The sequence below is a fragment of the Kallipyga massiliensis ph2 genome, from assembly GCF_000311985.1.
GTDB lineage: Bacteria > Bacillota > Clostridia > Tissierellales > Peptoniphilaceae > Kallipyga > Kallipyga massiliensis.
Map to the genome: position 1 here is coordinate 138256 of NZ_HE978586.1, position 56592 is coordinate 194847.

Annotated in this window: 63 protein-coding genes and 1 riboswitch (2 of these 64 cut by a window edge); of the genes, 6 read left to right on the top strand and 57 right to left on the bottom strand. The window is 53.0% G+C overall.

Going from position 1 to position 56592, the window contains the following annotated elements; genetic code table 11:
- The 43 genes from trpS to HGKM_RS07495 all read right to left on the bottom strand — a co-directional run.
- Window positions 1-992, bottom strand: the 5' portion of a protein-coding gene (gene trpS / locus HGKM_RS07285) for a tryptophan--tRNA ligase (protein WP_019134686.1). The gene continues 37 nt to the left of window position 1, outside the view; the window shows 992 of its 1029 coding nt (coding positions 1-992); the start codon lies at window positions 990-992; its stop codon lies off the left edge, out of view.
- 126 nt (window positions 993-1118) lie between these two features.
- Window positions 1119-2951 (bottom strand): C40 family peptidase, encoded by a 1833-nt coding sequence (locus tag HGKM_RS08375; RefSeq protein ID WP_019134687.1) that lies wholly within the window; start codon window positions 2949-2951, stop codon window positions 1119-1121.
- Between the two features lie 176 nt (window positions 2952-3127).
- Window positions 3128-3904: a tRNA pseudouridine(38-40) synthase TruA gene (gene truA / locus HGKM_RS07295; protein ID WP_019134688.1), complete on the bottom strand. Its 777-nt coding sequence runs from the start codon at window positions 3902-3904 to the stop codon at window positions 3128-3130.
- Window positions 3904-4695: an energy-coupling factor transporter transmembrane component T family protein gene (locus HGKM_RS07300; RefSeq protein WP_019134689.1), complete on the bottom strand. Its 792-nt coding sequence runs from the start codon at window positions 4693-4695 to the stop codon at window positions 3904-3906. The genes truA and HGKM_RS07300 overlap by 1 nt, the downstream gene beginning before the upstream one ends.
- Window positions 4688-5584 carry an energy-coupling factor transporter ATPase gene (locus tag HGKM_RS07305; protein ID WP_019134690.1) on the bottom strand — a complete coding sequence of 299 codons (897 nt, stop codon included), beginning with the start codon at window positions 5582-5584 and terminating at the stop codon, window positions 4688-4690. The genes HGKM_RS07300 and HGKM_RS07305 overlap by 8 nt, the downstream gene beginning before the upstream one ends.
- A complete protein-coding gene (locus HGKM_RS07310) occupies window positions 5581-6405 on the bottom strand; it encodes an energy-coupling factor transporter ATPase (protein WP_154645953.1) in 825 nt (274 codons plus the stop codon). The genes HGKM_RS07305 and HGKM_RS07310 overlap by 4 nt, the downstream gene beginning before the upstream one ends.
- Before the next feature lie 100 nt (window positions 6406-6505).
- A complete protein-coding gene (locus HGKM_RS07315) occupies window positions 6506-7912 on the bottom strand; it encodes a L,D-transpeptidase family protein (protein ID WP_081585202.1) in 1407 nt (468 codons plus the stop codon).
- Between the two features lie 74 nt (window positions 7913-7986).
- Complete coding sequence (locus tag HGKM_RS07320) at window positions 7987-8913, bottom strand: hypothetical protein (protein WP_019134693.1); 927 nt, start codon at window positions 8911-8913, stop codon at window positions 7987-7989.
- A gap of 56 nt (window positions 8914-8969) precedes the next feature.
- Window positions 8970-10244, bottom strand: coding sequence for a cation diffusion facilitator family transporter (locus HGKM_RS07325; RefSeq protein ID WP_019134694.1), 1275 nt, complete (start codon window positions 10242-10244; stop codon window positions 8970-8972).
- Window positions 10245-10314: 70 nt separating this feature from the next.
- Window positions 10315-10695, bottom strand: coding sequence for a 50S ribosomal protein L17 (rplQ, locus tag HGKM_RS07330; RefSeq protein WP_019134695.1), 381 nt, complete (start codon window positions 10693-10695; stop codon window positions 10315-10317).
- 14 nt (window positions 10696-10709) lie between these two features.
- Window positions 10710-11669 (bottom strand): DNA-directed RNA polymerase subunit alpha, encoded by a 960-nt coding sequence (locus HGKM_RS07335; RefSeq protein WP_019134696.1) that lies wholly within the window; start codon window positions 11667-11669, stop codon window positions 10710-10712.
- Window positions 11670-11740: 71 nt separating this feature from the next.
- On the bottom strand, window positions 11741-12328 hold the full coding sequence (gene rpsD, locus HGKM_RS07340; protein ID WP_034579876.1) for a 30S ribosomal protein S4: 588 nt from the start codon (window positions 12326-12328) through the stop codon (window positions 11741-11743).
- Between the two features lie 12 nt (window positions 12329-12340).
- Window positions 12341-12745, bottom strand: coding sequence for a 30S ribosomal protein S11 (rpsK, locus tag HGKM_RS07345; protein ID WP_019134698.1), 405 nt, complete (start codon window positions 12743-12745; stop codon window positions 12341-12343).
- Between the two features lie 11 nt (window positions 12746-12756).
- Window positions 12757-13101, bottom strand: coding sequence for a 30S ribosomal protein S13 (rpsM, locus tag HGKM_RS07350; protein WP_019134699.1), 345 nt, complete (start codon window positions 13099-13101; stop codon window positions 12757-12759).
- Between the two features lie 16 nt (window positions 13102-13117).
- A complete protein-coding gene (gene rpmJ / locus HGKM_RS08900; RefSeq protein WP_008859825.1) occupies window positions 13118-13231 on the bottom strand; it encodes a 50S ribosomal protein L36 in 114 nt (37 codons plus the stop codon).
- Between the two features lie 9 nt (window positions 13232-13240).
- Window positions 13241-13459 (bottom strand): translation initiation factor IF-1, encoded by a 219-nt coding sequence (gene infA, locus HGKM_RS08905; RefSeq protein ID WP_019134700.1) that lies wholly within the window; start codon window positions 13457-13459, stop codon window positions 13241-13243.
- On the bottom strand, window positions 13441-13776 hold the full coding sequence (locus HGKM_RS08910) for a KOW domain-containing RNA-binding protein (RefSeq protein WP_019134701.1): 336 nt from the start codon (window positions 13774-13776) through the stop codon (window positions 13441-13443). The genes infA and HGKM_RS08910 overlap by 19 nt, the downstream gene beginning before the upstream one ends.
- On the bottom strand, window positions 13773-14423 hold the full coding sequence (locus HGKM_RS07370; RefSeq protein WP_034579879.1) for an adenylate kinase: 651 nt from the start codon (window positions 14421-14423) through the stop codon (window positions 13773-13775). Before HGKM_RS07370 ends, HGKM_RS08910 begins: the two co-directional genes overlap by 4 nt.
- A gap of 16 nt (window positions 14424-14439) precedes the next feature.
- Window positions 14440-15717, bottom strand: coding sequence for a preprotein translocase subunit SecY (gene secY, locus HGKM_RS07375; RefSeq protein ID WP_019134703.1), 1278 nt, complete (start codon window positions 15715-15717; stop codon window positions 14440-14442).
- A complete protein-coding gene (gene rplO / locus HGKM_RS07380; RefSeq protein ID WP_019134704.1) occupies window positions 15717-16166 on the bottom strand; it encodes a 50S ribosomal protein L15 in 450 nt (149 codons plus the stop codon). The genes secY and rplO overlap by 1 nt, the downstream gene beginning before the upstream one ends.
- 9 nt (window positions 16167-16175) lie before the next feature.
- Window positions 16176-16358 (bottom strand): 50S ribosomal protein L30, encoded by a 183-nt coding sequence (gene rpmD / locus HGKM_RS07385; protein WP_019134705.1) that lies wholly within the window; start codon window positions 16356-16358, stop codon window positions 16176-16178.
- Between the two features lie 9 nt (window positions 16359-16367).
- The gene (gene rpsE / locus HGKM_RS07390; RefSeq protein ID WP_019134706.1) at window positions 16368-16871 is read right to left on the bottom strand and encodes a 30S ribosomal protein S5; all 504 of its coding nucleotides are present in this window, start codon (window positions 16869-16871) and stop codon (window positions 16368-16370) included.
- 14 nt (window positions 16872-16885) lie between these two features.
- Window positions 16886-17242: a 50S ribosomal protein L18 gene (rplR, locus tag HGKM_RS07395; protein ID WP_019134707.1), complete on the bottom strand. Its 357-nt coding sequence runs from the start codon at window positions 17240-17242 to the stop codon at window positions 16886-16888.
- 12 nt (window positions 17243-17254) lie between these two features.
- A complete protein-coding gene (gene rplF, locus HGKM_RS07400) occupies window positions 17255-17794 on the bottom strand; it encodes a 50S ribosomal protein L6 (protein ID WP_034579881.1) in 540 nt (179 codons plus the stop codon).
- A 15-nt stretch (window positions 17795-17809) separates the two neighbouring features.
- Entirely contained in the window at window positions 17810-18202 is a 393-nt protein-coding gene (gene rpsH / locus HGKM_RS07405) for a 30S ribosomal protein S8 (RefSeq protein WP_019134709.1), read from the bottom strand.
- A gap of 18 nt (window positions 18203-18220) precedes the next feature.
- On the bottom strand, window positions 18221-18406 hold the full coding sequence (locus tag HGKM_RS07410; RefSeq protein WP_019134710.1) for a type Z 30S ribosomal protein S14: 186 nt from the start codon (window positions 18404-18406) through the stop codon (window positions 18221-18223).
- A 1-nt stretch (window position 18407) separates the two neighbouring features.
- Window positions 18408-18962 (bottom strand): 50S ribosomal protein L5, encoded by a 555-nt coding sequence (gene rplE / locus HGKM_RS07415; protein WP_034579883.1) that lies wholly within the window; start codon window positions 18960-18962, stop codon window positions 18408-18410.
- 14 nt (window positions 18963-18976) lie between these two features.
- Entirely contained in the window at window positions 18977-19285 is a 309-nt protein-coding gene (gene rplX, locus HGKM_RS07420; protein ID WP_019134712.1) for a 50S ribosomal protein L24, read from the bottom strand.
- A gap of 10 nt (window positions 19286-19295) precedes the next feature.
- Entirely contained in the window at window positions 19296-19664 is a 369-nt protein-coding gene (gene rplN, locus HGKM_RS07425; RefSeq protein ID WP_019134713.1) for a 50S ribosomal protein L14, read from the bottom strand.
- Between the two features lie 18 nt (window positions 19665-19682).
- On the bottom strand, window positions 19683-19940 hold the full coding sequence (gene rpsQ, locus HGKM_RS07430; protein ID WP_019134714.1) for a 30S ribosomal protein S17: 258 nt from the start codon (window positions 19938-19940) through the stop codon (window positions 19683-19685).
- 4 nt (window positions 19941-19944) lie between these two features.
- Window positions 19945-20151: a 50S ribosomal protein L29 gene (rpmC, locus tag HGKM_RS07435; RefSeq protein ID WP_019134715.1), complete on the bottom strand. Its 207-nt coding sequence runs from the start codon at window positions 20149-20151 to the stop codon at window positions 19945-19947.
- On the bottom strand, window positions 20151-20582 hold the full coding sequence (gene rplP / locus HGKM_RS07440; RefSeq protein WP_019134716.1) for a 50S ribosomal protein L16: 432 nt from the start codon (window positions 20580-20582) through the stop codon (window positions 20151-20153). Before rplP ends, rpmC begins: the two co-directional genes overlap by 1 nt.
- Window positions 20583-20603: 21 nt before the next feature.
- Window positions 20604-21377, bottom strand: a complete 774-nt coding sequence (gene rpsC, locus HGKM_RS07445) for a 30S ribosomal protein S3 (protein WP_019134717.1) — start codon at window positions 21375-21377, stop codon at window positions 20604-20606.
- Window positions 21377-21730 carry a 50S ribosomal protein L22 gene (gene rplV / locus HGKM_RS07450; protein WP_019134718.1) on the bottom strand — a complete coding sequence of 118 codons (354 nt, stop codon included), beginning with the start codon at window positions 21728-21730 and terminating at the stop codon, window positions 21377-21379. Before rplV ends, rpsC begins: the two co-directional genes overlap by 1 nt.
- An 11-nt stretch (window positions 21731-21741) precedes the next feature.
- A complete protein-coding gene (rpsS, locus tag HGKM_RS07455) occupies window positions 21742-22023 on the bottom strand; it encodes a 30S ribosomal protein S19 (RefSeq protein ID WP_019134719.1) in 282 nt (93 codons plus the stop codon).
- Window positions 22024-22035: 12 nt separating this feature from the next.
- Window positions 22036-22869, bottom strand: a complete 834-nt coding sequence (rplB, locus tag HGKM_RS07460; protein ID WP_034579885.1) for a 50S ribosomal protein L2 — start codon at window positions 22867-22869, stop codon at window positions 22036-22038.
- A gap of 18 nt (window positions 22870-22887) precedes the next feature.
- Window positions 22888-23184: a 50S ribosomal protein L23 gene (gene rplW, locus HGKM_RS07465; protein WP_019134721.1), complete on the bottom strand. Its 297-nt coding sequence runs from the start codon at window positions 23182-23184 to the stop codon at window positions 22888-22890.
- Window positions 23184-23807, bottom strand: a complete 624-nt coding sequence (rplD, locus tag HGKM_RS07470; RefSeq protein WP_019134722.1) for a 50S ribosomal protein L4 — start codon at window positions 23805-23807, stop codon at window positions 23184-23186. The genes rplW and rplD overlap by 1 nt, the downstream gene beginning before the upstream one ends.
- 11 nt (window positions 23808-23818) lie before the next feature.
- Complete coding sequence (gene rplC, locus HGKM_RS07475) at window positions 23819-24451, bottom strand: 50S ribosomal protein L3 (protein WP_019134723.1); 633 nt, start codon at window positions 24449-24451, stop codon at window positions 23819-23821.
- A gap of 70 nt (window positions 24452-24521) precedes the next feature.
- Window positions 24522-24830 (bottom strand): 30S ribosomal protein S10, encoded by a 309-nt coding sequence (gene rpsJ / locus HGKM_RS07480; protein ID WP_019134724.1) that lies wholly within the window; start codon window positions 24828-24830, stop codon window positions 24522-24524.
- Window positions 24831-25247: 417 nt separating this feature from the next.
- Complete coding sequence (locus HGKM_RS08380) at window positions 25248-27752, bottom strand: cell wall-binding repeat-containing protein (protein WP_019134725.1); 2505 nt, start codon at window positions 27750-27752, stop codon at window positions 25248-25250.
- Between the two features lie 250 nt (window positions 27753-28002).
- A complete protein-coding gene (locus HGKM_RS07490; RefSeq protein WP_019134726.1) occupies window positions 28003-28776 on the bottom strand; it encodes an amino acid ABC transporter ATP-binding protein in 774 nt (257 codons plus the stop codon).
- Between the two features lie 9 nt (window positions 28777-28785).
- Window positions 28786-30357: an ABC transporter permease subunit gene (locus HGKM_RS07495; protein WP_019134727.1), complete on the bottom strand. Its 1572-nt coding sequence runs from the start codon at window positions 30355-30357 to the stop codon at window positions 28786-28788.
- Between the two features lie 79 nt (window positions 30358-30436).
- A riboswitch (Lysine riboswitch) is annotated at window positions 30437-30613 on the bottom strand.
- A gap of 186 nt (window positions 30614-30799) precedes the next feature.
- Here HGKM_RS07495 and HGKM_RS07500 point away from each other — a divergent pair.
- From HGKM_RS07500 to HGKM_RS07515, 4 genes are all read left to right on the top strand, one after another.
- Window positions 30800-32755: a fructose-bisphosphatase class III gene (locus HGKM_RS07500; protein WP_034579984.1), complete on the top strand. Its 1956-nt coding sequence runs from the start codon at window positions 30800-30802 to the stop codon at window positions 32753-32755.
- Window positions 32756-32884: 129 nt separating this feature from the next.
- Window positions 32885-33718, top strand: a complete 834-nt coding sequence (locus tag HGKM_RS07505; RefSeq protein WP_019134729.1) for a Cof-type HAD-IIB family hydrolase — start codon at window positions 32885-32887, stop codon at window positions 33716-33718.
- Window positions 33719-33730: 12 nt separating this feature from the next.
- Window positions 33731-34723, top strand: coding sequence for a galactose-1-phosphate uridylyltransferase (gene galT / locus HGKM_RS07510; protein ID WP_019134730.1), 993 nt, complete (start codon window positions 33731-33733; stop codon window positions 34721-34723).
- A gap of 9 nt (window positions 34724-34732) precedes the next feature.
- Window positions 34733-35878 (top strand): CD0519/CD1768 family membrane protein, encoded by a 1146-nt coding sequence (locus HGKM_RS07515; protein WP_019134731.1) that lies wholly within the window; start codon window positions 34733-34735, stop codon window positions 35876-35878.
- A gap of 151 nt (window positions 35879-36029) precedes the next feature.
- Here the strand turns inward: HGKM_RS07515 and HGKM_RS07520 are convergent, their stop codons facing one another.
- From HGKM_RS07520 to HGKM_RS07535, 4 genes are read right to left on the bottom strand one after another with little or no spacing between them, the layout of a single operon-like run.
- Window positions 36030-37418 (bottom strand): YfcC family protein, encoded by a 1389-nt coding sequence (locus HGKM_RS07520; protein ID WP_019134732.1) that lies wholly within the window; start codon window positions 37416-37418, stop codon window positions 36030-36032.
- A gap of 17 nt (window positions 37419-37435) precedes the next feature.
- Window positions 37436-38863 carry an amidohydrolase gene (locus HGKM_RS07525; RefSeq protein ID WP_019134733.1) on the bottom strand — a complete coding sequence of 476 codons (1428 nt, stop codon included), beginning with the start codon at window positions 38861-38863 and terminating at the stop codon, window positions 37436-37438.
- A gap of 9 nt (window positions 38864-38872) precedes the next feature.
- On the bottom strand, window positions 38873-39988 hold the full coding sequence (locus HGKM_RS07530; protein WP_019134734.1) for an alanine racemase: 1116 nt from the start codon (window positions 39986-39988) through the stop codon (window positions 38873-38875).
- A 26-nt stretch (window positions 39989-40014) separates the two neighbouring features.
- Window positions 40015-40392: a RidA family protein gene (locus tag HGKM_RS07535; protein ID WP_019134735.1), complete on the bottom strand. Its 378-nt coding sequence runs from the start codon at window positions 40390-40392 to the stop codon at window positions 40015-40017.
- A gap of 217 nt (window positions 40393-40609) precedes the next feature.
- Between HGKM_RS07535 and HGKM_RS07540 the strand changes: the two genes are divergently transcribed.
- A complete protein-coding gene (locus tag HGKM_RS07540) occupies window positions 40610-41242 on the top strand; it encodes a helix-turn-helix transcriptional regulator (protein ID WP_019134736.1) in 633 nt (210 codons plus the stop codon).
- Between the two features lie 333 nt (window positions 41243-41575).
- Here the strand turns inward: HGKM_RS07540 and HGKM_RS07545 are convergent, their stop codons facing one another.
- From HGKM_RS07545 to HGKM_RS07585, 9 genes are all read right to left on the bottom strand, one after another.
- Window positions 41576-42169: a nucleoside deaminase gene (locus tag HGKM_RS07545; RefSeq protein WP_019134737.1), complete on the bottom strand. Its 594-nt coding sequence runs from the start codon at window positions 42167-42169 to the stop codon at window positions 41576-41578.
- Window positions 42170-42187: 18 nt separating this feature from the next.
- Window positions 42188-43096 carry a zinc dependent phospholipase C family protein gene (locus tag HGKM_RS07550; protein ID WP_019134738.1) on the bottom strand — a complete coding sequence of 303 codons (909 nt, stop codon included), beginning with the start codon at window positions 43094-43096 and terminating at the stop codon, window positions 42188-42190.
- 12 nt (window positions 43097-43108) lie between these two features.
- On the bottom strand, window positions 43109-45964 hold the full coding sequence (gene uvrA, locus HGKM_RS07555) for an excinuclease ABC subunit UvrA (protein ID WP_019134739.1): 2856 nt from the start codon (window positions 45962-45964) through the stop codon (window positions 43109-43111).
- A 45-nt stretch (window positions 45965-46009) separates the two neighbouring features.
- Window positions 46010-48010, bottom strand: a complete 2001-nt coding sequence (uvrB, locus tag HGKM_RS07560; protein ID WP_019134740.1) for an excinuclease ABC subunit UvrB — start codon at window positions 48008-48010, stop codon at window positions 46010-46012.
- Between the two features lie 19 nt (window positions 48011-48029).
- Entirely contained in the window at window positions 48030-49436 is a 1407-nt protein-coding gene (locus tag HGKM_RS07565) for a S41 family peptidase (protein WP_019134741.1), read from the bottom strand.
- Window positions 49437-49602: 166 nt separating this feature from the next.
- Complete coding sequence (locus HGKM_RS07570) at window positions 49603-52488, bottom strand: ABC transporter permease (protein ID WP_019134742.1); 2886 nt, start codon at window positions 52486-52488, stop codon at window positions 49603-49605.
- Window positions 52485-53174 carry an ABC transporter ATP-binding protein gene (locus HGKM_RS07575; protein ID WP_019134743.1) on the bottom strand — a complete coding sequence of 230 codons (690 nt, stop codon included), beginning with the start codon at window positions 53172-53174 and terminating at the stop codon, window positions 52485-52487. The genes HGKM_RS07570 and HGKM_RS07575 overlap by 4 nt, the downstream gene beginning before the upstream one ends.
- A gap of 98 nt (window positions 53175-53272) precedes the next feature.
- Window positions 53273-54262, bottom strand: coding sequence for a sensor histidine kinase (locus tag HGKM_RS07580; RefSeq protein WP_019134744.1), 990 nt, complete (start codon window positions 54260-54262; stop codon window positions 53273-53275).
- 8 nt (window positions 54263-54270) lie between these two features.
- On the bottom strand, window positions 54271-54933 hold the full coding sequence (locus HGKM_RS07585) for a response regulator transcription factor (RefSeq protein WP_019134745.1): 663 nt from the start codon (window positions 54931-54933) through the stop codon (window positions 54271-54273).
- Window positions 54934-55055: 122 nt separating this feature from the next.
- Here HGKM_RS07585 and HGKM_RS07590 point away from each other — a divergent pair, with 122 nt between their 5' ends.
- Window positions 55056-55589 carry a hypothetical protein gene (locus tag HGKM_RS07590; protein WP_019134746.1) on the top strand — a complete coding sequence of 178 codons (534 nt, stop codon included), beginning with the start codon at window positions 55056-55058 and terminating at the stop codon, window positions 55587-55589.
- A gap of 815 nt (window positions 55590-56404) precedes the next feature.
- On the opposite strand, the gene HGKM_RS07595 is transcribed toward HGKM_RS07590, so the two are convergent.
- A protein-coding gene (locus HGKM_RS07595; protein ID WP_019134747.1) for a glycoside-pentoside-hexuronide (GPH):cation symporter crosses the window boundary here: on the bottom strand, window positions 56405-56592 show its end. 1228 nt of this gene lie beyond the right edge of the window; the window shows 188 of its 1416 coding nt (coding positions 1229-1416); the start codon falls outside the window, past its right edge; it ends in the stop codon at window positions 56405-56407.

Genomic DNA, 56592 nt, shown 5'->3' on the forward strand with positions numbered 1-56592 from the left:
GACAGGGTCCGGCGGGCGGTCCGGCCGGCCTCCTCAGCCCCTTTCTTGTAGATATCATCCAGGTAATTCTTGTCTGCGGTAATCTCCAGGAAGCGGTCCCGGATGGGCGACATAGTTTTCACGATAGTCTCGCCCAGGAGTTCCTTGAACTCCGCATAGGAGATGTTGCCCAGGTCATTAACAATCTCCTGGGGCTTTCGGCCGTCATAGGCAGAGAAAATGTTAATCAGATTTTTCAGGCCAGGCTGGTCATCCGAGTAGGCGAAATGGGCCTCGGAGTCGGTGACTGCACGGGCTATTTTCCGCCGGATGGTATCCGGATCGTCCTTGATCAGGATGTAGGCATTGGGATCCTCATCGGACTTGGACATTTTCACCGAGGGGTCCTTGAGAGACATGATCCTGGCCGCCGATTCCGGCATCCAGCCTTCAGGCAGGGTGAAGGTGGGCGAGTAGCGGTGGTTGAAGCGCTCGGCAATATCTCGAGTGAATTCCAGATGCTGCTTTTGGTCTTCCCCGACCGGGACATAGTCAGCCTGGTAGAGGAGGATGTCGGCTGCCATGAGGACCGGATAGGTGAAGAGGGCGGCATTCAGGTTGTCTTCATTCTTCTGGGACTTGGCCTTCCACTGGGTCATTCTCTCGAGCTGGCCCATGTAGGAGAGGGAGGAGAAGACCCAGGACAACTCTGCATGCTCATGGACATGGGACTGGATAAAAAGGGTCACTTTTTCCGGGTCAAGGCCTGCAGCAATATAGTAGGCCAAAACTTCTCGCGACCGGCGACGGAGGTCAGCGGGTACCTGGTGGACTGTGATGGCGTGGAGATCGGCCACAGCAAAGAAGCAACGATAGTCTTCCTGTAGGCGGACAAAGTTTTGGATGGCCCCCAGGTAGTTGGCAATGGTCAGGTCCCCTGAAGGTTGGACCAGACTAAGGACCGTCTTTGACGGAGAAGAAGAATTGGTGGTTTTGATAGGATCTTCAGACACGATGGATTTCCTTTCTTTTCTATTCGATCACTAGCGACAGACCAAGTCCGACGCCCACTAGCTTCTTATTATAACAAAAGTCGCCTCCAAAGAGGCGACTTTTCAAGGAACGATTCAATAAGGGAATTAGTTGATAATCCGGCGAGCACCCATATAGTGGTTGATGAACCAGGATGAGTTCAAGCTATCGGTGCGGACACCCAACTGCGGGGTTGACGCATGGATGATTTGACCATCGCCGATGTAAATACCAACATGACCTACACGACCGCCGGAGCTTTCATTGGAGAAGAAAACGAGGTCGCCGGGACGGAGGTTTGCTTTTGAAACGGAATAGCCGTTCGAGGTCTGGGCTGCCGCTCCACGTTGGATCGTATAGCCGAAGGACCGGTAGAGCCAGGAGGTTAAGCCGGAGCAGTCAAAAGAGTTGGGACCTGCTGCTCCATAGATGTATGGTTTCCCTAGCTGCTGTTTGGCTAAATTGATAATCTGATCCACGGTTCCCTGACCTGCCTGGTTGCTTCCTTGGTTTTGGGAGGGTGCCTTCTCTTCAACTTGGGGGGCAGATTGCTTCTCTGTGGAGAAGAATTTGCTGCTGATATAGCCAACGCTGCCATTAAAGTTGATTTGAATCCATCCGTTCTTTAGGTCTTTACCTTGGATGGGGTCATTTCTGTGGAGGTAACCGATCGAGTCATAACCGGTGCCGGGACCCTGACGAACAAAGAGGGAGTCGGCTGTGGTATAACCGGAGACGTCCGTGGAAGGCTGGGCTTCCTGCTTATCAGAGTTATTGTTCTTTGTCTCAGGGGCCTTTTTTTCTTCCACCTTGGTTTTTTCGAAAGAAAGAACATTCTTATGAATGTAGGCGGTTTGCCCTTGGTAATTGATCTTGATCCAACCCAGAGAGACTTCTTCTCCCTGAACAGGATAATTAATCGAAGCTACACCGATGATATCTGCAGAATTGGAGGGACCTTTGCGAACATTAGCCGTAGAAACCGAAACGAAGCCGGAATAGGCAGCCCCGGATTTTTCCTTGGGCTCTTCTTCCTTTTTCTTATCCTCTTTTTTTGCGGATTCTTTCTTGGCCGCTTCTTCTTTTGCCTTTTCCTCTTCGGCCTTCTTCTTGGCGGCTTCTTCTTCCGCCTTTTTCTTGGCTTCCTCTTCTTCCGCCTTCTTACGGGCCTCTGCTTCTTCTCGTAGGGTCTTCTGGCGGGCGATCATCTGGTCGAATCCGGCAGGAGTTAGCTCATCAACGAATTCAGCATTAATATAAGAGAGGTCATCCCCTTCACCAAAGGCGATCCAACCATCTTTAAGTTGTCCAATGACCAGGTCATCCTTGGAGAGGATGTCGATGATTTCATAATTGGAGCCGGCTCCGGTACGAACATTAAGGGCATCAACAGTAACGATGCCGCGGAATTCCCGGGCTTCCTCTTCTTCTTTTTTCTCTTCCGTTTTTTCTTCTTTTTTAAAGGCAAGCTCAACTTCAGGCGTTGATGCATCCTGGTCTTTCACACCGCTAAGGGGGTCAAGGACATCGTCCTTTTCGGAAGCATTAGCAAGATCGGTGGTTTCTTCCGGTACTTCTTCTTCAACCGCTGTCTGAGAGGATGCCCGAGACTCTTCAAGAGCAAGCTCTACAGAGGACGACTGGCTTTCTTCAGAAGGAAGCTCAACAACCTCTTCTTCCCGGCTCTCGACCGGTTCTTCTTTTTGAACGATGTATTCGACATTTTGAACAGGATCAAAGACCTTTTCTTCGACGACGTTGACTTCTTGGGAAAGCTGAGCGTCTTCCTTTGCCTGATCTTGAATGTTTTTGTATTGGTTGGTTAGATCTTTGGTCATGTGGTCCGCTGTGGACCTGTCTATGTCGATGAGCGGGATCGCTGCAATGGCGCCGGTAACCCCTACCACACCAACAACAGCCCCAATTTTTCGCTTATCCAAAATGCACCTCCGTGACTTGTTACCTTTGTAACCTGAATACATAATAAGTTACTTCCGGCGGCTTGTCAAGAAAAAGTTACAAAAAATAAACAATATTTAACCCATTGTAACAATTTGTTTTTTATGGGCCTTTTCTCCCAAAATTAGAGGCTTTCAGGCCTTCGATGAGGAAAAGATTAGAGGATATTTCGCTCCGGGAAAACCCATTCCACCCGGTCAAGGGTCAGCCCCTGGGGCGGAGCAGCCATGAAGGGAGAATGTGGCGCCCCCTGGTCAATGACTTGGCTGATTTCTTCCAGGGTCCACTTCCCCCGACCCAGGGCCACCAAGGCCCCCACCATGAGGCGGACCTGCTCCCGGAGGAAGGAATCCCCCCGGATCCGAAAGATCCACCGAAAGCCCTCTCCCTCGGTCCATTCCTCCCGGTCAAGCTGAAAGAGATAGATGGTACGCTCGGGATCCCGGTCCTCATCGGCCAGGGTGAAGGCGGAGAAGTTATGGCGACCTACCATAAGGGCGGCCCCCCGGCTCATGACTTCCGGGTCCAGGGAATAGCTACAGGTGGGAAGGAAGTCCCGGTACTTGGGGTGGATTCTCTTGGCTTCCACAAAGTCATAGCGGTAAGTTTTTGCCTGGGAATGGAAGCGGGCATGAAAGTTCAGGGGAAGGCCCTGGGAAGAGAGGACCTGGAGGTCATCCGGCAGGTAGGGATAGAGATGGTAGGCAAAGGCCCCTGCAGGGATGGGTGTGTCGGCCAAGAAATTGACAATCTGACCCTGGGCATGGACGCCGGCGTCCGTCCTCCCTGCGGCGATCAGCCGGGTCTTTTTCCCCAAAACCTTCTCCACGGCCCTGGTAAGGACCCCGGCCACTGTCCGCTTGTCCGCCTGGGCCTGGAAGCCATGAAAATTCCGCCCGTCATAGGCCAGGGTCAATAAAATATTTTGATACATCAGAGGACCACCATGCCCAGGATAAAGAGGGCGGTGACACCGAGGAGGGTCAGGGTGTCCTTTTTCTCCATGGAAAGGGGATTGAGCCGGGTCCGCCCTTCCCCACCCCGGTAGCAACGGGCTTCCATGGCCACACCCAGTTCCGATGCCCTGTCCAGGGAGTTGAGGAAAAGGGGGACTAAGAGGGGGATCATGGCCCTGGCCCGGTCCAGGATATTGCCCGACTCAAAGTCGGCCCCCCTGGCCTTCTGGGCCTTCATGATCTTGTCCGTCTCTTCAAAAAGGGTGGGGATGAAGCGGAGAGCGATGGAGACCATCATGGCCAGCTCATGAGCCGGGAAGCGGACGACCTTAAGAGGGGACAAAAGGGATTCCAGGCCGTCCGTCAGCTTTAGCGGGGAGGTGGTCAGGGAGAGGAGGGTGGTCCCCAGGACCAGGAGGACAATCCGGCAGGCGACAAAGGCCGCCCAGACCAGGCCCTCTTTGGTCACAGTGAGGAATCCCCACTGCCAGAGGACCTGACCCCGGATGGTGAAGATATTCAGGACCGTAGTGAAGATGAGGATGGTCAGGATAGGCTTGAGTCCCTTGATGATCTTGGGCAGGGGGAGGTCCGCCAAGGCCACCACCATGAGGACAAAGGCCAGGACGACGGCATAGCCGACAAAGTGGTCCACCATGAAAACCAGGACCATAAAGAGGATAGTTAAAACCAGCTTGACCCGGGGATCCAGGTGGTGGACAAAGGAGTCCCTGGGCATGTACTGGCCAAGGAGGACTCGGTCATTCATGGTGACCTCCTTTCATGGCAGAAGGAACTTCCGGCCGCCGGGCTTCCAAGTAGGACTTGAGGGATTGGAAGGCCTGGTCCACCGTCAGAGCGGTTGGATCCACGTCCATGCCTTTGGATCTCAGTGTCCTCATGAGCTTGGTTACCTGGGGAAGGGCAAGGCCGATGGCCTCCAAATCCTCTTCCCGGGAAAAGACCTCTTCAGGGCTTCCATCCATAACAATCTTCCCCCGGTCGAGGACCACCAGGCGGTTGGCATAGGCAGCCACATCCTCCATGGAATGGGTGACCAGGATGATGGACATGGAAGGATTGGCCTCATAGATCCTGTGGATCTCATCCAAAATTTCTTTCCGTCCCTGGGGGTCCAGGCCCGCTGTGGGCTCATCCAGGACCAGGTAGCGGGGCTCCAGGGCCAGGACCCCGGCAATGGCCACCCGCCGCTTCTGGCCACCGGAGAGTTCAAAAGGAGACCGGTCCTTCATGGTATTAAAGTCCAGGCCCACAGCCTCCATGGCCCGCCGGACCCTCCTGTCGATCTCCGCCTCTTCCAGCTTGAGGTTTCTGGGGCCAAAGGCGATGTCCTTATAGATTGTCGGCTCAAAAAGCTGGTCCTCAGGATATTGGAAAACCAAACCCACCTCCTGGCGGATCTTCCGGACCTGGCTCTTGGTCCCCCGGGTATCCAGGCCATAGATGGTCACCTGACCGGAGCTGGGGAGGTTGAGGGCATTCATGTGCTGGACCAGGGTGGACTTCCCCGACCCGGTATGGCCTAAGAGGCCCAGGAACTCATGGTCTTCAATGGTGAGGGAGATCCCGTCCAAGGCCTTGACCCCATCTTTAGCGGTTGGGTCATAAATAAAGCTAACGTCCTTGAATTCCATCATAGGAGGGCCTCCACTAAGTCATTCATCTCCAGGCAATCCCCCGGCACCGGAAATCCCGCCTGACGGAGGCGGTGGGCCAGGTCGGTGACCTGGGGAACATCAAGTTCCAGAGCCCGCATGGTTTCCACCTGGGCGAAAACCGCCCGGGGTTTTCCCTCCAGAGCAAGCCGTCCTTCCGCCATGACCAGGATCCGGTCGGCCTGGGCCGCCTCATCCATATGGTGGGTGATGAGGAGGATGGTCTTCCCCTCTTTCTTATTCAGGTGGTGGATGGTTTCCAGGATTTCCCGTCGACCCACAGGGTCCAACATGGCCGTCGGCTCATCCATGATGATGCAGGAGGGAAGCATGGCTAAGACGCCGGCGATGGCCACCCTCTGCTTTTGACCGCCGGAAAGCTGGTGGACCGGCCGGTGGCGGTAGTCATACATATCGACGGACTTCAGGGCCTCATCCACCCTTTCCCTAAGTTCAGGAAGGGGAACGCCCAGGTTCTCCGGGCCAAAGGCCACATCTTCCTCCACCACTGAGGCCACCATCTGGTTGTCCGGGTTTTGGAAGACCATGCCGCAGTGGGACCGAATCTCCCAAAGGAGGTCCTCCTCCCGGGTATCCATGCCCAGGATATGGATCTCCCCTTCATTGGGCAGGACCTGGGCATTCAAAAGTCGGGCAAGTGTAGACTTGCCCGACCCGTTATGGCCTAGGATGGCGATAAACTCGCCCTCTTTGACTTGAAAACTGACATCGCGAAGGACCGGTTCCCGGACCTCCCCATCCTCCGAAGGATAGGTAAAACTGACATGAGAAAGGTCGATCACGGTCTGACTTGTGCCGGTCTCTTCAATATTTTCATCGAGCCGGCTTGTTATCGAATTGTTCAATGGCGCCACCTAACTGTATATTCGAGAAACGGATTTTTTAATAGGTTGAATCGGCCGGTGAGAAGGAAGTGGTAGATTCGTAGACCACCACAGGGGTTCCGACAGGGAATTCGTTGAAGATTCTCTCGGCCACCTTGGGTGGGAGGTTGAGACAGCCGTGGGTCCCGTGACGACGATATAGGCTTCCACCGAAAGCGGACCGCCAGGGCGCATCGTGGAGGCCGACACCACCGTAGTTGATGGGCATCCAGAAGGTGACCGGGGTCACATACTTGGACCCGTCCAGGTTCTTCCCCTTGAGTTCCCGGTCTTTCTCCCTGGACCAGATCTTGTGGACCCCTACCGGGGTTTCATGAACCCCGTTGGTGGTTCCGGAGACATAGTCCGTTTCCAGGAGGAGCTTGCCATCCTTATAGGCCCAGAGGTGCTGTTGGGATAGGTCGCATTCAATATAGGTCGACCCGATTTCGTTCTTCTCCCGGTTGATAGCCTTATGACGATATTCCGGTTCCAACTCATGGTTTCCCCCTTCTTTCAAAAGGGTCATGAGCTTCTCCTGGGTCTTCTTCGTATCGATCTGCCAGCCGTAGATTCCGGGAGGGACGGTCACTGTTCCCCGGTTGGTGGTTTTGAACTCTCGGTCCGTCCCGTAGGTGTCCGTCTTTTTGGCCATATCCTTGACCCAGTCCATGACCGCATCCGGGTCGATGGCCACCTGCTTATCCTCACCCTTCTTCAAGCACTGGACCACTTCCTCCGGGCCGAAGGTAAACTTCCGGTCCACGAAATCATAAACCACCTTCACACGGGTGATCTTGTCCAAGCGATCAAATTCTTCCTTGAGAGTAGGAGAATCCGCAGTAATCTTCGGCTCCTCATAAAGTTCCTTGATATCCAGGTCCTTTACGCCCTTTTGGAAGGCATCCAAAATTTGGGCTTTCAAGCCTTCATAGTCCACCCTATTTCCCTTTTCCTCAGGGACAATCCGGACCCCATCCTTGGAAACTTCGATCTTAGCATCCACCGGAGCCGGACCGTTGGGAACCAGGCCCGCATTATTCAGGATCCGGTCCAACTTGGCCTGGTCGTAATGGACATCATACTCTACGGTATAGGGGTGGTGCTGAAAAGCCTCAACCGGCCATAAAAAGGCGTTTTGGCTGGGAGCCTGCATTCCGTTATTGGTCAACTCCAATTGGATATCCTTGGCCGAAACCGATAACTTCGTCCCGTCCCTACCTTCAATGGCCAGCTCGTCGGAATACTCACTGGACTTGAAGACTTCATCGAGGGGGCGGAAAGATCGTTCCATCCCGTTGACCGTCGTATTGGGGAAGGTGTACCTAGAAAAGTAGTAGCTTCCGCCAAGGTAGAGGGCAAGCAGGAGGACGAGAAGGATTATCCAAAACCATTTTTTGCTTTTCGTCTGATCCATTATTGTCATCTCGGAAGAAGCCTCCCGAGTACCATCCTTTCTTTCACGGCCATTAGGCCCTAGTTTCTGTGATTAGTTGTGCGTTATTGTTCCATACTTTCGAGGCTCAACTCCACATCCCAATTGACCTCGCCATCGGGGAGGAGGCTGGGCGCCTTTCCGGCATCCATAGCCTTTTCCAGGTTTTCCAAATAGCCATTGGTGGGCCGAAGGGAGAGCTTACGCTCCCCACTGGTTGGAGAGGTTTCGATGGACCCTGCAAGATAGGGAAGGACTTTAGCATCCCAACGAATCTTGAAGACCACTCCATCCGAAGGATAGTGGATGGCGACCAGTCCCTCCTCAACCCCTTCCGGGGAGAAGAAGGCCAACTTCCTGTCCAAGGGGACCTTTTCTATTCGGCCAAAGTCTCCTTCCAGGGCTTTACCGGTCTCAAGATCAATATAGGGATGGGATCCCGGGACTTTCAAAAAAGCGTCCGGTCTGGAGACTGCCAGAGCGTAAAGAGACCACATCCAGGCCTGGGAAGAAACCGTCTCGTTCAGAAGACGATAGTGAAGGAAAACGGAAGAACCGGACAGGGTCACCGTCCGTTCAAAATAAAAGGGCAAGACGGAAAGGCGAACCGATGCTGTGCAGGTCGTCTTGGAGAGGTCACTCTCCCTCACATTCCAGTTTCTTGCCCAAACATCTCCATAGCTGTGGATATGGCCCACATTCTTGATCTGACAGCCTTGCTTGGAGGGGATGCAGTCATCAATCCCTGACCGGTCCAAAGACTTATAGGACATGCCCGGAAAGGGGTTGAAATAGCTCCTTCGAAAATCCTTTGACTCCCGGGCCTCCTTGGGTTTATAGAGGAGGTCAAAATTTTTGGGCTTATAGTAAATCTCCCGGATCTTAAAACCCACTTCCGGCAGGAGGCGGACAACCAGGTTCTCGTTCTCAAGGAGAATTTCCCGGCTGGGCCAGTTCATTTTTTGGATATCCAGAGCTGCATTTTCGTCCATGGTCCCCTCCCGTCTTCAGTTTATTCCTAACCGCAATGGGCTACCTTCTCATTATACTACTCTTCCCCCTGACTTTCTTCCCGGAATCGGTCTTCCGGCCGGGTAACGTCGACAGCCGGGGAGGCTGTCCGCTCAATCCGCATATCCAGCCGAGCTTGAGGGTAGAGAACGCCAAGGATAGTCTCCATCTCTGCCATCAACTGGTCATCCGTATCCTTGACGGAATAGGGAACGGCCAGACCGAAGGAAATGGTCAGGGATTCTGTCTGGAGGTCGCCCAATTTGTTAAAGTCGGGGCCTTCCGGGTCAGAATCGGGTCCGGCTCCCGGGGTGATCTGGAGGTCAAAGACTTGACAGCCCCTATGGCTCCCTTCCACTAACCGCCTAACCTTATCCCGAGCCTCATTGATCAGCGGATTATCCATAATCATGGGGTCAATATGGATGGTGATGTCAATCCCTTCCTTAGCCAGGGACCTTTCGATGGCGTCCGCCTCGGCATGGGCCCTCAAAAGGGACAGTCGGGCGTCAACCATGATATCACAGGTCACATAGGACTGGCCGGGACCATAGTCATGGATCTTGAGATTGTGGATTTCCATGACCTCGGGGGACTCCAGGATCCGGTCTTCGATTCTCTTCACTAGGTCAGGGTCCGCCTCCTCTCCCATGAGCCGGTCGTAGTTCTGGCTGAGGATGTCCAAGCCGGCTTTAATAATGAGGAGGGCAACGACCATGGAGATGGGGCCGTCCAAGGGAACCTGGAAGAAGTGGGTCAAAACGAGAGAGAGAAGGATTCCCCCGGTCATCAAAACATCATTGGCCGAGTCCTGGGCTGTGGCCATGAGGACGGAGGAGTTCAGGGCCTTCCCCCGCCGGCTGTAGAAGGTCTGCATCCAAAGCTTCAGTGCCATGGAAAGGACCAGGACAGCGATCTGGATGGCCTGGATTTTCCCCATGTCGGGATGGAGGATCTTGTCGACCGCCTCCCGTCCAACCTGTATCCCTAAGAAAAGGATGAGGAGGGAGATCAGGGATGATGCGATATATTCGAAGCGGGCATGGCCGAAAGGATGGCCCTCATCCGAGGGACGGGCGGAAACCACGAATGACGAAAGGGAGATGAGGTTAGCCACTCCGTCCGAGAGGTTATTCATCCCATCAGCCGTGATGGACAGGACCCCGGTCAAATTGCCGATGATGATTTTGGACAGGGCGAGGATGGTGTTGGCCAAAAGCCCCACCAGGGAGGTAGTCAATCCCTGCCGCTTCCTTCCTTCCCCCCCATCATGAGAAGAAGTATTCACTTTTTCCTTGGACTTGTCAAACATGGCTGACTCCATAAAATGTGAAAAATGCCCTCATAAAGAGGGCATGTCACAAGACCGGTTGCTAAGCGAACTAGTCTTCCTTTACTACTTGTTCTTTCTTGGACCCTGCTTCCACCCATTCCAGGATGGCCATTTCGCTCCCATCACCACGGCGGGGGCCCAGCTTGAGAATCCGGGTATAGCCGCCGTTGCGGTCAACGTATTGGGGAGCCAGGTCCTCGACCAGCTTTCTTGCCAGTTCCTTGTCATAGATGTAAGAGGAGATGGCCCGCTTGGAATGAAGGTCATTCTTCTTGGCGAGGGTCATCATCTTCTCCGCCATCTGGCGGGTTTCTTTTGCCCGGGTTACCGTGGTGGTAATCCGGCCATGTTCAATGAGGGAAGAAACCTGGTTGCGAAGCATGGCGCTCCGGTGGTCGCTTCTCCTCCCTAATTTTCTTTGAGTGGCCATTTCATGCCTCCTTGTTACTCTTCTTCCTTTTCCTCGAGCTCAAAGCCATAGGCCTTGACCATGTTCTCCACTTCCGCATAGGACTTCTTGCCGAAGTTGCGGATCTTGGCCAACTCCCGAGCATCGGTCGCCAAGATTTCTCCCAGGCTGTTGAGCCCGGCCCGTTTCAGGCAATTGTAGGAACGAAGGGAGAGGTCCAAGTCCTCGATGGGCTTTTTAAGAAGTAACTCTTCCTCATTATTCTCTTCTTCGCCTTCTTCTTCCTCATCCAAATGAAAGTCAGGAAGCTCGGTAAACAGGGCCAGGTGGCTGATGAGGATCTGTGAGCCCTGGGCCACCGCCTCCTGGGCGGAAATGGTCCCATTGGTCCAAACCTCCAAAATCAGCTTATCGTAGTCGGTAATCTGCTGAACCCGGGTGTTTTCGATGGAGAAATTGACCTTGGTCACCGGGGTGAACAAGGAGTCGATCGCAATGGTCGTAATGGGGTCATCAGGATTTTTGTTGGCGTCCGCCAAGGCATAGCCCGACCCATCCACGACAACGAGTTCCATATGGATCTCGCCTTCGCCATTGACCGTGCAGATGTAGTGGTCCTTGTTGATGATCTCCACTTCTGTGGTCTCCTGGATGTCCTTGGCCGTTACGATCTTGGGCCCTTCCACATCCAACCGCAGGGTAACCGGTTCCCCTTCTCCCTGCAAGCGACGGATCGCAATCCCTTTTATGTTGAGGATGATCTCCGGAACGTCTTCAATGACGCCCGGAACTGTTGAGAATTCATGAGGGACACCTTCATCGAATTTGATGGTTGCTACGGCAGCCCCCGGTAAGGAGGAGAGCAGGACCCGACGAAGGGAGTTCCCAATCGTCGTCCCATACCCACGCTCCAGAGGGGACATGGTGAAGCGGCCATAGTGCTTTTCCTCGTCCAGCTCAAGAATTTCAACCTTTGTATTGAGTTTGTCTGCCACGGATCAAGCCTCCTCTACTCTTGCGACTTCTTTCCAAGTCTCTATTGTCCATAAATGATAAATCACAGGGATTACTTGGAGTAAAGCTCGACGATCTGGGTTTCTTCAATCGGATAGTCGATGTTTTCACGCATTGGTTCAGACAGGATCTTGCCCTGGAGTTTTTCCGTGTCCACTTCCACCCATGGCATCTGGTTCCAGACATTCTCCGATGTATTGGAGAAGAAACCGTTCTGTCTGGAGGAAGGCTTGACGTTGATCTGGTCGCCCACTTCCAAGGTCATGGAAGGAATGGTGGCCTTTTCTCCGTTAAGGAGGAAGTGGCCGTGAACAATCAGCTGACGAGCTTCCGCCCGGGTCTGGGTGAATCCCATCCGGTAAACGACGTTGTCGAAACGCATCTCAAGCAGTTTGAGGAGGTTCCAACCGGCCTGACCCTCCATCCGTTCAGCACGGGTGTAGAGTCTGCGGAACTGCTTTTCGTTCATTCCGTAAATGAATTTTGCTTTCTGCTTCTCCCGCAGCTGCATACCATAGTCGGAGAGCTTGCGGCGACGCTGTTCCGGATTCCGGCGAGACTTCTTGTTGATGCCCACAACCTGGGGTTCCAACTCGAGCGCACGGCAGCGTTTTAAAATTGGTCCTGTGTATCTTGACATTATTCCCTCCCGTTACACTCTTCTTCTCTTCGGTGGACGGCATCCATTATGGGGAATGGGTGTGACGTCCTTGATCATGGTTACCTGGAGTCCGGCTGCCTCAAGGGCACGGATGGCGGATTCACGGCCGGGGCCCGGTCCTTTAACATAGACCTCGACGGTCTTCAGACCCTGGGTCATGGCCTCTTTCGCTGCAGTCTCCGCAACCATCTGGGCGGCGTAGGGAGTGGATTTCCGGTTCCCCTGGAAGCCCAGCTGACCGGAAGAAGACCAGGAGATGGCGTTTCCGTTTAAGTCAGTAATGGTCACCATGGAGTTGTTGAAGGTGGAAAGAATATGGGCCTGTCCGGCGCTTATATTCTTTTTAACCTTGCGCTTCCCGCCACGGCGGGTTGTTTTTGCTGGTTTCTTAGCCATGTTCTCCCCCCTTATCTCTTTCTACCCTTGCGGGTCCGAGCATTGGTTTTCGTTCTCTGACCCCTTACAGGCAGGTTTCTTTTGTGGCGGATCCCACGGTAGCAGTTAATTTCGCGCAGACGCTTGATGTTCAGAGAAACATCCCGGCGCAGGTCACCTTCCACATGGTAATGGTTGATCTGCTCACGGATCTTCTGCACTTCATCATCGGTCAGGTCACGGACGCGAGTGTCCGGATTGACGCCTGCATTCTTCAGAATTTCATTGGAGCGGGAACGACCGATACCGAAAATGTAGGTCAGGCCGATTTCCACTCGTTTGTCTTTTGGTATATCAATACCTGCTATACGTGCCAAATTCCTTCACCCCCCGTTATCCTTGACGTTGCTTATGCTTCGGATTTTCACAGATCACCATGACGCGACCTTTGCGTTTGATGATCTTACATTTATCACACATCTTCTTGACAGATGGTCTCACTTTCATGGCTTCCTCCTATTTCTTCCTCCATGTAATTCTCCCCTTGGTCAGGTCATAGGGAGAAAGTTCCACGGTCACATGGTCTCCTTCGAGGATGCGAATATAGTTCATCCGCAGTTTCCCGGAAATATGGGCCATGACTTCATGGCCATTCTCAAGACCGACAATAAAGATGGCATTCGGAAGGCGCTCTTTAACGACGCCCTCAACTTCAATCACATCTTTAGATGACATTCGCTCTCCTCCTTCGTTTGGGTCGCTTTGTCTTGGAAACGAATCAACATTTTCCGAACCCAGGCATTTTGGAAACCGGTCTTTGACAGTCTTGCGTCTTCCAGTGGCAGTACATGGTGGAAAGCTTGCAAATGCTTGACCCGCTTCTTCTTCGGCTTTTCCAGGGGACGGCTGTCCCCATCGACGACGAGAACGTGCTTGGCGTCAACTTGTTCCAGGACAACCATGACCTTCCCTTTATCGTGGCCCGCCTTCGAGCGGACGACCTGGCCAATGGCGAGTTCGCATGGGCGGTTCATCTTCCTTTCCTGCGTCATTGAATCTCCTGCAGGGCTTTTTGGACGTCATCCTCCACCCGGTCAACCGGCTGGTTTCCGTCCACTTCGATGAGTTTTCCCTGGCTCCTATAGTAGTCAAGCAATGGAGCTGTGGAATCCTCATAGACTCGAATTCTTTGAGCGACAGTGGACTCCCGGTCATCATCTCGTTGAATGAGCTCATGACCGCAGAGATCGCATACTCCCTCTTTCTTGGGTGGTTGGTCTTTGATATGGAAGGAAGCCCCACACTCGGGACAAACCCTCCGACCCGCCAAGCGGGGAACCAAAACATCGAAAGGAACGACCAGGGCCAGGGCCCCGTCCAGGGCCTGACCTCTTTCCTTCAGACCTTCATCGAGGGCTTTGGCCTGGGCCAAGGTCCTTGGGAAGCCGTCCAGGATATAGCCGTTCTCGGTATCCTCCCGGTCCAGCCGGTCCCATAAGAGGGCGATGGTCAGCTCATCCGGAACCAGTTGTCCCTGGTCCAGATAGGCTTTGACCTTCTTGCCCAATTCCGTTTCATTTTTGATATTGGCCCGGAAAAGATCGCCCGTCGAAATGTGGACGACCTTCCAGTCCTTAATGATTTTCTTGGCCTGGGTTCCTTTACCGGCACCCGGAGGGCCGAGCAATACTAATCGCACAAGAACTCCTTTCAACTTAACGGTTCAAGAAACCTTTATAGTGACGGAGCTGCAAGTGGGCCTCTAAGCTACGGATGAGTTCGAGGACGACACCCACAACGATGATGATGGATGTACCGCCAAATCCGAGCTGGACCCCAAAGAAGCGGGCGACAAGCTCAGGAATTATGGAGAGAACAGCGAGAATAATCGCCCCGATCAGGGTGATCCGACTGACAATTCTCTGCAGATAATCCGTAGTCGGCTTGCCCGGGCGAATGCCGGGAATAAAGCCGCCGGATTGTTGGAGGTTTCGAGAATATTCGTAGGCGTTGAACTGGATGGAGTTGTAGAAGTAGGCGAAGAAGATGATGAGGATCACCTGGATGATCAGCCTAATGATAAATCCGATCCAGCCGGAAGGTGTCATATAGTTTTGGACAAAGTCCTGGACACCGCCGCCAAAAATTAAGGCCAGGGTCTGTGGCAAGGCCAAGAGGGCAGAGGCGAAAATGATGGGCAGGACGCCGGCCATATTGACTTTGATGGGAATATGGGTGGCTTGTCCCCCGTACATCTTCCGACCGACCACGCGCTTGGCGTATTGGACGGGAATCTTCCGCTCTCCTTCCGTGAGGAGAACCACGATCACCGTAATGGCGAGGAAGATCAGGATCAGCAAAATGGGAATCAGGAAGCTGATTTGTCCGCTTGCCGCTGCATGGGTGATGGCATAGAAGTGGCCGGGCATACCGGCGACAATACCCATGAAGATGACAAAGGATACGCCGTTTCCAACTCCATATTCTGTGATCTGATCACCGATCCATACGGTGAAGGATGCCCCGGCAACCATGACCAAAATGGCAATCCCTTTTTCCAGGCTACCACCGGAGGCAAAGGCCTGACCGAAGATTCCCTGGACCAGGGCGAATGCTTGCAAAACAGCAAGGGCAATCCCTAAATACTTGGTAATCTGACCGATTTTCTTCCGGCCTTCCTCCCCTTCCTTGGACATTTCTTCCAAGGCAGGAATGGCAAAGGTCAAAAGCTGGACAACAATGGAGGCGGTGATATACGGGCCGACACCGAGTGCAAGAACACTCAAGGTCGCCAGACCACCACCGGAAATCATATTGAGAATTCCGAGAAGGCTTCCTTCCGCCCCTTTATAAATCTCACGAATCAAGGAGATGTTCGCAAAAGGAATCGGGAGGGCATTACCCAAGCGAAGTACGATCACCATTAAGATGGTAAAGATGATTCTTCGGCGAGTTTCATCAACCTTCCAAGCATTCTTGAGCGTGCTTAGCATTAGAGCACCTCCGCCTTTCCTCCTGCTTCGTTGATTTTTTCTTCAGCAGATTTGGTAAACTTGGTCGCCTGAACAGTCAGTTTTTTACTGAGCTCACCACGGCCTAAGATTTTCAAACCGTCTTGTAAATCTTTCTTTTGGATCATGCCCCGCTCTAAAAGAGCCTCGGCGTTGATGGTGGCTCCATCTTCAAAGATGTTCAGATCTTCGACATTGATGGTGGCATAGACCTTAGAAAAATTATTGGTAAATCCATGCTTCGGGAGCCGACGGAAAAGAGGTAACTGTCCACCCTCAAATCCGGGACGAACGCCGCCACCGGAACGAGAGTTCTGGCCGTCACGACCCCGGCCGGCGTATTTTCCCCAACCTGAGCTGTGACCGCGGCCTACCCGCTTTGTCTTTTTCTTTGCTCCGCCCTTAGCCGGATTAAGTTCATGAAGTTTCATCGGAACCTCCTATTCCTGCTCAGAGACGTCGAGCATGAAGTCAATCTTGTGGATCGCTCCGCGGACGGAATCCTGGTCTTCCAGGACCACCGTCTGCCCGAGTTTATGAAGTCCCAGAGCACGAGCGATATTGATTTGCTTGTCGGTTCTTCCGGCGAATGATTTCTTTAAGGTAATGTTTAATTTGCCCATGAGAACCTCCTAGCTCAAAATCTCTTCTACGCTCTTGCCCCGTAACTTGGCAACCTGGTCGGGTGTCTTCATTCTGGCGAACCCGTCCATCAAAGCATTGACAATGCTCAGGGCGTTAGCGGAACCCAGTGACTTGGCACGGATGTCGGAAATCCCGGCCACTTCACAGACCGCACGAACCGGACCGCCGGCAATGATTCCGGTACCTTCTTTAGCCGGCATGATCAGGACCTTGCCTGCTCCGTAGTGACCCACGATTTCGTGGGGAACGGTGGTGCCATGGAGAGGAAGCTGGACCATTTTCTTTCTGGCATGGTCGGCCCCCTTCCGGATGGCTTCCGGAACTTCTGCGGCCTTGCCCATAGCAATGCCCACTCTTCCTTTTCCGTCACCGACAGCTACCAAAGCGGTAAAACGAGCGGTACGACCACCCTTGGCTGTCTTGGAGACGCGGTTGATATATATGACTTTATCTTCGAACTCAGACTTTTGTCTGCGATTTTGCTTGGCCATTCTATCTCCTCTCCTTACAGCTTGAGTCCCGCTTCACGAGCAGCATCAGCGAGCGCCTTCACTTTTCCATGATAAATATAACCGGAACGGTCAAAGACAACAGTGGTGATGCCTTTTTCCAGAGCCCGCTCAGCAATGGCCTTGCCGACTGCCTGGGCGGATTCGATGTTGGAGCCATGACCGTCTACGCTGTCTTGTAAAGTGGAAGCGGAGACCAGGGTTCTTCCCTCACTGTCATCAATGATCTGAGCATACATGTTGGCGTTGCTCTTATAAACATTGAGACGTGGTCTCTCGGACGTGCCGGCCACCTTATTGCGTATGCGGAGATGACGTTTCTTACGTCCTGCATTTCTGTCAAATTTAGCCATTTACGCCCTCCTTTACTTCCCTGTTTTACCTTCTTTACGACGGATGTGCTCTCCTTCGTAATGAATTCCCTTGCCCTTATAAGGCTCAGGTAAGCGGAAGTCACGGATGTTGGCCGCAATTCGGCCGACAGCTTCTTTGTCGATCCCACTGACGATAATGGTCAGGGCATCCGGCACTTCAAAGCTCACGTTCTCTTCCGGTTTCACCGTAATATCGTGGGAGAAACCCAAGTTGAGCAGGAGGTCATTCCCCTTCATCTGGGCACGGTATCCGGTTCCGACGATCTGGAGCTTCTTGGAGTACCCTTCGGTTACCCCTTCCACCATATTAGCGATCAAGGAACGGTAGAGGCCGTGCTTGGACCGGTTTTCCTTCGTCTCATCGGGACGGACGACATGGAGTACGCCATCCTCAATTTTGATTTCAAAGGCGGGACCGATCTGCTTCTCCAGCTCACCCTTAGGGCCCTTCACTTTTACGACGTTCTTGTCATCGACTGAAATTTCAACCTTCTCAGGGATTTCAATCGGCATTAATCCAATTCTTGACATGCTCGCCCTCCTCTATTACCAGACGTAGCAGATGACTTCGCCGCCCAGGCCTTCAGCCCGAGCCTGCTTATCAGTCATTACGCCTTTGGAAGTGGAAAGGATAGCGGTGCCTAAACCACCCAAAACTGTGGGCACTTCCTTGGCACGAACATAGACCCGGCGTCCGGGCTTGGAGATTCTCTTCAAGCCGGAAATGGACCGTTCGTCATCGACGTACTTGAGGTCGATGGTGATCATGCCCTGGCGGTTATCATCAACAACGTTAAATCCTTTGATGTATCCCTCATCCAGAAGGATTTGAGCGAGGTTTTTCTTCATGTTGGAAGCAGGAACCTCAACAGATTCATGCTTTTTCATATTCCCATTGCGGATTCTTGTCAGCATATCCGCGATCGGATCAGTCATCATATCGCTTACCTCCTCAAATTACCAGCTGGCTTTTTTTACGCCCGGGATCTGGCCACGATAGGCCAACTCACGGAAGCAAATCCGGCAGATGCCGTACTTGCGTAAAACCGCATGGGGGCGGCCGCAGATGGAGCAGCGTGTATAGGCACGCGTTGAGAACTTAGGCTTCTTCTGCTGCTTTAATCTCATGGATTTTTTTGCCATATTAGTTCTCCTCTCTTCTCTTGAACGGCATACCCATGTGGGCTAAAAATGCTCTGGCTTCTTCATCGGTTTCGGCGGAAGTCACAATGATGATGTCCATCCCCCGAATCTCGTCAATGTCATCGAAGTTGATTTCAGGGAAAATCAGCTGCTCTTTGATGCCCAGGGCATAGTTGCCACGGCCGTCAAAGGAGGTGTCGGAAATTCCGCGGAAGTCACGAACGCGAGGCAGGGCCACGCTGATCAGCTTATCGAGGAAGTAATACATCTTATCGCCACGGAGGGTCACCTTGGTGGCGATGGGCATTCCGGCTCTCAGCTTGAAGTTAGCCACAGACTTCTTGGCATTGATGACCACCGGCTTCTGGCCGGCAATGATGGTCAGCTCGTGGACTGCGGATTCCAACAGCTTAGGATTTTCCTTGGCATCCCCCACGGCAATGTTGATGACGATTTTTTCCAGCTTGGGAACCTGCATCACATTGTCATAGTGGAATTCATTCATCAGAGCAGGCATTACCTCTTGTTTGTACTTTTCTTGCAATCTAGAAGTCATTCCTTGCCCCCTTATTAATCAAACTTGGTGCCTGACTTGACTGAAACACGGATCTTCTTTCCGTTGACCACTTCAGTCTTTGTCCGGACGCCACGTTTTTCTTTTTCATCGTAGAGGAGAACATTGGAAGCATGGATCTTTCCTTCGCTTTCAATGATCCCACCCGCATCTTCCATCGAGCGAGGCTTGCGGTGGTGCTTTTGAATGTTGACATTCTCCACAATCACCCGGTTCTCCTTGGGGAAAGCTTGGAGGACCTTGCCTACCTTGCCCTTATCTTTGCCCGTCATCACTTGGACGGTATCACCCGTTTTTACGTGCATATGCCCCTCCTTAAAGTACTTCCGGAGCCAGCGAAATGATCTTCATATAACCATTTGCACGGAGCTCTCTGGTAACAGGCCCGAAAATACGGGTGCCCACGGGGTTCTTATCGTCTTTAATAATGACCGCCGCATTATCATCGAAGCGGATCTCCGAACCATCCGGTCTGGACAGGGGAGCCTTGGTCCGGACGACCACAGCAGTGACGATGTCGCCCTTCTTGACGGTCCCGCCGGGGATGGCGTTTTTGACGGAGCAGCGAACGGTATCGGCAATGCCCACATACTTCCGCTTGGTGGATCCGTTGACATTGATGACCAGGAGTTCACGGGCTCCGGAGTTATCAGCAACCTTGAGTCGACTTTCTTTTTGTATCATCTCGTCCTCCCTTCCTGATTACTTGGCAGCTTCGAGGATTTCGACGAGACGAAATCTTTTCTGCTTGGAGAGGGGCCGTGTTTCCATCAGAAGCACCTTGTCGCCTACTTTGGCCGCATTCTCTTCATCATGGGCCTTGAAGCGCTTGCTTCGGGTCAACATCTTCTTATACTTAGGATGCTTGACCAACTGGGAAACTTCGACAACGATGGTTTTGTCCATCTTGTCAGAGACCACCACTCCGCTAATGGTTTTGCGATTTGTTGTTCTCTCCATTGGACTAAGCTTCCTTTCTTAATTTTAATTCCCGCTCGCGTTGAACGGTACGCACTCTGGCAATATCCTGTTTTACAGAACCGATGGCGGAGAAGTTATCCAGCTGACCTGTTGCATCTTGAAAGCGGAGGTTGAAGAGCTCTTGCTTAAGATCATTCAGTTTGGAAACCAAATCTTCATCGGTTAATTTACGAATGTCTACGGCTTTCATTATTCGTCACCTTCCTGTCCTACCGCATCAGAAGTCACCATCTTGGTTTTGATGGGGAGCTTGGCCGATGCCAGACGCATAGCCTCCTGAGCGACCTCAGGAGAAACACCGGACATCTCGAAGAGGATCCGGCCAGGCTTTACAACGGCAACCCAGTACTCAGGAGCCCCTTTACCGGAACCCATACGGACTTCCGCAGGCTTCTTGGAAACAGGCTTGTCCGGGAAAACTTTAATCCAAATATTACCACCACGCTTGATGTAACGAGTCATGGCACGACGGGCCGCTTCAATCTGGTTGGCCGTCATCCAGCATGGCTCCATGGCCATGAGGCCATATTCACCATAAGCGAGGCTATTTCCACGAGTGGCTACACCCTTCATGCGTCCGCGATGGACCCGGCGATGCTTCACTCTCTTAGGCATTAACATATTGCTACCTCCTTGCGCAGGTTAACGGTCGCCCCGGTTTGAGCGATTGTCACGTCCACCCCGGCGGTTATTATCCTGGCGGTCATTTCTTCCCCGACCCCGGTTGTTCCGGTGACGGCCGCCTCTAGCTTGTGGCTGGGGCTTGGGCATTTCAGCTTCCTTCATGCCGGGAAGGACTTCACCGATGTAGACCCAAACCTTGACGCCGATCGCGCCGTACTGGGTTCTGGCGGTGGCTTCGCCGTAGCGAATGTCCGCACGGAGGGTCTGGAGGGGGATGGATCCCTCGCTATAATGCTCTACCCGAGCAATATCTGCCCCGCCCAAACGGCCGGCACAGGAGGTCTTGATTCCCTTAGCTCCGGCCCGCATGGTCCGCTGCATGGCCTGCTTCATGGCCCGGCGGAAGGAGACACGGTTTTCCATATCTTCAGCAATCCGCTCAGCTTGAAGTTGGGCATCCAGGTCCGGGTTAATGACTTCCTCAACGTTGATGAGGACGGTCTTTCCGGTCATCTTGTCCAGCTTCTTCTTGAGGGCGTCGACTGAGGCGCCGGCCTTACCGATGACAACGCCGGGCTTGGCGGTCTTGACGGTGACCCGGACCCGGCCCATGGTGCGCTCAATGGCGATCTCGGAGATTCCGGCTTCCTTGAGGTCTTCCTCAATGCATTTGCGAATGTCGTGGTCTTCTTTGATTAAAGAGGCAAAGTTATTATCATCAGCAAACCAATGAGAATCCCAGTCTTTGATGACGCCAACTCGTAAACCCTTTGGATGTACTTTTTGACCCATTAGTTATCTTCCTCCTCTGTCTCTTGCTCAGCGACGACAACGCCAATATGGGATGTCCGCTTCAAAATCGGGTAGGCGGCCCCTTTTGCCTTGGGGTGCCAGCGCTTCATGGTGGGACCGTCGTTGGCCCAAGCCTTTGAAACGACTAAGTCTTCCCGATCCAAGCTCAGGTTGTTCTCTGCATTGGCGATGGCCGATTTCAGAACATCTTCCAGGAGCTTTGCCCCCTTCTTCGGGGTGAATCTCAAGATGGTCAGGGCTTCGTCGACCTTCTTGCCACGGATCTCATTGCAAATGTAGTTGACTTTGCGAGGAGAGATGCGGACGTATTTTGCTTCAGCTCTTGCTTCCATTCTCTTCCTCCTTATCTCAGGCCGGCAGACTTATCGGACTTGGCGTGTCCCCGGAAGGTTCTTGTGGGAACAAATTCACCAAGCTTGTGACCGACCATGTCTTCGGTAATATAAATGGGCACGTGCTTGCGACCGTCGTGGACTGCGATGGTGTGGCCAACGAAGTCCGGGAAGATGGTCGAGCGGCGGGACCAAGTCTTGATAACTTTTTTCTGATTGTCTTGGTTGAGGGCATCGACCTTCTTCATCAGATGGTCGTCGACAAAGGGCCCTTTTTTCAGCGATCTGCTCATGACATCCTCCTACTACTTGGTCTTTCTTCTGCGAACGATGAACTGGTTGGAGGCCTTCTTCGGATCCCTGGTCTTCACGCCACGGCTCTTCTTTCCCCAGGGGGTCATCGGAGCGGGACGTCCGACAGGGGCGCGACCTTCACCACCACCGTGTGGGTGGTCAACCGGGTTCATGGCTGATCCACGGACATGGGGTTTTCTGTCAGCATAGCGACTCTTACCGGCCTTACCCTTACGGACCAGACCGTTATCGATGTTGCCGACCTGGCCGATCGTGGCCTTGCAGTTCAAGAGGATCAGGCGGAATTCTCCGGACGGCATCCGGATCTGGGCATATTTGCCTTCCTTAGCCATCAGGCTGGCAGCGGACCCGGCAGACCGGACCAGCTGGCCACCCTTTCCGGGGTAGAGTTCGATGTTGTGGATGACCGTACCAACGGGGATGGCGGAGAGGGGAAGGGCGTTCCCGACCTTGATATCCACGTCCGAACCGGATACCACCTTGTCGCCGACCTGGAGGCCACGAGGAGCAATGATGTAACGCTTCTCGCCGTCTGCATAATGGAGAAGGGCGATGTTAGCGGACCGGTTGGGGTCGTATTCGATCGATGAAACGGTGGCGACGATGTCGTCCTTGTTCCGTTTGAAGTCGATGATCCGGTAGCGACGCTTTGTGCCGCCGCCGCGGAAACGGAGGGTAATCCGTCCGGTATTGTTCCGACCGCCCTTATTCTTCAGGGGCGCAGTCAGTGTCTTTTCCGGTCTTGTCTTTGTCACTTCCTCAAAGGTGGAGACCCGCATCAGGCGGCGACCCGGTGAGGTTGGTTTATATTTCCTAATTCCCATAACTTCCTCCCGTTTCCATTACATGCCTTCAAAGAATTCGATGGATTCCGAATCCTCTGTCAGGGTTACGATGGCTTTTTTCCAATCGGGATCCTTGTAGGCATGCATGCCCATCCGGCGGTTTTTGCCCTTGACATTGATGGTGTTGACTCTCTTAACCTTTACGCCATCAAAAGCGGCTTCCACAGCCTGACGGATCTCCGCTTTATTTGCTTTCTTATCCACACGGAATGTGTAGGTGTTGTGTTCCATGGCATCCATGGCCTGTTCGGTGATGATGGGCGCTTGGATCACATCATATGGAGATTTCTTCATTATTGAAATACCTCCTCTGCTTTCTTGACGGCGTCCTGGGTCATAATCAGAGATTCGAACCGGACGAGGTCATAGACGTTCATTTCATCGACAGAGATGGTCTGAACACTGGGGATGTTCTTGAAGGAGCCGATTGTTTCAGGGGAGGCATCCTTGACCACGATCAGGGCCTTCTTGTCGGCTTTAATGGCCTCCAAAACCTTGGCCGCTTCTTTGGTGGAGTAGGAATCCAGTTTCAGGTCGTCCAAGACGGTGAACCGGTCTTCTCTCACCCTGGAAGTCAGAACGGACTTGAGGGCTAAACGACGGATCTTCTTGGGTGTCGTATAGGAGTAGTCTCTGGGCTTGATGGCGAAGACCATGCCGCCGCCTCTCCAGTTTGGCTGGGTTCTTGACCCGGCACGGGCCCGACCTGTCCCCTTCTGACGGAAGGGCTTGCGGCCACCGCCCCGAACCTCGCCCCGTGTTTTAGCCGAGTGGGTTCCCTGGCGCTTGTTGGCCCGGATATTCTTAATTACTGTATATACGGCGTGGTCGTTGACGTCGACATCAAAGAGGTGGTCCGATAATTCGAGCTCTCCGACAACTTCGCCGGTTTGGTTTAAAATATTCACCTTGGTCATTGTCATCCTCCTTATTTGCTTGCCTTGGCCGCCTGCTTGACGGTGACCAGGCCTCCCTTTGGTCCGGGAATGGCACCTTTTACCAAGAGGATCGACCGGTCGGCGTCCACACGGATAACCTTGAGGTTCTGAACCGTCACCCGGTCATGACCCATTTTTCCGGATCCCTTGGTGCCCGGGAAAACACGGGCAGGATAGGAACCAGCAGCACGAGCGCCGGCAACCCGGTGGGACTTGGAACCGTGGCCCATGGGACCCCGTCCCTGGTTCCAGCGACGGATGGCACCCTGGGTGCCCTTCCCCTTCGAAGTGCCGACAACATCGACCATTTCGCCTTCTTCAAAAATGTCTGCCTTGATCTCCTGGCCCAGCTCATAGGTCTGGCCTTCGACCACCGGCAGCTCACGGATCACTTTCTTGACCGCAATATTTGCCTTGTTGAAATGACCTTTTTCCGGCTTGTTGGTTCTGGATTCTTTCTTATCGATGAAACCAACCTGGATGGCCTCATAACCATCGGTCTCGGTCGTCTTGACCTGGGTCACATAGACGGGGCCCGCCTGGATGACGGTCACCGGCGTAACAACGCCGTCCTCGTCAAAGACTTGGGTCATGCCAAGCTTTGTACCTAAAATCTCTTTCACGTTTTTTCCTCCTTAATTACAGCGGATCACTTCCGGCCCTTGGCCATCCATGATCATCCTAACTATGGGATTACAGCTTGATCTCAATGTCCACACCGGCGGGAAGGTTTAGTTTCTTCAAAGCTTCCAGGGTGTTCATGTTGGGGCGGACAATGTCGATAAGACGCTTGTGGGTTCTCTGCTCGAACTGCTCCCGGCTGTCCTTGTGCTTGTGCGGGGAACGCAGGATCGTGATGATCTCCTTGTCGGTGGGCAGGGGGATCGGTCCGGAAACATCCGCACCTGACCGCTTGCAGGCTTCGACAATCTTCTGAGCGGAAGCGTCAATGACTTCGTGGTCATAAGCCCGAAGCCGGATTCTGATCTTCTGATTTGCCATTTCTTTTCCTCCTTGGTTTTTTCTGAGCGCCTTATCTTATAGGAAAGGAATCCTTTCATGAGACGGATGCGCTCTTCGTACCACGATACACGGGGCCGGGTGTGTCCTGCATGGCCCTATAAAAAAGAAATACCGTGGTGCGACCGTCCGGATCGCGCCGGACTGCTCAGCAAAAATTCCCTCGGCAACCGCCGTTTCCTCTAGTAGGTTGAAAACAACCCCTTTAGAAGTCCTTCGACGTCCGAGCAACCTCTTGCTTCATCGCCTAGTATTTCAGGACACTCCTAATAGTATACAGGTTTTTAATGGAAATGCAAGTTTTTTTGTAGAGAGGATTGATAGAGCTGTGCTTGTTACATAAAAAGAGCGAAGCGCATTTTGAACGCTTCGCTCTGTGAAACTAATCCAGAAGTAAATCTATTTACTTAGTTCCTTCTCAACCTCATGGCTAATCCGCAACCCACCACCTACAATAGTGATCCAATCAGGCTTATGGCCTTCAAGATATGCTTTTGTTTCCGGAGCCAATTCCTTATCCCTGGTCAAGAGAATCGGCACTTCCCTCTTTCCTGCGACAGGACCGATAATCAGAGCGTCGGCAAACACTTCACCGGAGGCCAAATACATTCCCTTGCTTCCTACAAAGCCATATTCAGCAACAGCCTTGGCTGTTCCATAACGGTTGCTACCTGCTAAGCGTACGATTATCTTGGGTAATTGTTTTGCAACAGAATCTGATACGGCATCATCACCGCCGACGAGGTAGACCTGACCAATACTCAGATCATGAATTGTCTTTTGTACAAGAGGATCTATCATTTTTGAACGAACCAAAAGGATAGGATGGTTTTCTTTCGATCCAAAGGCAGAGGCGCTCAAGGCATCCGGCCAGTTCTCGCCGGTAGTCACTATGGCTTTCCCCTGAATATCGACGAGCTTGAAGACCTCCCGGGCAACTAAGGTCGCTGTTTCATAGCGGTCATCACCGTCAAGACGCTGGACGCGATCAGAATCGAAGGCAGCTAAGGCCTTTTCTACATCAAGTGAGATCGCCTCCTTCCCTCCGACAATGATGATCTCTGTTGCACCCAGGCGACGTATTTCACCGGCGACACGCGGATCCAGAACGTGACGAGGTGTTAAGAGAATTGGGGCATCCTTGACTTTTGCTAAAACACTGGCGGTCAAGGCATCGGGATAAAGATCGTTACGAGCAATGATGACTGTCCTGGCTTTAGCATAATGCTTCTTCGACACGATAACCGAAGTGTCAATGCGGTCTTCACCATCTTCTCTATCCACGGTCGGCGGGGTGTCCGGATCTATAGGAGGATTAACCGGAGGATTGACTGGAGGATCAACCGGTTTTTCCTTCTCTTTCCACTGAGCCTGGAAAATGGTAGGACCGGTTATTGTCGCCTTGCCATCCTCGGGATATTTTGTCTGATCCGGCTTCGGATCTCCGCTGATCTTCTTCCAATAATCAAAGGTGAAGTTATCCTTTGTGGCTCCTTTTAACAGGGTAATTTCTTCATTGGCGACAACCGCTTTTGGATAATCCGACGTTTCAGGCAATGAACCGCCGTTGGGATCAAATCCAACCAGGTACATAATGACGGGATTATCCGCCTTGTTCTGATAGTTAATGTCATAGTTGTTGAGTAAGCTTTTCAAGCTTGAGGCCGTAAACACGCTGATCTGATACACTTTGCTTGTTTCGGCCTCTGTAAACTGTTGAGAAAGGGTCGATTCCTTGTTAAAGAGTAGGTTCGTAAAGTCATCCGCATTTTGTGGTGGTTGAGCTAAAAACTCAGCTTGGTTATCCTTGAAAACGACTGAATTATTCAAGCTAATATTTTGGTATTTTTGGGCAGATGCCGGGTCAGCATAATCATAAACATTGGTAAAGATAGCACCGCCGGATTGGTCGGCTTGATTCTCAATAAAGGATCCACCGGTGATCATGGCCTTACCGGGATTACTTGAACCCGTAAACACGGCTATTCCACCACCATTTTTGGCATGATTGGCTTTGAAAGTACCCGCTGTCATTGTCATAGGAGCATTCAGATAGATTCCGCCACCCATATAGGCCGCATTATTCTTGGAAATCTCCCCACCGTTGATTTCAAGCGTTCCCCTATTATTGATATAGATTCCGCCACCGTAGTTCGCTTTATTATCGGAAATACGACCGCCATTGATGGTTACTTTCCCAGAAACAAGAGCGATCCCTCCACCCAAATTCCCTTTGGCCTGCGGATCAATCGCGTTATTGGAAACCTCTCCACCATTCATAACAAACTCTGAATTCTTCTGGACATAGATACCGGCTCCGTATTTCGTGTTGGCATCCGGTCCGATATAACCATTGATGACACGTGCTCCATCTTCCAGAATCAGCTTCGAAGTTGGCTCACCCTTATTCGAATCAACCCAAAGGCAGCGCATTTTATTCTGTCCATCAACGGTTACATTCTTCAGTGTTAAGGTACTCGACTGCGTTACCCAAATCATATCTTCGCCTTGATATTTGGACTGAATCGTAAAGTGATTTCCCGGAGAGGATTCGAGCGTAATATCAAAGCCTAATCCAAATAGCAACCAATTCTCGGTCACATCATCAAGCAGAACCATACGAATTTTTCGATAATCTTTTCCTGTATACTTGTCCGTCGGATTGGGCATTAAAGAGGAATTATTCCAGTAACGACTTTGCATTTTTATAAAAGCTTCTTCAATGCTTTTATAGTAACCATCAAAAGGATTATCTTTCCGCTCCTCCTCCATAATATATACCGCCACCTTGTCCTCCGGACCGGGATCGGGTACTTCTTCCGCTTTTGCCTGGGGCAAATTGAAGCTGAAACAAAGAAAGAATAAAAGACCGATGAAACTAATTTTCTTCCAGTTCTTCACCATATTAACCTCCTTTGGTCTGATTACAGCCTACTAACTCACAACGAGTAAGATGGATACGCATCACATCATTTTTTTTGATGCATACCTTGCTGTATCGTTTTCACTATATATATATATATATATTGTGTCAAGGCAAAAGAGGTGATATATGATATCGGTCAGCGATAATATCTGAATGGTGCGGAGGATCGGACTTTTTTCCGCATGGGGCGCCTATCCCCGAAGTGTCCTTCCCTATTTTGTTTTCCCGTTAGAGATGGATGGTCCGGATAAATTCCTGAGCTTCTGGGGTTTTGGGCCGCTCAAAGAAGTCATGGGATGGGGCAGATTCCAGGATCTTTCCCTGGGCCATAAAGCAGACCCGCTTAGCCACCTCTCGGGCAAAGGCCATCTCATGGGTGACTACCAGCATGGTCATCCCCTCCTCGGCGATCTTCTGCATGACCCGAAGGACCTCCCCTACGTTCTTGGGGTCCAGGGCCGAAGTAGGCTCATCAAAAAGAAGGATGTCGGGGTCCATGGAGAGGGCCCGGGCAATGGCGACCCGCTGGGCCTGGCCCCCGGAGAGCTGGTCCGGGAAGGACTTGGCATAGTCGGCCATCCCCACCTCATCAAGAAGTACCATGGCTTTCTCCCGAGCCTCCTTGTCGGACCGCTTAAGGACCTTGGTCTGGGCCAGGAGGCAGTTATCCAGAACGGTCATGTTATCAAAAAGATAAAAGGACTGGAAGACCATGCCCACCCGGGCCCGGTAGGCCTTGCGGTCAAAGCCGGGGGCTAGGATGGATTTGCCTTGAAAGCGGATGTCTCCGCCCTGGGGCTCCTCCAGGAGGTTGAGGCAGCGGAGCATGGTGGATTTTCCGGCTCCGGACTCCCCAATGAAGGTAATGACCTCGGAGGGAGCCACGTCGAAGTTAACCCCCTTGAGAACTTCTTTGTCCCCATAGGACTTGGTCAGGTCACGAACCTCCAGGATGGGATGAGTGTCGGATGAAGAAGAGCCTGTATAGTTAGTAAAAGTCATGAAATCCTCCTAGGCGGTTACGGACTTAAGGCTGAAGCTGCGGTTATGGCGGGTAAAGATCTTCCGGAGGGCCCAGGAAAGGACCAGGGTTAGGAAGAGGTAGATGGCGCCGGCGATCAGGTAGGCTTCAAAGGTTTTGAGGGTGGCCCCGGCCACGCCCTTGGTGATGAAAAAGAGCTCGGTCACGGAAATGACGTTGAGAACCGAAGTGTCCTTGACGTTGACGATGAGCTCATTGCCGATGGAGGGCAGGATGGCCTTGATCGCCTGGGGAAAGATGACAGAGAAGAGGGTCTGGCTGTAGCTGAGGCCAAGGGCCTTGCCCGCCTCCCACTGGCCCTGGGGAACGGAGTCGATCCCCCCTCGTATGGTCTCCGACAGGTAGGCCCCCGTGTTGATGGAGACGATGAAGACGGCGGCAAAGCCCGCATTCATATCAATATCAAAGAACATCTTGGACCCATAGAAGATCAACATGGCCTGGACCATCATGGGGGTCCCCCGGAAAACCTCCACATAAAGGGTGAGGAGGGCCCGAACCAGGCCGACCAGGATCCGGTAGGGCCAGGGATCCCGGCGAGAAGTGGGCAGGGACCGGAGGGTTTGGACCAGAAGGCCGATCAGGAAGCCGAAAAAGGTGGAGAGGCTGGCGATGAGAAGGGTGATCCCTGTTCCGCGGAGGAAGGGGCCGGAGTAATTTTCCCAGAGGAAGGCCACGGTTGGGAAGAAGCCCTCTCCCCCCTCTTTTTCGGTGGACAGGAGGACGGCCTCGTCCATGGCCCGGTCACGGTCCTCCTGGCTGATCTCCTCCATGACCCGGTTGACCTCTTCCCGGAGGGGGGATCCCTTGGCCAGGCCGACGGCCACGGAGACGTCGTCCACATCGACATCGAATCCCTTGTCCTCTTCAAATTCCACAAAGGTCAGGTCGGGGTGGGCTACCATGGCCGACCGAGCACCCGGCCGTTCGGAAACATAGCCGTCAATTTTCTTGGCCTGGAGGGCGGTGATCATGGTGGGAAAGTCCTGCATGGCCGGCATCTTGTCCACTCCGGGGACCTGGTCCACCACCGTGTAGTGGAAGGTGGAGAGCTGGCCGGTGATCTTGGCCCCGCGAAAGTCCTCCAGGGACTTGGCCTCGGTATAAAGGCCATCCTTCCGGACCACCATAACCAGGTCCGATTGGTAGTAGGGGGCGGTAAAGTCAATTTCCTCTTTCCGCTCAGGCGTGGGGCTCATCCCGGCCAGGATGGCATCAATCTTGCCCGACTTGAGAGCAGGAGGGAGGCCGTCCCAGTCGATTTTGACGATAACCAGCTTCTTGCCCAAACGCCGGGCAATCTCCTTGGCCATCCAGACGTCATAGCCCTGGGCGTACTCCCCCGGACTGTTAGAAACCGGGACAGCCCCATGGTCATCCGTTGGCTCCGACCAGTTGAAGGGGGCATAGTTGACTTCCATACCGATGGTGAAGGTGTCCTCCTCCCCCACCGCTATGGCGGGCCGGTGGAAGGCTCCTACGAAAAGAAGGGCGAAGACCATGAGGCCGGACAGGATTGTCTTTTTGATCTGAGCGTTCATGCGAACCTCCTCTGCTGCCGCTCCCAGAGGCAATGAGAAAACAAAAAACGGAAAGGCTTGTGCCTTTCCGTGAATCTTTCCTCACAGTAGCACAACACCAACTTGAGCGAGGGTTGGTGACAGTCCGGACCTTATTCAAGTCCGTCCCAACACGACTCCGCGCCCGGAGCCGCATTTCGGCAAGGAAACCTTTTGGACCCTTCACCGGCTGCCGCCTCCCGGTCCTCCTCATTTTCCTTGCGCCTCTACTTGGATGTATGAATCGAAAGTACATATTCTTACCTGAAAAAGAATATTCTTTCGAATTTCTATCCACTATACGACACTATCCCCTGAATGTCAAATCCCACGCTTGTCTTTTTTACCGGACTGTATAATAATGAGGATGACTGAAAACGTTAACGGGGCCGGTTTTCGGGCTCGGAAAGACTGTGAGGTTGCCATGGTGAAATCACTGACGATCGATATGCTATCCAAGATGTTCCCCAATAAAATGGCGGCGGCCGGAGAGATTGTCCGCCTCCGGACCATCATGGGGATGCCTAAGGGGACGGAATACTTTTTCTCCGACGTGCATGGCGAGGATAAGGCCTTCCTCCACATGCTCCGGTCGGCCTCCGGAAACATCCGGCGGAAGATCCGGGACGTCTACCGGTCCCGCCTGTCGGAGGACCGGCAGAACGAATTGGCCTCCATTATCTATGACCCCCAAACCGCCCTGGCCAAGCGTCAGGACCTCCTCCAGGACTCCCGCTGGGTCCGGGATACCATCCTCCAGCTGGTGGAGGTGGCCCGCTTCATCGCCTCCAAATACCCCCGGGACCAAATCTCCTCCAAGATGCCCTGTAATTACCGAACCACCCTCCATGAACTCATGGAATCCAACGACGGCGAAATTGACCGACGGAACTACTATTACTCCATCATCTCCGGGATCCTGGATGAGGAGGTCCAGGAGGACTTCATCACGGAACTCTGCCTCATGATCCAGCGGATCTGCGTCAACCACATCCATGTGGTCGGGGACATCTTCGACCGGGGCCCCCGCCCCCACACCATCATGGAGGAGCTCATCCACTTCGGCAACCAGGTGGACATCCAATGGGGCAACCACGACGTGGTTTGGATGGGAGCTGCCCTGGGCAATGAGGTCTGCATGATGGCCGTCATGCGAAATGCCATCAAATACAATACCTTCGACTGCCTGGAGGACGGCTACGGGATCCACCTCCGGGTCCTGGATGACTTTGCCCGCCAGGTCTATGGGGATGACCCCTGCGAGATCTTCAAGCCGAAAATCTATGACGAGAATATCTACGACGTAGTGGATGAGCGCCAGGCTGCCCGGATGCACAAGGCCGTGGCCATCCTGGAATTCAAGCTGGAGGGCCAGCTCTATGAGCGCCACCCGGAATATGAGATGACCGACCGGATCGTCCTCAAGAAGGTGGACTGGGAGACCATGGAATATGTGTCCATCGACGGAAGCCGCTACAAGCTCACGGACACCAACTTCCCCACCATCGACCCCCAGGACCCCCTCAAGCTGACCGAGCAAGAGGAAGAGCTCCTTCGAAACATCAAGGCCTCCTTCCTTCACTCCGAACGCCTCCAACGCCACAACACCTTCCTCTTCACCCGGGGCTCCTCCTACCTGACCATGAACGGAAACCTCCTCTACCATGGTTGCCTGCCCATGACCGAGGACGGGGAATTTGACGGCATCACCATCGACGGGGAGTTCAAGTCCGGCAAGGCCCTCATGGACTACCTGGACTTCATCGTCACCCAGGCCTACTATGCCCCCGAGACCTCCCAGCGGAAGCGGGATGCGGTGGACTTCATGTGGTATCTCTGGTGCGGGCCCAAGTCGCCCATGTTCGGCAAGCGGAAGATGGCCACCTTCGAACGCTACTTCACCACCGATAAGAAAAACCATAAAGAAAAGATGAACCCCTACTTTGCCCTGTCCTCAGAAGAGGCCATCGCCAAAAAGATCCTCAAGGAGTTCGACCTGGACCCCGACAAGGGCCATATCATCAATGGCCACGTCCCGGTCATCAAGGAAAAGGGACAGAGCCCCATGCGGGCCAATGGCCGCCTCTTCGTCATCGACGGAGGCATCGCCAAGTCCTACCAAAAGCAGACGGGGATCGCGGGCTACACCCTGATCTACAACTCTCACCACATCGCCCTGGCCGAACACGTGGACTACAATGCCCTGACGGATGAGCTGGAAACCTACGCCCCCAACGTCCGGACCGTGGATCGCTATGACCGCCGGGTCCTCATCTCCGATACGGACCTGGGCAAAGAATACCAGGTTAAAATCACGGCCCTCCGCCAGCTTATCAATGCCTATACGGCCGGCCTTCTGAAGGAGGAAGTCGTCCTCTAATTGCCCAAAAAAGTCCAAAACCATTTCTTCTTCCCGCCCCTTTTGGGTAAAGGTAGGGGGAATGGTTTTTTGTGTCCCTATTGATAAAGTTAAAGCGTCCCCCCGGCGCATGAGAAAGTGAGGATCTCTTTGGATTATTCGAAGATTCGCTATTTTGTTTTTGATATCGATGGCACCCTGGTGACCGAAGAAAAAAAGATCAGCCCGGCTACTAAGCAAGCTGTCATCCGGCTTTTGGACAAGGGCTACCGGGTCTCCATCGCTTCGGGTCGTCGGGTGGGCGGCTTCCGCCGCTATGCCAGGGAACTGGGCTTTGTCGACGATGCCACCTTAATCGGGATGAATGGTGGCCAGATCGAGACCATGGGCGGGACGCCCATCTATGAGGCCCCTCTTCAAAACAAGGAAGTCCTGGCCGACTATGTGGACTTTTGGCTGGACTATCCCGTCATCCTGGTTTACTATTTCGCCGACCACCTGGTTAGCCTGAACCTCCAGGACGATGAGGTGGGGAAGAACTTCCTTCACACCCTCCTGGAAAGGGCCGAGGTGGCTTCGGTTGACTCCGCCAAGGACCCCCGTGAGATCGAGGGACTCCCCCTCAAGGTCCTCACCTACGGGGAACCGGCCCTGATTCAAAAGGCCATCAAGAACCTACCAGATCGCTTTTCCGAAACCTACACCCAGGTCCTGTCTGAACCCATTTTCTTTGAAATTATGAGGAAGGGAACCTCCAAAGGAAATGGGGTCCAAAAGGCGGCGGAGGCCCTGGGCCTGTCCATGGACCAGGTCATGACCTTCGGTGACCAGAACAATGACCTCTCCATGATCCGCCAGGCCGGCATCGGGGTGGCCATGGGCAATGCCTGCCAAGAGCTCAAGGAAGCGGCGGATGTGGTCATCGGGACCAACGATGAAGACGGGATCGCCTACTTCCTGGATGAAGCCGGCTTTTTAAACTAGAAAGGACCTACCATGAGTGAATTTCGCTACAACCCTCTTTTAGACGACTGGACGATCGTTAACGGAAACCGGCAAAAACGACCGGATCGCCCCAAGGACTACTGTGCCTTCTGTCCGGGTTCCGGCAAGGTCCCCGACCACTATCGGGTCCTCAAGTATGACAATGACTGGCCCTCCATGTCCACCCAGCCGGCTGAGCCCGACCCGGTGGCTAACGAGTTTTTCAAAACGGCCCCCTCCTACGGCAAGTGCGAGGTGATTCTTTACTCCCCGGACCATGAGGCTTCCCTCCACGATCTTCCCATGGACCACCTCATGGAACTGGTGGCCCTCTGGATTGACCGCTTCCGGGACCTCTCTTCTGACCCCAAGATCAAGTACGTCCTGGCCTTCGAGAACCGGGGCAAGGAGGTCGGAACCACCCAAATCCACCCCCATGGCCAGATCTACGCCTTCGGCTTCCTCCCCCTCCGGATCCGCCTGGAGCTGGACCAATCCAAGGCCTACTTTGAGGAACACGGCCAGGGCCTCCTCTCCAAGCTCCGGGATGAAGAAGTTAAGTTCGGCAAGCGGGTCATCTTCCAGAATGACCACTTCGTCGTCTTCCTCCCCTTCTATACGGATTGGCCCTATGGGGTCTACATCCTTCCCAAGGATGATAAGCTAACTTCCTTCGATGATTTCGACAAAGAAACCTCCGAGGCCTTTGCTCTCACCCTCAAGGAAGTCCAGGGCATGTACGACACCCTCTTCAACAAGCCCTTCCCCTACATGATGGGGATCTACCAAAAGCCCCTCCATACGGAGGACTATGCGGATGCGGACAAGTACTACCCCTTCCACCTCAAGTTCTTCCCCCCTCTCCGCGGAGAAAACTCCATTAAGTGGAACGCTTCGTCCGAAACCTGCGCCTGGGCCAAGACCAATCCCCGGATTGTGGAAGAAACAGCCGAGGAACTCCGGCAGGCCCTGGAGAAATATCGCTTGATTGATCAATCATTATAGGAGGATCTTGTGGAAGGGGAACATCGCCTAAAGAAGATTGTCGGCTGGGAGAGCATCCTTTTTCTCCTCTGCTTCTTTGGTTTTTTTATCGGAATAGGGAGCGTCATGGGGGCAACGAATATGCTCATGACCCTCATGAACACGGCCTATGACAGCCTCATGAATACCTGCTTTTACATCATGGCCATCTCGGTCCTGGCCGGGGCAGTGTCGGGTCTCTTCTCTGAGTTCGGCCTGATTGCCCTGGTCAATAAGGTCCTCTCCTTGATCATGGGTCCCATCTATGACCTGCCGGGGGCAGCCTCCCTGGGCGTGATGAATTGCTATCTCTCGGATAACCCGGCCATCTTGACCCTGGCTACGGAGGAGAACTTCATCCGCTATTTCAAGGACTACCAAAAGCCCGCCCTGACCAACCTAGGGACGGCCTTCGGCATGGGCTTGATCACCACGACAACCATGATGGCCCTGCCGGTGGATGGGGCCATGAAGGCCGCCCTGGTCGGAAACCTGGGGGCCGCCGTGGGAAGCGTGGTCAGCGTCCGCCTCATGTTGAGGGCCTCCAAGAAGAAATATGGCGAACAGAGTGGGCCCGGGATGGACATGAAGGATAGCCTCCCCACCACCATGCGGATCGTCCGGCCGGGGAGCGTGGGCCAGCGCTTCATCGAAGCCCTCCTGGACGGGGGCCGTCGGGGGGTGGACATGGGGGTGGCCATCATCCCGGGAGTCCTGGGCATCTGCACCATCGTCCTCCTCCTGACCAATGGGCCGGGAGCCGGGGGCGTCTATACCGGTGCAGCCGGTGAGGGGGTCCCCCTTCTCCCCTGGTTGGGAGAGAAGCTGGCCTTCCTTCTCCGCCCCATCTTTGGCTTCTCCTCCTCCCAGGCCATCGCTGTCCCCATGACCGCCCTGGGGTCCAGCGGAGCCGCCATCGGCGTCGTCAAAACCATGGCCCAGGTCGGCCAGGTGACCGGCAATGATATCGCCGTCTTCACCGCCATCTGCATGTGCTGGTCGGGCTACCTCTCCACCCACGTCGCCATGATGGAAGCCCTGGGCTGCAAGGACCTGACCGGGCGGTCCATCCTCAGCCATACCATCGGCGGCCTCTGCGCAGGCATCGCCGCCCACCTCATTTTTATGGTCTTATAATTTTCTGCAAAATATAAGGCTAGGTTGATCTATTCATGATCAACCTAGCCTTTCTTTGTTTAAGCCACCTCTGATTAATTCTATTAATGACTATAAACCGTAGATTACACTACATACTAGTATGATTAAGATGTAGATGAGTAAATTTGGCTTAATATCCTATGCTTTGAGCAATCATCAACAAGATACATCCGACCAAAGTCCATATAAGGAATAATTTGATCACATACTTGAACCAACGGCTAAATGGGATACCTGCAATCCCAATAAAGCCCATTGTAGCCGCCGCATGAGGTAAAACATTATTACAGAAACCATCACCAAAGTTAAAAGCCAGAACAGCTGTTTGTCTAGATACTCCAACAATATCAGCGACGGGAACAAAAATCGGCATTGTGACAGCAGCCTGCCCACTCCCGGAAGTCACAAAGAAGTTAATAATAATATGCATAATAAGCATGACTGGAGCTTGTAAAATTTTGGGGAATACACCGAGTAGGTTAGATAAGGCATATACCACGGTATCCATCACGTTACCTTTGGTAAGAATTACAGAGATAACGTAGGCAAACCCAATCATAATGCTTGTACTGGCCATGCCCTTAACTCCATCGATAAAGCTATTACAAATGTCTTTTACTTTCATCCGTGAAGCAATACCGCAGGCAAGTCCCATATACATAAAGATGGTCGCCGTAAGCTCATTTGTTAGTTCTCTTTGAACTGCTAAATAAGTCATGATCGATAAGCCAGCTAAAAAAACAACGATCATAGGAATATGTTTTTTTTGAAGAGGTTCAATGTCTTCTTTCATCTCAATCTTATTCTCTAATTCCACCCCGTAAAGAAGACCGTTTTTTTCATCAACTTTACATTTATTCGCATATCTTAAAATATAAATGATCGTAACAATAAGAAACGGTATCATGCAAATCAATCGATAACCCATTCCTGAAAACATAGGAAGTTCCGCGATAATTTGCGCAGTACCTGTGTTAGAGATGTTCATTGCTCCGCAAGAAAATCCAACAGCTCCACCTAACATTATTATTGAGATACCTACAATGGCATCAAGTCCTAGGGATGATGCAATAAGCACTCCCATCGGAGCGAAAGGAATAAAGAAATTCAAATTTACCGGAATGCAAAGTAATGCAAATAATGTAGTCACCAGGGATATAACTACCCATTCTTTGCCTCTAGCCTTTTTACCTATTGTGGTGGCCACTGATTGGAACATACCCGTCTTTAGAATGATCCCCATGCCACCACCAGCGCATAGCAAAACAAAAATAACAGACTTAGCTTTATTTAATCCTTCAAAAACAAGACCAATAACCCACAATGGATTTACAGGACTAGACTCAATGTAATGAAAAGTTGCGGGGTCAACAATTGTTTGTCCCGATTCTAAAGTAATCCTTTCATATTCTCCCGCTGGGATAATATATGTCAGTATCGCAGCCAATATCATCATAATAAAGATAATGACTAAAGAATGAGGCATGTCAAATTTAGTTTTCTTTTTTGTGTTTTCCATGCAATTACTCCTTAACACTAAATATTTTTATCAACTGAATAGGGAAATTCTTCATCTTCTGGGATTGATGCTAAATATTCGGATTCTTCTCTTCTCTGGTTAAACTCATTCTTAATCTCTTGGACAATTAAAGGAGATTTAATAAGTTCTAATCCTGCCACAGAGAGAACCTCACCCACTTTTGCAATGGCCTTATGTGCTAGATTGCATTTCCCTTGAGCCACAAGTTGCCATGAGTGTAACTTCGTGCCCTGTGCAAAACATGCAGCTTGAATATGAGCTAAGGGAACAATCTGACTTACATCTCCAGTATCTGAAGAGGCTGTTTTACCATGCTTCTTTATGTTTCTCGGATATAGGGAATCAATTATAGGCGAATCCCTTAATTTTTCACTTAGCTCCTTACCTCCTGTGAAACATTCTTGTAAATACAACATATCCATCTTTTTTTCATGATCTGTAAATGTTTGTCTTATCTCCTTAGCAAAAGAAATATCCTCATCATCAACTTCAAGAACTCCTAATTTGGAATACACATCATAAAGTAATTCATTTAACCGGCTATTCTCTAGAAGGTTAGAGCATCCCTTGATGAAACGTATCTCACATTCAGTTTCTGTCATCACAGCAGCAGCTTTTGCAATTTTATCGATACGATCCACTACTAAATTAACGTCTTGAATAGTATCCCCGCGTACCTGATAAACACACTCCGCGTGATCTTGGACTACATTAACAGCTTCTCCTCCGCCATCAGTTACGGCATAATGGAACATAGCGTTCTTAGGCAACTCTTCCCGATAAAACTGTGTACCTATATTCATCAGTTCTACTGCATTTAGAGCATTTCTTCCATCACCTGGAGCTTGTGCTGCATGAGATGATTTACCTGTAAAAATATATTGCTTCTGTACAGAAGCTAATGCCCAACAAGGCATAACCATATTGGCATTTCCAGGGTGCCAAGTTAAGGCAATATCTAGATCTCGAAAGGCACCCGCTTTAACCATCCATGCTTTTGCTGAAATTCCTTCTTCTGCTGGGCAACCATAAAATACGATTTTTCCCTTAAGATTCTCTTTTTCAAGTTTTCTTTTGCTCAAAATGGCAGCTAAAATACAAGCTGTGCCCAGTAAATTATGACCGCAACCGTGGCCAGGTCCCTCATTATTAATTGGTTTCTTAATCGAACATTTAGATTCCTGACTTAACCTAGGTAAAGCATCAAATTCGCCCAAATAACCGATTGTTGGTTCACCAACTCCATATTCGGCGCGAAAAGCGGTTGGAAACCCATAAATTCCACGTTCAATGCGGAATCCCTCTTCCTCAAGGAAATCGCTAAGCAATTTTGAGGCCAGTTTTTCTTGTAAATGGATTTCAGGATTATCCCATAATCTATCACTTAGTTCAAAAACCTTTTCATAGAGAGTATTATCTATCATAACTAACCTCTATTTGGACTTTCCTCGACAGGAAACAGGTATCTCTTCAAGAACCTTTCCTCCCTCAACCAGATAAACAGAATCATAGAGATTTACTGTCGGGCAAACATGACTAGGTATAATCTCTATTTTGTCTCCTATTTCTACCTCATTAAATAATTCCGAGTTTTCAAAAATCCCATGCTCATCGAACAATGAAACGACAGAAATGTTTTCTGCTCCTTTGACAACACCAAATCCATTTGTAGAACAGATCCCAGTTGGTCTGTTTTGTGAAACCAGAGCCTTTGCTCCAGCATCAATTACAACTCTATTTTTCTCAGGTTTGGAGATCACTGAAGCAAGTACTGTAGCAGCACAATGATTAAAATTACCGATAGCTTTTGACTGTCCAACGTCAAAAAAAATGTAAGTTCCAATACGTAGCTCGGTTACACCTTCAAAATATTCCCCATTCAAAACTGAGGGTGTGGCACCTATACTTACCGTATCTATATCAACACCCATACCACGAATTATTTCCGCTGCACGTACCGTTCTTTGATAAGCAACTTTGGCTTTCTCACAACAATCCTTAAGATTATCAGCTTTATAGGTATGTCCCTCATGTGAAAAAATTCCTTTTAAAACCACATGCTTGGAGTTTTGGATAGCTGATACTAATTCAATAAGCTGTTCATCATTCACTATTCCTGTTCGTACTTCTCCAACTTCATACTCAATTAAAACTTCTAAAGGCTTTGTTTCCTCGGCAAAAACTTCTTCCATTTGCTCTAGAGCAACCAGGTTATCAATACCAATTCGAATATGTATCTTTCGATGAAGATCTCTGAGTCTGATATATTTATCTATTCCTATAACTTCATTGGCAATAAAAATATCCTTTATTCCGTTTTCAGACATCACTTCAGCTTCACCGATTTTTGCACAAGCTATCCCACAAGCACCAGCATCTAACTGGAGTTTTGCAAAATATGGCATGCGATGAGTCTTAATATGTGGACGCAATTTCAGGCCCAGGCTATCTGCTCGTTTTTGTATCATAGTAATGTTTGATAGTGCTCTTTCATTATCTATGAGCATGCATGGTGTAGACAGAAAATCATATGGTGATTGAACTGGCATATAAGATCCTTTCTTTGTTTCACAAATCAGATTTCTGCGATCGCTTCAATCTCAACAAGTAGATTAAAATGTATAGCAGGTACACAAACAATCGTTCGCGCAGGTTTTTTCTCGTCGAAAAAATCTGAATATGCTTTATTAACATCTTCCCAATAGTCCATATCACTTACATAGGCCGTCGTCCTTAAAATATCTTTCCTACTACCATTCTTTTCCTTTAAAACACTCTCAATATTTTCCAATGCCATTAAAGTTTGTTCATAAACACCCCCTTCACACTTTTCGCGGGTTATCGGGTTAATTGGAAGCTGACCAGATACATAAACTGTAGCTTTGGAATCCACTATCCCTGCAGAATAATGAGCACCCACTTTCTTTGAATTTTTAATTGTTAATTCCTCCATTGATACCTCCAATTCTTATATAAAATTTTATATCTATTTAGATCCTATCTCTATAAAGAGCCATAGTCAATAGTTTTTTATAAGAATATATAATTTTTTAATGATCTTCGTTTATAAATTCGTTGTATCTATTATCCGAATTCTGTTATATAGTGAGTAGAATAGATATAATAAGAAGTAAATCGATCCCTTTATTTCATAACCTAACGGAGAGAATATGAATTCTATTATCGAGAGTTATTTCCCTGTAGCAGACATGATTGCAGAAACCTTTGGAAAAAATTGTGAAGCGGTTGTTCATGACTTAACACATCCTGATAGTTCTGTAGTTTATGTTGCCAATGGTCATGTTACCAATCGAAGACCCGGCCAATCTTTTGATCACCTGGTACGCCAGGTTTTACTTAACAAAAATTTTCAAAATGACCGAACATGCAACTATGTATTTGAATTGGATGACGGGAGAAAAATTAAATCATCCTCTGTATTAATACGTGATGAAAAAAAAGATGTAGTAGGAATGCTATGTGTTAACTATGATATAACACAGCTCCTATCAACTGAAAAATACATAGAAAATTTTCTATGCATTAAGCAAGATCAAAGTGATTATCCAAGTGATGTAGAACAAGATGTAATGACTGTAATCGATGATTTGATTATGAATATTGTTGGTCCGAGAGATATCAAAAATCAGTCACGTAAAAAAAATGTAGAAATCGTAAAATTCATGGATGAAAAAGGTATCTTTTTAGTAAAAGGTGCCATTGATAAGGTAGCTGATTTGATGGGCGTTTCGACAGTCACTATTTATAGCTATTTGGATGAAGCAAAGGGAAAACGAGGATAAATCAAGTTTTCCTTTCACGTAATTAGTTAATAAAGTCTGAAGTACTTTCCTGTTTTCCCCTATAGTGGTGGTTTTGCATTTTTAGCGAAACCACCACTATATTTTTTGCGGCTAAGTTGTGGTGGTTTCACGTTTTCGCAAAATCAACACTATTATTGGGTGCTAAAAATAGTGGTGGTTAGGCCAATTTCCTCAAACCAACACTACTTAAGAAGCAAAACAGTAGTGGTGGTTAGGCCGATTTCCTCAAACCACCACTACGGCAGAGGGAAAAGGCCAGATAAAGGTCCAAAAAAACTGTGGCTTATCCCAACAGGGTCAGCCACAGTTTTTTTATTTGCTCCTCCGTCCCCGAAAAAAAGCCTGGAGGAGATCCCGATTTTCCTCTTCCAGGACCCCGCCCTTGACGGAGTAGGTGTGGAGGGACCGGCCCAGGTCAGGGACCATGGCAGCGGACCCCAGCCCGCCCCTTTCCGGGTCATGGGCCCCGAAGACCACCCGGCCGATCCGGGCATGGACCAGGGCGGCGGCACACATGAGACAGGGCTCCAAGGTGACGTAGAGGGTGAAGTCCTGGAGATAGCGGCCCTCCCTTTTTGAAGCCTCATGAAGCAAGACCAGCTCGGCATGGGCCAGGCCGGAGGCATCTTCCTCTACCCGGTTGCCGGCCCGGTAGAGGGTAGCCCCCCGGCGGACCAGGACGGCTCCGACCGGGACCTCACCCCGAGCTTGGGCCTTCCGGGCTTCTGCCATGGCCTCCCTCATATGGAAGAGATCCAAAAAATCTGAGGGAAAGACCTGGCAGGATTTGGGCTTCTTCCTCCCCTTGAAACCCCGCATCCGGCTTTTCAAGCGGAATCGCTCTTGATAGGTCGAAAAAGCCAGCGGGATAGTCACCCTATTTTCCTTTCGCTTCTGATCCATCATCTTCCCCCCTCTCCCAGGTCAATGAGGATGACCCGGTCCCTGCGACCCTAGGCCCCTGGCCTCCTCCTGGCTGGGTTGATAGTTTCTTTCCTCCTCCAGGGAAAGGACCGGGATGGACCGGTAATTTTCGGAAGGACCGAAGGTCCGTTGGAAGTAGTCCGACAGGGGCCGCCCCTCCAAAAGATAGGCCTCCAGGAGGGGGACCAATTCCCCATAGCGGTCCAGAGCCAGTGCCCGAAGCTTGTCCAGGCGGAGGTTGGAGTCCGCGCAAGCCGGATCCTCCTCCCGGTCCACAAAGAGGTCCTTGAGGGCCGACTTGGGCGAGACCATGCCCAAGAAGCCCCGGACCAACTTCCGGCGACCCGGCCCGGAGGTGGAGAAAACCCGGAGGATCTTGGCCTGGCCCTCCATGCAGGAGTAGATCTCATCCGGCGGTAGGCCATAAATGACCCCAATGGTCCGGGCATCCTCCCGGTTGGGGTCAATCAGGTAGGCCCTGGGATAGGTGGATGGATCCTCCACCCCATTCTTCCGCATCAAATAGCCATCATATTGGGATTCGATGAGGTTGTGGGAGACGGCGGAGACCTCCTCCTTGCGTTCTATATAGGGATGGCAGGTGGAATCCAGGGTAAAGTGGGAGAGCATGGCAAAGGCATAGATCATGATCTCCTCTTCCTTGCGGGGGTGTTTCTCCAGGGCCCGGCGGAATTTTTCGAACATTTTCATAGCGGGCTGGTCATGGATTTTTCCGCCCAGTTTATTCTGGATGATCTTGGACCAGGGCTTGGCGTAGAAAAGGAGGTCGGGGCCCTGGACGCCGAAATTGTATAAGGAGGGCCGGCGGTCAATAGACCGGATCCATTCGCTGGGCAGCTTGGTCAGGCAATCCTGGCCAAACTGAAAGTGGGCATAGGTTGTGGGCATGGCATATCCTTTCTACTTTTTATTCCCCAGGGTCCGGTCCCGGTCCAGGACCGGGGCCAGGAATTTTCCGGTATAGGAGGAGGGGTCACGGGCTACCTCTTCAGGGGTCCCCTCAGTCACAATCTCTCCGCCCCGGGCTCCGCCTTCGGGTCCCAGGTCCACGATATAGTCCGCATACTTAATGACATCCAAATTGTGTTCAATGACCACGATGGAATTGCCCTGGTCGATCAGGCGGTCAAAGACCTTGACCAACTTGTCGATGTCGTGGACATGGAGGCCGGTTGTGGGCTCATCCAGGATATAAATGGTCCTTCCCGTTGAGACCTTGCCCAGTTCGGCGGCCAGCTTGACCCGCTGGGCCTCCCCGCCGGAAAGCTCAGGCGAAGGCTGGCCCACCTTGAGATAGCCTAAACCCACATCCACCAGGGTTTGGAGCTTGCGTTGAATCCCGGCGTGGTTCTTGAAGAAGTCCAGGGCCTCTTCGATAGTCATCTCCAAGACATCGGCGATGGTCTTCCCCCGGTAGCGGACCTGGAGGGTCTCCCGGTTGTAGCGGGCGCCATGGCAGACTTCGCAGGGGACGTAGACGTCGGGGAGGAAATGCATCTCCACCTTGATGGTCCCATCCCCCTTGCAGGCTTCGCACCGCCCTCCTTTTACATTAAAGGAGAACCGGCCCTTGTCATAGCCCCGCATCTTGGCATCATTCGAAGAAGCGAAGACGTCACGGATGAGGTCGAAGACCTTGGTGTAGGTGGCCGGGTTGGACCGAGGCGTCCGGCCGATAGGCGACTGGTCGATCTCAATGACCTTGTCCAGCTGGTCCAGTCCCTCGATCCCCTTGTATTTTCCGGGCCGGATGTGGGCCTTGTTGAGGCGGTTGGCCAGGACCTTGTAGAGGATGCCTTCGACGAAGGAGGACTTTCCCGACCCGGAAACTCCGGTGATGGCGGTCAGGACCCCCAGGGGGATCTTTACGTCGATTCCCTTGAGGTTGTTCTCCCGGCAGCCCTTGACCTTAAGCCAGCCGGAAGGCGTTCGCCGCTCCTCCGGGACGGGGATGAACTTCCGGTGGGCCAGGTAGTCTCCGGTGATGGAGCCCGGGGTTTGGATGATCTTGTCGAAGGGGCCCTGGGCCACAATCTGCCCACCCAGGAGGCCGGCCCCCGGACCCACGTCCACGATCCAGTCGGCCGCCCGCATGGTGTCCTCATCGTGTTCCACGATGATCAGGGTGTTGCCCAGGTCGGTCAGGTTCCGGAGGGCAGCCAGGAGGCGGTTGTTGTCCCGCTGGTGGAGGCCGATGGAGGGTTCATCCAAAACATAGACCACCCCGACCAGGCCGGCCCCGATCTGGGTGGCCAAGCGGATCCGCTGGGACTCCCCGCCCGACAGGGTGGCGGCATAGCGGTCCAGGGTCAGGTAGTCCAGGCCCACGTCGATGAGGAACTTGAGCCGAGCCCGGACCTCCTTGAGGATGGGGGCTGCGATGATGGCCTCGCTCTCGGAGAAGGTCAGTTTTTCCGTCCAGTCATAGGCTTCCTGGATGGACATCCGGTTGAATTCGGCGATATTCTTATCAGCGATATGGACCGAGAGGGCCTCAGGCCGGAGGCGGTCCCCATGGCAAGTCTCGCAGGTGTTCTCCGCCATAAAGTCCCGGATCCTCTTCTGGGTCCCCTCCCCCCCGGACTTGAAGCGGCGGGTCAGGTTGGGGATGGTCCCCTCCCAGCTGTCTCTGTAGGTCTTTTGGCCGGAGAAATGGGAGTTGAAGGAGAAGGTAACGATCCGGTCGGACCCCCAAAGAAGGGCATCCATCACCTCATCAGGTGCCTGGCCGATGGGCTGGTCTAGAGGCCAATCGTAGGCTTGGGCCACGGCCCGGATCATCTCATAATAGAAGGTCCCCTTGCCCGAGGTCGCATAGGGGGCCACGGCCCCTTCTTCGATGGAAAGGTCGGGGTTGGGGATGCAGAGCTGGGCATCCACCTGGGCATGGAAGCCCAGACCCGAACAATCGGGGCAGGCCCCCAAGGGGGAGTTGAAGGAAAGGAGGCGGGGCTCGATTTCCTCCAGGGTCATGTGGCCCTCAGGGCAGGCCAACTTGGAGGAGTAGGTGTGGGAATCCACCACTTCCTTGTCGGGGCCCAGCTGGTCCACAATGACCGTCCCCCCGGATTCAGCCAGGGCTGTCTCCACGGAGGAGGTCAGGCGGGAGGCGATCCCCTCCCGGACGATGAGGCGGTCCACGACGATGGAAATGTCGTGGCGGAGGTTCTTCTCCAGTTCGATGTCTTCGATGAGGTCACGCATGACCCCATCCACCAGGACCCGGGAGAAGCCTCGCTTTTGGAGGTTGGACAGGGCGTTTTTATGCATCCCTTTCTTCCCCCGGATGACCGGGGAGAGGACCAGGATCCGGGTCCGGTCGGGCAGGGCCAGGATGGAATCCACAATCTCATCCACCGACATGGCCTCAATGGGGGCCCCACAGGCCGGGCAGAAGGCATGGCCCGCCTTGGCGAAGAGGAGGCGGAGGTAGTCGTTGATTTCCGTCACCGTGGAGACCGTGGACCGGGGGTTCCGGTTGGTGGTCTTCTGGTCGATGGAGATGGCCGGGGACAGACCCTCGACCAAGTCCACGTCCGGCTTGTCCATCTGGCCCAGGAACATCCGGGCATAGGAAGAGAGGGACTCGACATAGCGCCGCTGTCCCTCCGCATAGATGGTATCAAAAGCCAGGGAGGACTTGCCTGAACCGGAAAGTCCCGTCATCACAATCATCTTATTTCTGGGCAGGGTCAGGTCCACGTCCTTGAGGTTGTTGACCTTGGCCCCCTTAATCACGATGTTTTCTAGGCTCATATGTCTCCTTCGTCTCTATTTCAAGGCCGGCTTGACCCGGCCGAATCAGTCTATCTTATAGTCCTGCTTCATCTTCCGAATGGTGTCACGGATGGTGGCTGCCCGCTCGAAGTCCAGTTCCTCGGCTGCCTTCCGCATCTCCAGGTCCATGTTGAGGAGGAGTTCCTTGATGTCCTGGACCGAGAAGGTCTCCTTGTCCTGGAACTTGTCCTCCCCATCGCCCAGGTAGGTTCCCACCTCTTCTGCAGCAACAGCGGTGGAGAGGAGGTCGTGGACGGTCTTCTGGACCGACCGGGGGGTGATGTGGTGTTCCTTGTTATAGGCCTCCTGGATGGACCGGCGGCGGGAGGTTTCATCGATGGCCACCTGCATAGACCGGGTGATTTGGTCCCCATAGAGGATGACCTTTCCCCTTTCGTTTCGGGCAGCCCGGCCGATGGTCTGGATCAGGGAGGTTTCCGACCGGAGGAAGCCCTCCTTGTCGGCATCCAGGATGCAAATCAGGGAAACTTCCGGAATATCCAAGCCCTCACGGAGGAGGTTGATCCCCACCAGGACATCGTACTTCTTCAACCGGAGGTCCCGGATGATCTCCATCCGCTCCATGGTGGCAATGTCCGAGTGCATGTAGGTGACCTTGATCCCTGCCTCTTCCAGATAATTGGTCAGGTCTTCCGCCATCTTTTTGGTCAGGGTGGTGACCAGGGTCCGGTCTCCTTGGTCAGTCGTCTTCCGGATCTCAGCCATGAGGTCATCGATCTGGTGCTTGGTCGGTCGGACCTCCACCAGGGGGTCCAGGAGGCCGGTGGGCCGGATGACCTGGTCGACAATCTGGGTGGAATGCTCATTTTCGTAGGGGCCGGGGGTAGCCGACATGAAGACGGCCTGGTCGACCAGGGCCTCCCACTCCTCGAATTTCAAGGGCCGGTTGTCCAGGGCTGAAGGCAGGCGGAAGCCGAAGTCGATGAGGTTTTGCTTCCGGGAAATATCTCCATTGATCATCCCCCGGAGCTGGGGTAGGGTGGCGTGGGACTCATCGATGACCATGAGGAAGTCCTCCGGGAAATAGTCGATCAGGGTGTAGGGACGGGAGCCCGGGGCCCGGCCGGAAATATGGCGGGAGTAATTTTCAATCCCCGAGCAATAGCCGATCTCCTTCATCATCTCCAGGTCATAGAGGGTCCTCTGCTCCAGGCGCTGGGCCTCAACCAGCTTGGACTGGGACCGGAGTTCTTCCAGCCGGTCCTCCAATTCCTCTTCGATGGTGACCACGGCCCTTTCCATCTTCTTGTGGGTGGTGGCAAAGTGGGAGGCCGGATAGATCATGACGTAGTTTCGGGCTTCCAGGATTTCCCCGGTCAGGTCGTCGAATTCCAGGATCCGATCGATCTCGTCCCCAAAGAATTCCACCCGGATTGCATTTTCCGAAGTGGAGGCCGGGAAAATATCCAGGGTATCCCCCTTGAGGCGGAAGGTCCCCCGTTGGAAGTCGATGTCGTTGCGGACAAACTGGATGTCCACCAGGCGCATGAGGACTTCTTCAATAGGGATGATCTGGCCGGTCCGAAGGGAGAGGGTGAGCTTGAGGTAGTCCTCCGGGTCACCCAGACCATAGATACAGGAAACCGAAGCCACCACGATGACGTCCTTCCGCTGGAAGAGCTGGGTGGTGGCTGAGTGGCGGAGGCGGTCAATCTCGTCGTTGATGGAGGCATCCTTGGCGATATAAGTATCGGTCGCCGCCACATAGGCCTCGGGCTGGTAGTAATCATAGTAGGAGACAAAGAATTCCACAGCATTGTCGGGGAAGAATTCCTTGAATTCGGCGGCCAGCTGGGAGGCCAGAGTCTTATTATGGGCGATGACCAGGGTGGGTTTTTGGACCCGCTCGATGATATTGGCCATGGTGAAGGTCTTCCCCGACCCGGTCACCCCCCGAAGGGTCTGGTAGTGGTCCCCCCGTTGAATGCCCTCGACCAGGCGGTCGATAGCCTGGGGCTGGTCGCCCGTGGGTTTGTATGGGGAATGAATCTTAAATGGAGGCAAGGTCGATCCTTCCTAAATCTTACTCTGCACTAGAACTTTCTTGGGGTTTCTCTTCCGGTTGGGAGGAAGCTGGCTTTTGACCGGACTCCGCCGCCGATGAGGATTGGCCCTCTTCCGAAGAAGCCGGTTCTGAAGAGGCCTCTTCCCCGGTCCGGGGGAGGAAGGGCTTGAGGTCAAAGGATTTGGCCTTGGCCGGGTCCACCCGGTCGCCGGTCAGGGTCTTGACCAGGGCAATCGCTGCCCGGAGCTGGTTATCTTGATCCATAAAGTCCGGACCGATCCCCTTGGCCTCCTCATTGAGGTCCAGTTCGAGGTCCGGTCCAATCCCCACCTCATGGATGTGGGTCCCATTGGGGGTCAGGTATTCAGCCATGGTCAGCTTGAAGCCGCCGCCTTTCCCTCCGCCCAGGGGGTAGAGGCGCTGGACGATCCCCTTGCCGAAGGTGGTCTTGCCCAAGACCAGAGCCCTCTGATTGTCCTTGAGGGCGCCGGTCATGATTTCCGAGGCAGAAGCAGATCCCTCGTTAACAAGGACCACCATGGGTATGGCGATGTGCTCCTTATCCGAGGTCGCTACATCTTCCTTCTTTTGCTTGTCCACGGTGGTGACAATTTTTCCTTCGCCCAGGACATTGTCGGCCATTTTGATGACCATATCCAAGAGACCGCCGGGGTTGTTCCGGAGGTCCAAAACCAGACGTTCCGCCCCCTGGTCCATGAGAGAGCGGAGGGCCTGATCGAACTCATCCGCCGTCGTTTCATTAAATTGAGTGACCTGGACGTAGCCCACTTGGTCGTCCAAAAGTTTGGCATTGACCGTTTTGACGTTGATTTCCGCCCGGGTCAAGGTCTTGTCTTCGCTCTTCAGGACCCCGGTCCCTTCCCGGCGGATGGTGACGGTGACCTGGGTCCCGGGAGTTCCCCTCATGGCCTTCGTCGCCTCATTGAGCTCGCTGCCCAAGTAGGTGACCCCGTCCACAGCCAGGATCTTATCCCCGGACCGGATGCCCGCCCGGGCCGCCGGGGTCCCTTCGATGGGGGAAACGACCGTGATGAGGTTGTCCTCCCCCGCCGTCACCACCAAACCGATGCCGGCAAAGGAGCCCGAGGTGTCCTCCATGAGGGCATCGTACTCTTCCTTGGTGTAGTATTCCGAATAGGGGTCGCCCAGGCCGGCAAAGAGACCCTTATAGATGCCGGTTTCCAGGTCCTCATCCTTATAATCAAAGATGTAGTCCCTTTTGATGATCTTCCTGTAGTTTTCGACGTTCTTCATGATCCTTTCCATCTCCTGGCTCTGGGGATCTCCACCGACAATGCTGGCCAGGGGGTTATCCAGGCTGGAATTGGCTCCCAGGAAGTAACCGCCCAGGGAGAAGCCCACCAGAAGGATGATGAGCAAAAGAACTTTACCGATTTTTTTCATGGTTATGTCTCCTTATATGGCTTGAAAAAGTGCCGTGACTTTGTCATATTCGCATCTTTAATATTATACCATGCCAAACCCGCTTATTTCGGTCCATGAAAAAATCCCTCCGCCCCTGAAAGGGAATGGAGGGATCTTCTGTTCACTTTTCTGCTTCCGGGGTCTGTCAGAAGGTCTCCCCCTTGATCCAGGCCATTGGGTGGTCCAAATCCAGCTTCCGCTTGGCATAGGCGATGGTGATGAAGACCACGACCACCACCGTCCCCACGGCAATGGCCAGGGAGGTCCAAGGAATGTAGTAGTTAACAATTTCCGCATGGTCCTTCATGACCTTGGCCATGGCAAAACAGGCCAGTAGGGAGAGGGGGATGGCCACAAGGAGGGCCTTGAACCCGTAGTAGGCCCCCTCCACGACCAGCATCCGGTTGAGCTGGCGGTCGTCCATGCCCACGGTCTTGAGGATGGCGAAGTCCCGCCGGCGGAGGATCATATTGGTGGAGATGGCATTGAACATATTGGCGATGACGATCAGGCTGATGAAGGTGATAAAGAGGGTGGCAAAGACGCCGACCATGGTGACCATCCGGCGCATGAGGTCCGTATTATCCCGAACATCAACAATGGTGTGTCTTTGGCTATCCCCATCGGAAAGCCGCTTGACTTCCTCCATGACCTTTTCGTGGCTATTTCCCTGGTCGGTGACCGAGATAGCCCCACGGAAGTCCCGGTATTCCAGGTCCTCTTCCGGGAAGACTTCCCTAACCCTGGACAGGGGGAAGTAGAGGCAAGCCTGACCGGCCCCGCCGCCCAAGGGGGCCCGGTCTGTCATGGCCCCCAGGGTCACCGGTTTGGCGGACTCCACCTGGTCCGGGCTCTTTACCAGGTCCTCCTTTGTCGTGGTATTTCCCCCTTCAAGATCTGGAATATAGGTATAGACCAGGTTCCCCTTCTGATCTTTCCCTAAGATGGCCTCAACATAGCCCTCCTGGTGAGACAGAGAAAGAATGGAAAGGCTAAGATTCTTTTCCTCCTTCAGGTAGGGGGTTTCTTCGGACCGGACCCCTCCAGATTTCAGGAATTGATGGGTGGTCTTCCGGTTCAGGAGGACCCCACGGACCTTTCCACCCTCAAAATAGGCGTTGGGGTCCTGGCCCAGGGACTGGACATAGGTCCGGAAGTAGGCATCATCCAGGAAGGCCAGACTGACTCTTTCTCTCAGGTCTTCTCCCCGGTCCCACTGGGTCAGGAAAACTTCCGTATCCGTGTCAACCTGGCTCCCCTCCGTGGCCTGTCTCTTCCTGGCGGCCACCAGCTTGTCATCGTGGACCCCTTTAGGAAAAAGAGCATAGGCTTCGGTATGGAAGGCAAGGTTGGACCGATCGACACCGGGAATGGCCCGGATTTTTTTCAGGAGACCTTCTTGGTGAGCCAGGCTCCCATTTTCACTCTCTTCCGACTCCCCTTTCCCTTGGACCATGAGACCCGGGGCAACATCCCAAAAATGGTAGGAGATGTCGGCTTGGTTATCGCCCAAGGAGGCCCGGTTCATGGTCGATTGGACCTGACCGATAAAGGCAGAGGATGTCACAAAGAGGATGACGGAAAGGGCCAGGGAAAAGACGGTCGCCCGTTGGTGACCCTTCTCCCGCTTCTGGTTCTTAACCGCCAAGCCGCCTTCCGGACCGAAAAGCTTGGTCCAAAATCCGGAGGCCTTGACTTGCCGGGCCCTGAGTTTAACATCCTTTTCCATCCGCAGGGCCTGGATAGGAGTCATCCTCATGGCCCGGCGGGCGGGGAGGAAGGCGGAGATGAGGGTGGTCAGGATGCAGAGGAGGGCCGCCAGGAGGAGGGGGGCTAAGCTGATGACCGGTTCAATTTGGATGGTCCGGCCCGGGAGGACATAAGCAAGGTCCGGAACCATGGACCGGGCAAAATCGAAGGCCAGGAAGAGGCCCAGGTAGCCCAAAACTGCCCCGAGGAGGACCGCCGGCAGGCTGACAATGAGCCCCTCATAGAGGATGGACATGAGAATTTGCCGGTTGGTGGCCCCGATGGACCGGAGCATGCCGTACTGGCGGGTCCGCTCCATGACGGAGATGGAGAAGGCGTTGTAGATCAGGCTGATGGTGGCCAGGGCGATGATGACGATGAGGATGGTTGCCAGGGTCCAAATGGCCCGGGCCAAGGGCGAGGAGGTCACGCTTCCCTGGGTTTGGAGGAGGAATTCATGGAAGGTGATGAACTTCAAGTTCCCGGGCAGGTTCTTGTCCACCTGGTCCCAACCCTGGCCGGTATCCATGGCCTGGCCAATTAGTTTCTCCCGGTCCTGGTAGTCCCTGATGCCCCGGGCCCGGTCTTCAAAGGTGAAAAGAACCATCGAGGGCCCCTCCGCCTTTCCCCGGGTCAGGGCCGTATAGGCCGGCATAGATACCGGTTCCAGGTCAAAGGAGAGACGTTGGTAGGTCCCCACTACCGTAAAGGTCATGGGCCGGGTTTGGACGAGTTTTTCATGGTCCGGACGATAATCAAGAGCTTCTCGGGCCATATCGTTAATGGCCAACTGGCCATCGACTTCTCTTTTCCCCACGTCCAGGTGGAGGGTCTGGCCCAAGTCAAAGGTCACCCCTCCATTGGTCTTGAGGTGGTCGGGAAGGAGGATCTCCCCCTCCTTTTCCGGCATCCGCCCGCTGGTGAGGTTGATGGCGGCCAAATTCGGGGCTTCTTTGTCAATGGAATAGATCTGGAGGTAGGGCTTGTATTCATTGGTCGACCCGATGTCGGCAAAGCCCACCTCTTTCCAGACGGAGACCTTCCCCTGGTTAGGGACCTTTCGGGCTTCTTCCACTTCCTGGTCAGTCAAATTGTGCCAGTAGCCGTGGTAGGCACCTTCGCTTTCCACAGTGACCCGTTCAAAAAATTTCTGTCCGGAGTGGCCGCCCAGGGTGACTGCCGTCAGCATGATCATGGAGACGGTGATGCCCAGGATGGTGACCAGGGTCCGGGTCCCGTTCTTCTTCAGGCTCCGCCGGGTGAAGGCAAATAAGGCGTTCATTGTCTCCCCCTTACCTGTTCATCCCGGATGATGAGGCCATCTTCAATGGAGAGGATCCGGTCGGCCTGGAGGGCAATGGACTCATCGTGGGTGATGACCAAAAGGGTCTGCTTGAAGGTCCGGTTGTAATATTTCAGGAGTTCGATGATGGCCTGGGAGTTCTTGGAATCCAGGTTCCCGGTCGGCTCATCGGCCAAAACAATGGAAGGGGCATTCATGAGGGCCCGACCGATGGAGGCCCGTTGCTGCTGTCCTCCGGAGAGCTGGTTGGGGAGAGCGGCCCGGCAGTTTTCCAGACCCAGGGTTTGGATCAGGTCTTCCAGGCGGTCCCGGTTGATGGCCCTCCCGTCCAGGGTGACCGGGAGGGTCATGTTCTCTTCCACGGTCAGGACAGGGATGAGGTTGTAGAACTGGTAAACCAGGCCCACCTCCCGCCGGCGGAAGATGGCCAGGTTTTTATCATTTTGTTGGTAGACGTCTTGGCCGTTGACAAAGACCTTCCCGTCGGTCGGCCGGTCCACCCCGCCGATGGCATGGAGGAGGGTGGACTTCCCGGAGCCCGATGGGCCAATGATAGCCACAAACTCCCCCTTGTTGACGGAAAAAGAGACCCCGGCCAGGGCCTTGACCAAGTGGGGCTCCTTCCCATAGGTCTTGGTCAGGTTCTCAACGCGCAATACTTCCATAAATTTCCTCCTTTATGCGGAAATGATCTTCTGTGATTGTCGAAATTCATGATCTGAATCCATGATAAAGGAGGAAAGTGACATCTCGGTGACAGATTTTAAATAACCGACTTATAAAAACGGATCCGGAAAAGGGCCCCATCCTGGTTCTCCGCCTGGATGGTCCCGTTTTGAGCGGTGATGATGGCCCGGGAGAGGGCCAGGCCGATCCCGATGGAATTTTCACTGGCCCCCTTTCCTTTATAAAAGCGGTCGAAAAGGTAAGGGAGGTCTTCGCTATCAAAACCTGGCCCGTCATCCCGGATGGTAATTTCCGTGTAGAGGGTGTTTTCCATACCCCGGACTTGGAGTTTTCCCCCGGCCGGGGTGTGTTCCAGGGCATTTTTGATGAGGTTTTCCAGGGCCTCCAGGGTCCACCGGTAGTCCCCTTCAAAGGAGGCTTCCTCAACCTCCAGGTCCAGGGAAACGCCCTGGACGTCCAGGGGGATTTCAAAGGACCGGACTGCCTCTTCCAGGAGGGGGCGGAGGGGGACGGTGGTTTTCTCGAAGCGGACGGTCCCGGCGTCGATCTTGGACAGCTTGAGGAGGGATTCCACCAGCCACTCCATCCGCCGGCATTCCTTGGACATCTTCCGGACCAGGTCCCGCCGCTTATCCTCGCTCAGGTCGGGGTCCTTGAGGAGCTCCATCTGGATAAAGAGGACGGTCAGGGGGGTCCGGAGCTGGTGGAAGATGTCTTCGATGGCCTCCTTGAGGACCAGCTTATCCTCCTGGAGCTGGTCCTTCTGCTCATGGAGCTTGATCAGGAGCTTGCGGATCTGGCTTTCCAGGATGGGGACCTCCCCCTCTTCCGCATCGGAAAGCTGGGGGACTTGGTCGGCATAGAGGGCATGGTCTAGCTTCTGGGCCAGGTCGGCCAGGTCTCGGTAATGTTTCAGACTAAAAGAAATGTGACAGATGGCTACAAAGGCGGACGTCAAAAGAAAGGGAAGAAGAACTTGGGACCCGGTAAAAACCAGGAGGATGGCCACAGCCAGGATGACGATCAAAGAAAGAAAGGCCTCCCGGCGGATGTCTTTGTTTTTCATGAGCCCTCCTAGTCCATCCGGTAGCCGATGCCCCGGACGGTGGTGATGATCTTGGGATTCTTGGGGTCTTCCTCCAACTTCTCCCTGAGGCGTTTGATGTAGACCGAGAGGGTGTTGTCATTGACAAAGTCACCCGCCAGGTCCCAAATATCCTCGAGAAGCTGACTCCGGCGGAGGACCTGACCCCGGTTGGCTAAAAAGGTTTCCAGGAGGCGGTATTCCAGGGCCGAGAGTTCCTCCTCCTTCCCCTGGCGGGTGATGGTCCCCCGGTCCAGGTTGACCAGGACGTCTTGAATTTGGAGGGTCTCCCCCCTCCCCTCCCGGCGGAGGACATTTTGGATCCGGGCCAGGAGCTCCCGGGGGCGGAAGGGCTTGACGATATAATCATTGGCCCCCTCCTCAAAGGTCCGAACCAGGGTTTCCTCCTCATCTTGGGCGGTGAGGAAGATCCCGGGGACTCCCATGGTCTTGGCGGCCTCCAGGACCCCGAAACCGGTCCCGTTTTGGAGGGAGATGTCGATCAGAAGGAGGTCAAAGGGCTCTTCCTTGAGCCGGAGGCGGGCCTCCCTCTCTCCCCCGACGGCCACGACAAGGAAGTCCTTCTCGGTCAGGTATTCCGTCAGGGAGGACACGATAGCCCCATCATCTTCAACGAGTAGAATTTTATCCATGCTGCCCCCTTTCTTCCTTTTAGTGTAGCGGATTGGCTTTTTCCTGACAAGAAAGATCGGCCCCCTGGCCCTGACCGGGAAATCATGTAATATAATAAGTAGAAGAATGGAGGAGTGTAGTCATGAAAATCTGTAACTACTGCGGGAATACCAGCGACGACGGGGTGGAACTTTGTTCCTCCTGTGGGTCCGGCGACTTTTCCTATCGCTGCAACCAATGCGGCACCGTCTTCTCCTCCCCCCATTGCCCCCAATGTGGCTTAAAGGCGGGAGCAAAGTCCAGAACCTGTCCCCGCTGTGGGAGTGAATACTTCACCAAAGCCTGCCCTCAATGCGGCTACACCACCGGCCAAGGGATCTACACCCGGTCCAGTGACCCTTATCCCAAGACGAATTCGTCCCCGTCAAAAACTGCAGCGAGCCGAAAATCCCCAGCCGCTCCCCCGGCCAAGCGCCATAGACTTGGGATCACCTTTTTGTGGATCCTGGGCTGGATCTTCCTCTTCCCCCTCCCCTTGACCATCCTGATCCGGCGGAATAAGAAAATCCAAGCCTCCCGCCCCCTCCAAGTCCTATCCACAGTGGTCCTGGTTGTTCTCTGGGCCGTCTTCCTCATGGCCGCCTGGGGACAATATCTCGTTGACCATCCGAGATAATTAGCTCGTCTTCGGCGGAATGGACGGAGAAACCCTGATAATTTGGAGAATTTCAAGATCATCAGGGCCAGGGGCCCTGACAATTCGCTCAATCACAAGAAAGTCAGGGCTAAAAAAAGCCCTGATAATTCTGCAAATCGCAAGAGTATCAGGGAAAAAACCCTGCCAATTTGCCAAATCTCAAAAAAAGCAGGGTGAAAAAGGGCCCTGATTTTTTGTCAGATAACTATAATATCAGGGTTGAAGGCCCTGATAATTACCTTGATTTAGGGAATATCAGGGTCAAAGAATCCTACGGAGACAAGCAAGCTGATGAGTTCAGAGCCCAAGGCAAAAGCCACCGCCGCAGGCGACTTGCCCTTGACAGTCCAAGGGCAAAATTCGCTAGAATGAAATAGCCGACGGGGAAGGAAGGGAAATTGTTGAGTTCGTCGCCGTCGGCGAAGGCAGAAAAGCGAATTTTGTCCTGCCGTCAAGGGTGGCTTCCCTGGCTATCGGCAAATATGAGTTCCGGCCAGGGTAAAGGCTCCCTGGCTCCTGGCGGAATCAAACTCCAGCCAGGGCGGTGCTGCCCTGGCTCATGGCGGATTTGAGCCCCAGCCAGGGTAAAGGCTGCCCTGGCTCATGGCAGATTTGAGCCCCAGCCAGGGCGAGGCTACCCTGGCCAACAGCAAATATGAGCCCCAGCCAGGGTAGAGGCCCCCTGGCTCATGCCGAATATGAGCCCTAGCCAGGGCACCGGACCCTCCACCTGCCGAATGTCAGCACCACCCCCACAAAAAAAAGAGCCGCCAGCGCGGCTCTTTTTCTTTTCCTTAGTTTTCCCGGCGGATTTGCCCGCGGTCTTCCAGGTCTTGGAGGATTTTCTGATAGAGTTCCTCATTGATCTTGAATTTGAAATGGTAGACCAGGTAGCCGGCGATGATGAAGACCAGGGGGATGCCGATGAAGACCAGGCGGATGACCATCTGGCCGCCGGCGTCGATGGATTGGGCGGCCTCGG

Bases quoted from the DNA above. Each gene is read 5' to 3' on its own strand.
- truA (WP_019134688.1), bottom strand. From the start codon at position 3,904: ATGTATCAAAATATTTTATTGACCCTGGCCTATGACGGGCGGAATTTT.
- HGKM_RS07300 (WP_019134689.1), bottom strand. From the start codon at position 4,695: ATGAATGACCGAGTCCTCCTTGGCCAGTACATGCCCAGGGACTCCTTT.
- HGKM_RS07305 (WP_019134690.1), bottom strand. From the start codon at position 5,584: ATGATGGAATTCAAGGACGTTAGCTTTATTTATGACCCAACCGCTAAA.
- HGKM_RS07315 (WP_081585202.1), bottom strand. From the start codon at position 7,912: ATGACAATAATGGATCAGACGAAAAGCAAAAAATGGTTTTGGATAATC.
- HGKM_RS07320 (WP_019134693.1), bottom strand. From the start codon at position 8,913: ATGGACGAAAATGCAGCTCTGGATATCCAAAAAATGAACTGGCCCAGC.
- HGKM_RS07325 (WP_019134694.1), bottom strand. From the start codon at position 10,244: ATGTTTGACAAGTCCAAGGAAAAAGTGAATACTTCTTCTCATGATGGG.
- rplQ (WP_019134695.1), bottom strand. From the start codon at position 10,695: ATGGCCACTCAAAGAAAATTAGGGAGGAGAAGCGACCACCGGAGCGCC.
- rpsD (WP_034579876.1), bottom strand. From the start codon at position 12,328: ATGTCAAGATACACAGGACCAATTTTAAAACGCTGCCGTGCGCTCGAG.
- rpsK (WP_019134698.1), bottom strand. From the start codon at position 12,745: ATGGCTAAGAAACCAGCAAAAACAACCCGCCGTGGCGGGAAGCGCAAG.
- rpmJ (WP_008859825.1), bottom strand. From the start codon at position 13,231: ATGAAAGTGAGACCATCTGTCAAGAAGATGTGTGATAAATGTAAGATC.
- infA (WP_019134700.1), bottom strand. From the start codon at position 13,459: ATGTCATCTAAAGATGTGATTGAAGTTGAGGGCGTCGTTAAAGAGCGC.
- HGKM_RS08910 (WP_019134701.1), bottom strand. From the start codon at position 13,776: ATGACGCAGGAAAGGAAGATGAACCGCCCATGCGAACTCGCCATTGGC.
- secY (WP_019134703.1), bottom strand. From the start codon at position 15,717: ATGCTAAGCACGCTCAAGAATGCTTGGAAGGTTGATGAAACTCGCCGA.
- rplO (WP_019134704.1), bottom strand. From the start codon at position 16,166: ATGAAACTTCATGAACTTAATCCGGCTAAGGGCGGAGCAAAGAAAAAG.
- rpmD (WP_019134705.1), bottom strand. From the start codon at position 16,358: ATGGGCAAATTAAACATTACCTTAAAGAAATCATTCGCCGGAAGAACC.
- rpsE (WP_019134706.1), bottom strand. From the start codon at position 16,871: ATGGCCAAGCAAAATCGCAGACAAAAGTCTGAGTTCGAAGATAAAGTC.
- rplR (WP_019134707.1), bottom strand. From the start codon at position 17,242: ATGGCTAAATTTGACAGAAATGCAGGACGTAAGAAACGTCATCTCCGC.
- rplF (WP_034579881.1), bottom strand. From the start codon at position 17,794: ATGTCAAGAATTGGATTAATGCCGATTGAAATCCCTGAGAAGGTTGAA.
- rpsH (WP_019134709.1), bottom strand. From the start codon at position 18,202: ATGATGACTGATCCGATCGCGGATATGCTGACAAGAATCCGCAATGGG.
- HGKM_RS07410 (WP_019134710.1), bottom strand. From the start codon at position 18,406: ATGGCAAAAAAATCCATGAGATTAAAGCAGCAGAAGAAGCCTAAGTTC.
- rplE (WP_034579883.1), bottom strand. From the start codon at position 18,962: ATGACTTCTAGATTGCAAGAAAAGTACAAACAAGAGGTAATGCCTGCT.
- rplX (WP_019134712.1), bottom strand. From the start codon at position 19,285: ATGCACGTAAAAACGGGTGATACCGTCCAAGTGATGACGGGCAAAGAT.
- rplN (WP_019134713.1), bottom strand. From the start codon at position 19,664: ATGATACAAAAAGAAAGTCGACTCAAGGTTGCTGATAACTCCGGAGCC.
- rpsQ (WP_019134714.1), bottom strand. From the start codon at position 19,940: ATGGAGAGAACAACAAATCGCAAAACCATTAGCGGAGTGGTGGTCTCT.
- rpmC (WP_019134715.1), bottom strand. From the start codon at position 20,151: ATGAAAGCCGTAGACATTCGTAAATTAACCGATGAAGATTTGGTTTCC.
- rplP (WP_019134716.1), bottom strand. From the start codon at position 20,582: ATGTTAATGCCTAAGAGAGTGAAGCATCGCCGGGTCCATCGCGGACGC.
- rpsC (WP_019134717.1), bottom strand. From the start codon at position 21,377: ATGGGTCAAAAAGTACATCCAAAGGGTTTACGAGTTGGCGTCATCAAA.
- rplV (WP_019134718.1), bottom strand. From the start codon at position 21,730: ATGGAAGCAAGAGCTGAAGCAAAATACGTCCGCATCTCTCCTCGCAAA.
- rpsS (WP_019134719.1), bottom strand. From the start codon at position 22,023: ATGAGCAGATCGCTGAAAAAAGGGCCCTTTGTCGACGACCATCTGATG.
- rplB (WP_034579885.1), bottom strand. From the start codon at position 22,869: ATGGGAATTAGGAAATATAAACCAACCTCACCGGGTCGCCGCCTGATG.
- rplW (WP_019134721.1), bottom strand. From the start codon at position 23,184: ATGAAGAAATCTCCATATGATGTGATCCAAGCGCCCATCATCACCGAA.
- rplD (WP_019134722.1), bottom strand. From the start codon at position 23,807: ATGACCAAGGTGAATATTTTAAACCAAACCGGCGAAGTTGTCGGAGAG.
- rpsJ (WP_019134724.1), bottom strand. From the start codon at position 24,830: ATGGCAAATCAGAAGATCAGAATCCGGCTTCGGGCTTATGACCACGAA.
- HGKM_RS08380 (WP_019134725.1), bottom strand. From the start codon at position 27,752: ATGGTGAAGAACTGGAAGAAAATTAGTTTCATCGGTCTTTTATTCTTT.
- HGKM_RS07490 (WP_019134726.1), bottom strand. From the start codon at position 28,776: ATGACTTTTACTAACTATACAGGCTCTTCTTCATCCGACACTCATCCC.
- HGKM_RS07495 (WP_019134727.1), bottom strand. From the start codon at position 30,357: ATGAACGCTCAGATCAAAAAGACAATCCTGTCCGGCCTCATGGTCTTC.
- HGKM_RS07500 (WP_034579984.1), top strand. From the start codon at position 30,800: ATGGTGAAATCACTGACGATCGATATGCTATCCAAGATGTTCCCCAAT.
- galT (WP_019134730.1), top strand. From the start codon at position 33,731: ATGAGTGAATTTCGCTACAACCCTCTTTTAGACGACTGGACGATCGTT.
- HGKM_RS07520 (WP_019134732.1), bottom strand. From the start codon at position 37,418: ATGGAAAACACAAAAAAGAAAACTAAATTTGACATGCCTCATTCTTTA.
- HGKM_RS07525 (WP_019134733.1), bottom strand. From the start codon at position 38,863: ATGATAGATAATACTCTCTATGAAAAGGTTTTTGAACTAAGTGATAGA.
- HGKM_RS07530 (WP_019134734.1), bottom strand. From the start codon at position 39,988: ATGCCAGTTCAATCACCATATGATTTTCTGTCTACACCATGCATGCTC.
- HGKM_RS07535 (WP_019134735.1), bottom strand. From the start codon at position 40,392: ATGGAGGAATTAACAATTAAAAATTCAAAGAAAGTGGGTGCTCATTAT.
- HGKM_RS07540 (WP_019134736.1), top strand. From the start codon at position 40,610: ATGAATTCTATTATCGAGAGTTATTTCCCTGTAGCAGACATGATTGCA.
- HGKM_RS07545 (WP_019134737.1), bottom strand. From the start codon at position 42,169: ATGATGGATCAGAAGCGAAAGGAAAATAGGGTGACTATCCCGCTGGCT.
- HGKM_RS07550 (WP_019134738.1), bottom strand. From the start codon at position 43,096: ATGCCCACAACCTATGCCCACTTTCAGTTTGGCCAGGATTGCCTGACC.
- uvrA (WP_019134739.1), bottom strand. From the start codon at position 45,964: ATGAGCCTAGAAAACATCGTGATTAAGGGGGCCAAGGTCAACAACCTC.
- HGKM_RS07565 (WP_019134741.1), bottom strand. From the start codon at position 49,436: ATGAAAAAAATCGGTAAAGTTCTTTTGCTCATCATCCTTCTGGTGGGC.
- HGKM_RS07570 (WP_019134742.1), bottom strand. From the start codon at position 52,488: ATGAACGCCTTATTTGCCTTCACCCGGCGGAGCCTGAAGAAGAACGGG.
- HGKM_RS07575 (WP_019134743.1), bottom strand. From the start codon at position 53,174: ATGGAAGTATTGCGCGTTGAGAACCTGACCAAGACCTATGGGAAGGAG.
- HGKM_RS07580 (WP_019134744.1), bottom strand. From the start codon at position 54,262: ATGAAAAACAAAGACATCCGCCGGGAGGCCTTTCTTTCTTTGATCGTC.
- HGKM_RS07585 (WP_019134745.1), bottom strand. From the start codon at position 54,933: ATGGATAAAATTCTACTCGTTGAAGATGATGGGGCTATCGTGTCCTCC.
- HGKM_RS07590 (WP_019134746.1), top strand. From the start codon at position 55,056: ATGAAAATCTGTAACTACTGCGGGAATACCAGCGACGACGGGGTGGAA.